Source organism: Streptomyces sp. NBC_00287 (genome assembly GCF_036173105.1).
In the GTDB taxonomy this organism is placed as follows: Bacteria; Actinomycetota; Actinomycetes; order Streptomycetales; family Streptomycetaceae; genus Streptomyces.
Genome location: NZ_CP108053.1, coordinates 8,959,302 through 9,016,352 on the forward strand (window position 1 = coordinate 8,959,302; position 57,051 = coordinate 9,016,352).

Genomic DNA, 57,051 nt, shown 5'->3' on the forward strand with positions numbered 1-57,051 from the left:
GGGAGTTGGCGGCCGAGGCGTACGACATGGCGTGGCCGGTGGAGCTGTCCAGCGGACGCGAGACCCCGCCTCGGCGCAGTACGTTCTTCGATCTTCCGGCCCTGGCCGAAGAGCCGGTCGGCGAGGAGGAGCCGCCCGGCGAGGGCGAGGAACCGGTCGAGGACGAGGACGGAACCGAGGAAGTCCCCGATGACGAACGGGACATGAGCGGAGTGCTCGACGCGCTGCTGTTCCTGCCCAACTGGTCCACCTTCCTGGGCGACTTCGACCCCGCCGGCGACCCCGTGCGGCAGGCCCTGGCCGTCACCGGCGACGTCGACCAGCTGGTCGCCGATGTGCTGGAGGGCCTGGACGAGAGCGAGCGCACGGAACGCGTCGCCGCCGCCACCCGGGCCGCGGCCGCGCTGCCCCGGCTCGAGCAGGCCCTGCGGACCCTGGCCGCCGTACCGGTGTCCCGGCTCCCCGAGCTGCTGCTGGAGGTCATCGACGTCCACTCGCACCGCCTGGACGCCTGGATCACCTCACTGGCGTCGAAACGGCTGACCGAGCTGCGGGCGTCCGGCACGGAGGGCGTGCGGTTCGGCTGCTACGGCTGGGTGGAGGACCTGCGTCCGCCGGTGCCGAGGGAACAGGTGGAGATCGAGCTGGACGATGTGGCCACGACCGTGGAGCTGTCCGCGAAGGACGGCTACATCCACGCGCCGTCGCTGCACCACGCGGCCACGGCGGCCGTCCTGCGGTCCGGTTTCCTCGGCAACCCCGACGAGCAGAGCTACGCGGTCAACCTCACCTCCCGCCGTGCCCGCGTCGCCCGCTGGCTGCTCGGCGGTGTACGGCAGGGCCAGAACCTGGGCTCCCTGCTGGGCTACCGGTTCGAACGCGCCCTGCACGACGCGGAGTTGGACCACCTCATCGAGCGCTTCCGCCGCCAGTTCCCGCTGCCCGTCGTCCCCGAGACGGCGCCCGAGGGGACCGACGCGGACCTGTGGGCGCGCAGCGCGGAGGCGGTCTCCGCGCGCAACGTCGTCGACGGCATGGCCCTCGCACGGGCCGGGGCCGGCGCCCCCGACCTGGCCGGCGTCATCGACGAGAGCGACCGGGCGGCGGTGGCCCCGCTGCTGGACGACCTCGCCGACGCGCTCGACGCGGTGGGGGACCTCGTACTGGCCGAGAGTGTCCACCAGTTGGTGGGCGGGAACCCGATCCGCGCGGGCCTGACCGCCGACACCCTCGGGCGCGGTGAGGACGTGCCGGACACCTTCCGCGTCCTGCGCACCCCGCACCGGGCCCGCGCCCTTACCCACCGCACAGCCGCGCTGCTCCCGGCCGAACCGACCGCCCCGACCGGCTGGCCCGCCGATGCACTCGCCGCGCTGCAACCCGCCCTGGAGGCCTGGGTCGCCCATCTCCTCGGCCCCGCAACGGGCTGGATCCTCGCCGGCCGACTCGGCGAGGGTCAGGCCGAGCCCCGCCCCTTCGAACTCACCGCCGACCGGCTGGGCCTGGGCGCCCTGAGTGCCGTACTGGACGCTGCCGGTGCCGAACCGGCCGCGTTGCGCAGGGCGGTTCAGGGCGCGATGGGCGTCCCGCCGGAGACCTCCGTCGTGTTCACCGGACCTGGATGGAGCGGGCTGCACGGCCGGGCGGCCCGGATCCGGTCCCTGCTGTCGACCGCACAGCCGCTGCTGCCGTCGCACCTGCCCGACGGCGCGGCCGGCCGCTCGGTCGACACGACGCAGCTGCGCGCCCGCCTCGCCGCCTTCGCCGCGAGCCCGGCGCTCGCCGGGCACCCCGCCAAGGACAGGATCAGCGCACTGGCCACCGGGGCGGTTGCACCGGAGACGACCGACGCCTGGCTCGCGCGGGCCCGCACGGAGCTGTCCCCGGTGCTGGGCGCGGACATCCCGCTGCTGCCCGGGCTCACCGCGACGGCCCCGCCACCGGCGGGCCGCGGCAATCTGCCCGGCGCCGACATCGAAGACTGGCTGCGGCGCAACGCGGCCGTACGCCCCACGGTGCGCACACTGCACGAGACGCTGCTGCTGGCCGGGAACCGGGCCGGACGGGTGGAACGGCTGCGCGCGGACCAGCATCCGACGGCCGAGGGCGACGCCTGGATCGGCGGCCCCTTCCCCGTCGGGCAGCGCCCGCCCGCCACGACCCACCTGGTCTGGCACGCTCCGCACGACATCGCGGCGGACGCGGAAGTCACCGGTCTCGTCCTGGACGAGTGGATCGAACTCCTCCCCGGCTCCGACCAGCCGCCGCCGGGACCCGACCCGGCGCCGGAGACCGAACTGACGGGCGTCGCCTTCCACTACGACCGCCCGGACGCCAAGGCCCCGCACAGCGTGCTCCTCGCGGTCCCCCCGGACCTGGACCGCGGGTGGACCTCCGACGGGCTGATGCAGGTGCTGCGGGAGACGCTGGAACTGGCCAAGCTGCGCGCCGTCGACCACCAGGACCTGAATGCGCTGAACTCGCTCCTGCCCGGCATCCGTATCGCCCAGCAGAGCGCGACCGGCCGGGCCCTGGCCCAGATCGAGTCGAAACGGGACGACACCGACCTGGAGGGCCCCTTCCAGCTGGAGCCCCGGCACCGGGCAACCGACGTCGACGCAGGGCTCGCCGCCCGGGTGCACGACCCGCTGTGGCTGCTCACCCGGCAGTGGCAGTTCGGGGAGTTCGCCGCCCAGGACGCCGGATCCCCGGCCGTGGTGCGGATGAGCGGCAGCAGCGCGCCGGTCGATGCCTGGCGCCCGGGCGGGGCCGCCGACTGGGTGCCGTACGACCTCGGCCAGGGCCCGCTGGACACCCAGATCGAGGACGAGCCCGTCCAGGTCGACGAGCGGCTGCGCGCCGAGGGCGGCGCGGCGCTGCTGCGCATGTCCGACGACGCCGGACTGCTCGCCGCCGCCCTGACGGCCCTGGCCCCGCACCGACTTCGGACCGGGGAGGAGCCGGACGTCGGCCTGATCGGCCTGCTCGACGGCGCTCTGCCCGACGCGGCATCGGTGGCGGCCGCGCTGGACGCGGGCACCTTCGACGCCGGACCTGACCCGCGCCTCGGCGAGGTGGCCGCCCGCTGGCGGAACTGGTGGGCCGCCCAACTGGCCGAGCACGGCCCGGACTGCTTCGACCCGCATCGCGGCGAGTACGCGGCCGAACTGTCCACCGGCGGCACGGTCCTGCGGGCCGAGGAGTACCAGGGCGACGGCCTGGACTGGTACTCCCTCGACGTCCACCCCGACCCCGACGCCGAGGCGGCACCGCCGGGACAGAGCCGGGCGTTCGCGGAGGAGGGCCTGCCCTCGACCGTGCGGTACGGCGGGCTGCCGGCCGACCGGTTCTGGGAGATGGAGGACGCGCGCGTCGACCTCAGCGCGGCGGATGTGTCCGCGCTGGACACCGGGCGGCTGCTGCTGATCTCGTTCGCCACGGTCTTCGGCAACGACTGGTTCCTGGTGCCGCTGGAGGTGCCGACCGCGTCACTGACCGTCCTGGACCGGCTCCTCGTACGGGACGTCTTCGGCCGCCACCACCTGGTCGAGCGGGCCGGCCGCGACGACCCGTCCTGGACGATGTTCACCCTGAGCAGCCCCGACCCGGACCACCCCGCCGCGTCCGGGCTGCTGATCCTGCCCTCCGAACGCGGCCAGCCGGGACAGCCCCTCGAACGGGTCCTCCTCGCCCGCGACGAACTGGCCAACCTCGCCTGGGCGGTTCAGCACCACTACACCGACGGCCGCGGCGAACCGGTCGACCGCCGCGACCGCTGGGCCCGCAACGCACCGCCCGAAACGGCTGTACCCGGACTCGATGCCGTGCCCGCGTACGCGGTCCAGTCCATCGTCCCTGACTACTGGTTCCCCCTGGTCCCCGAACCGGTGCGAGCCGGCCAGATCCGGTTCCGCCTGGCCACCCTCACCGGCCCCGGTCTCGACTCCCGCCCCGAGGGCCGGCTCATCACCCCCGGGCTGTGGCTGCACGAGGAGGAAGTACCGCGCGAGGGAGTCCTGGTCGCCCGCCGCCCCGTCCTGGCCCGCTGGTCCGACGGCACCTGGCACAGCTGGGTACGCAGGGAGAAGACCCCTGGCACGGGCGAGAGCGCGAGCGGCCTGGCGTTCGACACGGTACGGCCTACGGAGCCGTGGCCGTGACGAACGCCAGGCGCGGAAGGGGGCGTTATTGCGAGTCGTCGATCCGGCCGCCGCGCTGCGCGGACGCGCCCTGCATCGCCGACCAGGTGATGTGCCCGCCCTGGAAGCGGCTGACGCGCTGAGAGTCGGAGCCGGTCTCGTCGGAGGTCGGGTAGTGCAGGAAGCTGTTCTCCCAGCCCATCCCGGCCCACAGGTCGCGGATCTGGCCGTGCACCTCGTGGGGACCGGTCTGCGGGGTCCAGTAGATCGAGCCGCCCTCGAAGTGGTTGAACCGGCCCGTTCCGTCGGGGCAGCCCAACTCGTCCGTGACCGGATAGCCGAGGAAGCCGCCCGATCCGCCGCATTGGGCGTACTTGATCCGGATGTCCCCGTGCACCTCGTGGGCGCCGGTCGCGCCGGACCAGTAGATGGAGCCTTGCTCGAAGTCACGCGAGGTACCGCGACCGTCGGGATTCGGCCCCTCGTGGCTTCCGGCTCCCGCGTCGAACGGCATGCCGATCCACTGGATCTGATTCCACTTTTCGTCGATGGCAGTCATGGCACCCTCCAGATCGGTCTCAAGGAGTGGGTGGGGCCAGGGGCACTGGGCGCGATGTCGACCGCGCTCGGCGGGAATCCGGCCGCCCGGCAACCGATTTCAGTCTAAATGTGCCGCTCGGCGACGGCCACCGAAGGGCCACCGCCGACGAGATCGCCACCCCGGACGCGGTGTAGTCCTGGAAGAGATGGGGAGTAAGCGCTTGCCCAAATGCTCACCCCGGACCCTGGGAAGGATCACCGCCCGTGGCCTCGCCGTTGGAAAGACCGCTCGACCACCGTTACCGAGGCGAACACCCCGTCCGCACCCTCGCCTACCTCTTCCGCGCCGACCGCCGCCAACTCTTCGCCGCGGTCGGCGTGTTCACCGTCAAGCACAGCCCGATCTGGCTGCTGCCGCTGGTCACCGCGGAGATCATCGACACCGTCGTCGAGCACCACCCGATCAGCCGCCTCTGGCTCAGCACCGGCCTGATCATGTTCATCCTGCTGGTCAACTACCCCCTGCATCTGCTCTACGTCCGTCTGCTCTACGGCAGCGTCCGCCGCATGGGAACGGCCCTGCGCTCCGCGCTGTGCACCCGGATGCAGCAGCTGTCGATCGGCTACCACTCGCGGGTCAGCGCGGGCGTGCTCCAGGCCAAGGTCGTACGGGACGTGGAGACGGTCGAGCAGATGGTGCAGCAGACCGCAGAGATGGGGCTCGGCGCGTCCACCGTGCTCCTCGGCGGCCTCGTCATCATCGCCGTACGCACACCGGAGTTCCTGCCCGTCTTCCTCGTCGTCGTGCCCGCCGCCGCGCTCGTCGTCGCCCGCCTCAGGTCCCGTCTGCGCACCCACAACGAGCACTTCCGCCACGAGGTCGAGACGCTCTCCTCCCGGGTGACCGAGATGACCCGCCTCATCCCGGTCACCCGCGCCCACGGCCTGGAGGGCAAGGCCCTGCGCCGGATGGACGGCACCCTGCACCGGCTGCTCACCTCCGGGATGCGCCTGGACCTCGTCAACGGCCGCTTCGGCTCGCTGTCCTGGGTGGTCCTCAACGTGGTCGGCGTGCTGGTCCTCGCGGGCGCGGCCCTGGTGTCGTACTACGGCGTCTGGGGCGTCACGCCCGGCGACGTCGTGATGCTGAGCGCCTTCCTGACCACGCTCACCAACTCCACGACGACCCTCGCGGGTCTCGCCCCCGTCATCACCAAGGGTCTCGAGTCGGTCCGCTCCGTCGGCGAGGTGCTCCAGGCGCCCGAGCTGGAGGACAACGAGGGCAAGACCGTACTCACCGCCCTGCGCGGCGCCGTCACCTTCGAACAGGTCGGCCACGCCTACGACGAGGGCGGCCGGGCCGCGGTCCGCGACTTCGCTCTGTCGGTCGCGCCGGGCGAGACCGTCGCCCTGGTCGGCGCCTCCGGCGCGGGCAAGTCCACCGTGCTCAACCTCGTCATCGGCTTCATCCGCCCGACCACCGGCCGGATCCTTCTCGACGGCACCGACATGAACACCCTCGACCTGCGTACCTACCGGCGTTTCGTGTCGGTGGTCCCGCAGGAGTCGATCCTGTTCGACGGCACGGTCCGCGACAATGTCGCCTACGGCATGGACGACGTCGACGAGGAGACCGTGCGGACGGCCCTCGCCGACGCCAACGCGCTGGAGTTCGTCGACAGCCTTCCGCAGGGCCTGGACACCCTGGTGGGGGAGCGCGGGGCCCGGCTCTCCGGCGGTCAGCGGCAGCGGCTCGCCATCGCCCGCGCCCTGATCCGGGACCCCAGAGTGCTGGTCCTGGACGAGGCGACCTCCGCGCTGGACACCCGGTCCGAAGCCCTTGTGCAGCAGGCGCTGGCCCGGTTGATGCGGGGCCGCACCACGTTCGTGGTGGCGCACCGGCTGTCCACCGTGCGGGGCGCCGACCGGATCGTGGTGATGGCGGACGGCCGGATCGAGGAGATCGGCACGCACGAGGAGCTGCTGCACCGGGGCGGCGCCTATACGGCGCTGCACAGCGGGCAGGTCGCCTGACGGACCGTTTCCCTCAGGCCGCGCTGCTGCGCGGAATCCGGTGCGGGCAGCGCCGGTCGTGGTCGCTGCCGAGGCTCGTCCACCAGCGCTCGCAGCAGGCGCCGTCGAGCTCGGCCCGGACGATGTCCTCGGCGGCGTCGGTTTCCGGCCCGGAGGGCGCCGCCGCCCGCCGTGCCCACCCGGCCAGCGCCCGGCGCTGGTCGCAGATCACACTCTCGCGCACCACACCGATGACGGGGACGATGCTCGCGGCGGCGAACAGACACGCGGCCCACATCGGCCCGTACCGGTATTCGAGGACCGCGGTCCAGGCGAGTCCGGCGCTGGTGGCGCCGTAGAGGGCGGCGAGAAGGCGACTTGAGCAGTTCATGGGCGTACACCGTCCGTGCTGAAGGGGGATGCCCCTTGTCCAACGGCGCGCGGCGCCCGGGGACTCGGGTGATTTTTCACTCGGCCCCTTCGAACTGACGTCAGGAACCCGCCCCGGCGCCGGCCGCCTTGGTGTGGAAGGCCGCGCGATAGGCGTACGGGGTGGTGCCCACGACCTTGCGGAAGCGCTCCCGGAACGCGGTGGGCGAGCCGAAACCGGCCTGCCCGGCGATCCGTTCGACGGAGCGGTCGCTGTTCTCCAGCAGATACTGGGCCCGCCGGACCCGCGCCCGGAGCAGCCACTGCAGCGGAGTGGTGCCGGTCTGCTCGCGGAAGCGACGGCTGAAGGTGCGCTCGCTCATGCCCGAGCGGGACGCCATCGCCGCCAGGGTGATCTCCTCGGACAGATGGTCCTCGATCCAGTCCAGCAGCGGCTCCAGGGTCGAGCCCCGCGGCACCGGCGGATGCTCGTGCACGATGAACTGGGCCTGTCCGCCCTCCCGTTCGAGCGGCATCACGGACATCCGGGCGGCGTTCGCGGCGACCGCCGAGCCCAGGTCCCGGCGGATCATGTGCAGACACATGTCCAGGGCGGCCGCGGCCCCGGCCGAGGTGAGGATCTGGCCGTTGTCGACGTACAGCACGTCCGGCGCCACCTCGACCTCCGGATAGCTGCGGGCCAGCAGGTCGGCGGCGACCCAGTGGGTGGTGGCGCGCAGCCCGTCCAGCAGTCCGGCCTCGGCCAGCACGAACGCGCCCACGCACACCGACGCGATCCGGGTGCCGGCCTCGGCGGCCTGCCGCAGCGCCGTCACGACCGCCTCGGAGAGCTCTGGGGCTCCCTCGGCCCGGCCCGGCACGATGATCGTGTCCGCGTCCGCCAGCGCCTCCAGACCCCGGTCCACCCGCAGCGCGAAGCCGCAGTCGGCGCGCACCTCCCGGGTCTCGGCGCACAGGCGGACCCGGTAGGCGGGGCGGCCGTCCGGCAGCCGCGTCCAGTCGAACACCTGCATGGGCGCCGCCATGTCGAACGGCACCACTTCGTCGAGGACAAGGATCGCCACGGTGTGCATGACGGCCACGATAGGCGGATTCCCGCCGAGGGTACGAGCCCAGGTCAGCGGGCTGTCGTACGGGGGTGCGCAGGCACAGCTGTTGGCGAGAATCCGTTGGAAGCTGTCACTTCCGCCTCTGTGCGATCACTTGGGCGCCTCCTAGCGTGGCCGCGTACCCCAGCACACCCGTGGACCAGAGGCGGACGCCCCCCGATGACGAAGTTCCTGCTCACCCTGCACGTCCTGGCCGCGATCGTGGCCATCGGCCCGGTCACCGTCGCGGCCAGCATGTTCCCGCCGGCGGCGCGCACCGCCCAGGAGGGCAGACTGAACACCGTCCGGCTGCTGCACCGGATCTGCCGGGTCTACTCCGGTATCGGCCTCACCGTTCCCCTGCTCGGCTTCGCCACCGCCGCCGCGATGGGTGTCCTGGGTGACGCCTGGCTCATGGCATCCATCACCCTCACGGCAGTGGCCGCCGGCATCCTCGTCGCGTTCGTCCTGCCCCGTCAGGATGAAATCCTCGACCAGCTCACCGCCGACCAGGCCGTCGAGCGCTCCGGAACCGTCCAACTCGCCATGTTCACCGGCATCTTCAACCTCCTGTGGGCAACCGTCACCGTCCTCATGATCGTCCGCCCGGGTTCCACGACAGGCGCCTGACCAGGGGCCGGAGGGCGCCGACAGCGCCGTAGCAGCGAGTCGGCCGCCGTCAAGCCCGATCCCGGAATTAGCACCCCCGTGTGCCCGGGCGCCTACACTCGGCGGTCGTGCCCATGTGGATGGGCCACGACACGAAAGGCGCGTTGACGGGTGTTCCAGGATTCCCCCATTTACGACCGACTGATCTCGGAGCGCGGCGACGTTCCCCTGCAGGTGCGCCGGGAGGCCGAACGCGTCAGCAGGGAACTGGAGTTCGTCATGCAACCGCTGAACTCCTTCGGCGCCCCGCCCGTCGAACGGCAGCCCCATCCGGGCTCCGGCTGGCAGCGCTCCGCCCTGCCGCCCGGAGGGCAGCACTGACTCAGGAGACCGCCGAGTTCGCGCCGTTGATCCGCGCAGGCCGGGGCGCGACGGGCCGGGACAGCCACTCGGCGATCGTCCGCGCGATCGGCTGGCCCGTGTCCACCTCGATGAACCCGAACTGGCCCGACTGGTTGCACTCCAGGAACCACCACATCCCGTCGGCGTCCTCGACGAAGTCGAAGGCGCCGTAGGCCAGTTCGGCGCCCCGCAGGTAGGAGCGCACGCTCTCGGCGATGCGCGGCGGCACCTCGGTCGGCTCCCAGAGCGCGGTGGTCGAGGCGAACCGGACGTCCACCTCGTCCGGATGCGCGTCCGCCGCCACCGGCTTGCGGGCCGCCAGCAGCCGCTCGCCCACGGCGGTGAGCCGGATGTCGGCCCGCTTGGCGACGCGCCGCTGGAGCAGGGTGGGGCCGAAGGCCACGGCGGCGAAGTCGGCGTCGGGGGCGACCCTGCTGGTCGGCACGGCCCGGGGCGGGTCCTGCGGATGGGCGCCGGAGACCGGCTTGACGACCAGGTCCGGGTAGCGGTCGGCGAACTCCCGGGCGGCCTGCGGGAACGTCGTGATCAGCGTGGCCGGCACCGGCAGCCCGCAGCTCTGGGCGAGACGCAGCTGCCAGGGCTTGTGCCGGGCCCGGTGCGCGGCGTCGGGGTCGTTCATCCACCGGGCCCCGCTGGAGCGCAGCATGCCGTACAGGGCCTGCGCGGACTCCTCCGTCAGCCAGGGCGACGGGCGCGCCGCACGGGACGCCGGTGTCCCCGGTCGGCGCACCCATATCGAACGCAGGCTGTCGAGGCCCACCAGCCGCCCCCCGGACGACAGATGGCCGCGAAAGGCGCCATGCACATACTCGCCGGACAGCGCGGCCCCACCGGTCAGGTCGGCGGGATCGAGCCGGACCACCGGCACCGCGCAGGCGTTGAGGTGCACCACCACCATGTCGGCGGTGACGTCCTCTTCGGTGGTCAGAATCAACACGGTCATCGTGGCGGGTTCCGCGTTCAGTCGTCGAAGTGCGTCTTCGAACCTGCCGTGGACGTCGTCGTCCCCAGCTCTCTGAGCAGAGCGTGGTCGCTCGCGGCGATCCGCCCGTCCAGGAGCACGTTCAACTGCAGTCCGGAATCGTAGGCATAGACAGCTGTGACCTCCGCATCCGCTGCCGGACGTGCGTAGTTGAGCGCGAACGGTTGCATCGTCTCTCCCTCGCCGGTGCTGCTTCGATCAAGCGAGGCACCCCCCTGGGAACGTCGCTTGGTCCGCCGACTTCCTTCGGCTTCCACCCACTTATACGAATCGAACGGGTGGTTGGTTTCCTTACTCTGTGTCACCATCGCCGGGGCCGAGGCCCGACTGCCGCCCTCAGCAGGCCCGTTGGCCGACGCAGGGCTCAGGCGACATCCCCGCGTCGACCGACGCCCGAGGGCCCGGAAAGGGCTCCGGGACCACGCCGGTCGACGGACCCGCGCAGGGCGCGCAGGGCCAGCAGAAGTACGCCGATGTCATCCAGATACACCGGATCGGGCAGTAGATCGGCCGGCAGTACGAAGTACGCCAGGGCGCCCCAGAACACCCAGCGCGGCCCGGTCGGCAGGCCCGCGCGACGCAGCCGGCGCCGGGTCCGCACCAGCCGGACCAGCACCGCTACGGCCACGGCCAGCAGGGCGGCCGCGAGGACGGCGGCGACGAGGATCACCGCTGTGGTCGAGTCCACCGACCCCTCCTCACCTCTCTGGCGTGCGCCGGGGGGTGCCCGCGCACACGCGTCTCTTCACGGATTCCCTGCTCCGGCGCGCGTATGGCCCGGGCGCGGCAACCGGAGCAATCGCACATCCGTAAGAACGGGGAGGGGCGGGGTCTCATACCCTTGGCCCACTCGGGTGGCGCGCCGCCTTGGCAACGCCTAGTAATGGTCTCCGTACAGTCGTGTGTCGCTGCGGGGGCGCAGGAGCGGCCGCACACCCTTCCCTGGAGCCGAGGATGACCACCCGCTCTTCATCACCCAGTTCTGGCGACTCCGGCATACCCGCCGCCACCGGCGAGGAGCCCGAGCCCACCCACCTCGACCCGGTCGGCGGCCTGGTGCACGCCGCCGTGGCCGACCGGCCCGTCGAGGAAGTCGCCCAGCTCATCACCTTGTTGGAACGCTCGCCCGAGCACGCCCGGGCCACGCTCGAAGCCCTCCGGGCGGTCGGCGTGGACCGCTCCGTGGAGGACGTCACCCGGCTGGTCGACCTGCTGACCCGGCCGCCGCGTACCGCCGACAGCGCGGACGAGACGATTCGTGCCGCCGCCGAACAGCGCTCGCTGGACGATGTGTCGCTGTTGGTGGCCCTGCTGCACCGCGCCGACCTGGAGCCCCACTGCGGCCAGGAGGCGGTCCGTGCGGCCGCGACCGGGCGTCCGGTGGAGGAGCTCGTCGAGCTGATCCGACGGCTGTCCGAGGAGCGCGAGCGCCCGCCGGCGGCCGAGCCGCTGCCGGAGCCCGCCGAGGACGGCCCGGCCGCCCCGAGGCGCGTGCCGGCCAAACAGGCGACCCGTCAGCCCACCTGGCCCGGCCGGCTCACCGTCGTCGCCCTTGTGGTGTGCGCGGTGGCCTACTTCCCGCTGCACCGTGACGGAGCCTCCCTGCGCGCCTTCGCGCTCGCCCTCGGCATGTCGGTGGCGTGTCTGGCGGTGGCCCTGCTGCTGACGCTGCGGATCACCGCACCGGTCCTGGCGGGCGCGGTCGTGGTGCCGGCGGCACTGGCGGCGGCTCAACTCCTCGAAGGCAGCCTGCCCTGGGCGGGCCTGTCCCGGGCACTGGACCTCACCCTCGCCCCGGCCTGGGCGGCCGGCCCGGCCGCCGTGTGCGCGTCCCTGACGGCGCTGACGGCCCTGATGGTGCATTTGGCGGCGCCTGCGCAGGCCAGCACGGCGGTGGCGGCACGGGAACCGGCCGGGGTCGGTCCTGCGGCGGAGTGATCGCCGGTTGGGGTCGGTCCGGCGTGCCCCCGCGCGTCAGCTGAGTCGGTCCGCGGTGCCTACGGCGCGTCAGTCGGTGTCGGTCCGGCGCCCTGGCGGCCGTCAGTCGGTGTCGATCCGGAGGCTGACGGCCGTCAGTCGACGTCGGTCCGTCGCCCCGACAGCCGTTCAGCTGGTGTCGGTCCGGCGCTCCTACGGCCGTCAGCTGGTGTCGGTCCGGCGTTCCGACGGCCGCCAGCTGGTGTGGTCCGGTGCCCCGGCGGCTCATCAGTCGGCGTCGTTGCGCCGCCCCGACGGCTCCTCGTCCCGTGCGGCATCCGTGCCCGGGCGCAACGCCAGGGCGGTGTCCTTGAGCCGTCCGAAGGTCCGGGTCAGCTGCTGGAGCGGGGATTCGGGCTGCGAGCGCGGCTCGGGCAGGGCGCCGGCCGTGTCGCGGTAGGCGGCCAGCGCCTCATGGGCCTGCTCGGCGGCCTCCCGGTACAGGTCGCGGGACTTCGTCATCGCCTCCAGCGCGTCGGCGTACATGGCCACCAAGGCGCGCTCGCGGGCGAGTTCCTCTTCGAGGGTGAGCAGACGCCACTGCTCGCGCAGCGCGGTGACGGCGTCGTCGGCGCCCTCCGGCAGTGGTCGCGTCAGCGCCGCGAACCGGGTGACGGCGGCGATGAGCTCGGCCGGCTCGGAGCCGTCGAGGAAGACGCTGCGCACCGAGAACCCGGTCGCGTCGTAGTCCGCCGGGGCCGGGGAGCCCGGCAGCACCACGGCGCCGCCCCTCGGCACCTCCACACCGCGGTCCCGCAGCGCCCAGTTCACCACCCGCAGCTGCTGAGGGGCGGCGCGATGCTCCACCACCCGATGCCGCAGGCTCGGCGGCAGCATCCCCGCGAGCGGCGTCCGCCCGCGCTGATCGGTGGTCATCGCCTCGTGGACGACGACATGGATGGTCCAGCCGTCGCGGGCGGCGTCCTTGAGCAGGCGCCGTACCGCCTTGTCGTCCTCGGGCAGGGGATTGAGGTCGCGCAGCCGCCCGCCCGTGACCGGCTCATGGTCCCAGTCGGTGTCCGCGTCCTGCGGCCAGAACACCGTGGCGGGCGACGGCCACCGGGGATCCCAGGGACGTTCGGCCTCGGCCGCCAGCACCCACGCCTGTCCGTCGGAGACGGTCAGCCGGGCCCGTACGGTCACCGTGTCCTCGACCCGCCAGCGGGCCTCGAACACCCGCTCGCCCTCGCTCTGGGCCTCGGCCGGTTCGTGGAAGTCGTCGATGCCGCCGTCGTCCTTGTGCCGTTTCAGACACTGCCGGACCACCTCCTCGGCGGCGGATCCGGCGTGGTGGCCGCGGGCCAGCCACACCGTGGGCGGAGTCGTGGGGCGGACGGTCGGCGAGCTTTGCATGAGTCCTGGGGGCGACGGGGGCAAGGGCTCGTCCCAGTATCGATGCCGCAGGCAGCCACGTGTCACCGGGGGGCGCACACGGGGTGTGCGCGGGCCGCTCCGGATGAGGGCCGTTCACTCGTGGTCCGATCCGGCTCCGGTCATGAAAATGGCGGTGCGCAGGGCCCGCCCACCATCCGCATTGGGGCGGGCCCTGCGCACATCGGGTCAGCCGTGGTATCTGATGTACCCGTTGCCGTCCGGGTCCGAGCCGCTCTTGGTGTACGAGTGCGAGTCGGCGCCGGCGCCCGTGGGCTTGTACAGGTAGATCGAGTCCTTGTCGTTGTTCCAGATGAAGTTGCAGTTGTCGCGGTAGACGACGTTGTTCGCGTCGGAGTCGTTGCCGTGGCCGCCACGCAGCTTTATCTGGTCGCCGGGCTGCAGGTAGTGGTTGGCGGTGAACGTGAACTTGTTCCCGGCCTTGTCCTTGACGACGTAACCCTTGAGGTTGACCGTCTTGCTGGACGAGTAGTTCTTGATCTCCAGGAACTCGGCCTTGGTGTTCCCGGTCGTGCAGTTGTTGGAGTCGCTGCCCGGGGCGTCGTACTGGACGCCGCGGATCTTCAGCGCCGACGAGTACTCGGTGGCGTGGGCCGGAACGGCGGCGAGAGCGCCCAGGGCGCCCGCGGCCGTGGCCGTCGCGATGAGCAGGCGTATACGCATGACGAAGTCCCCCCTTGTGAAGGTTCGGTGAAGAGACCCGATCATATGCACGGGGGAGGGGGCTGTGTTCCGTGGGTCTGAACTTCGGTGCTCATCGAAGTTTGACAGTGGTCGAACTTTCGGTTTGAGTTGGAGGGAGCGGTGAATCACCGGACCGGATGGGGGAGTTGGGGATGGTCAAGGCAGTACGGTTCCACGAGCTCGGCGGGCCCGAGGTGCTGCGCCTGGAGGACGTGGACGTCGCGGAGCCCGGCCCGGGTGAGCTGCTCGTTCGCGTCGACGCGATCGGCCTGAACCGCGCCGAGGCGCTGTTCCGCGGCGGCCACTACATCGAGCCGGTCAGGCAATTCCCGGCGAGCCTCGGCGCGGAGGCGGCGGGAGCGGTCGAGGCGGTCGGCCCCGGCGTCACCGGATTCGAGGTCGGCGCGTTGGTGAGCGTGGTGCCCGCCTTCTCGATGAACGACTACAACGTCTACGCCGAGCGCGCGATCGTCCCCGCCTCCGCGGTCGTACGCCGCCCGGCCGGGCTCGGCGCGATCGAGGGCGCGGCGGTGTGGATGCCCTTCCTGACGGCGTACGGCGCACTCGTCGAGGTCGGCGGGATGCGCGCCGGGGACACGGTCGTCCTGACCGCAGCTTCCAGCGGCGTGGGCCTCGCGGCGATCCAAGTGGCCCGCCGCGTGGGCGCGGTGCCCGTCGCGACGACCCGCACACCGGCCAAGCGGGAGGCACTGCTGAAGGCGGGGGCTGCCGAGGTGATCGTCACCGGGGAGGAGGACGTCGCCGACCGGGTGCTCGCCGTCACCGGCGGCCGGGGCGCCGAGTTCGTCTTCGACGCCGTAGCCGGTCCCGGCGTTGTGGACCTGGCCCGGGTGGTCGCCCCCGGCGGAACCCTCTTCGTCTACGGCGCACTGAGCGGCGAGGCGACCCCGTACCCGGGGATCGAACTCGGCCTGCCCGCGCTGAACATGCGTACCTACACCGTCCTGGAGACCACCCGCGACCCGCACCGGCTGCGCCGGGCCGAGGCATTCGTCTCCTCCGGCCTGAGCAGCGGCGCCTTCGCACCGGCCGTGGACCGGGTCTTCCCCTTGGCCGAGGTCGTCGAGGCGCACCGCTATCTGGAGGCGGGCAACCAGGTCGGCAAGATCGTGCTCACCGTCGACCACTGACCGGCACCGGGGCCGCCACCGACCGACGGCGCCGGGCCAAGAGGCCGAGCCCGGCCGCGCCGAGCGCCCCGGCGGCCGCCAAAGCTCCGGCAGCGCGAGCGACAGGGCAGGGATCGTCCCAAAGGGTCAGCCCGCCAGCCCCGCCCCCACCCGCGCCACGGTCTCACGCAGCCAGATGTGCGCCGCGTCGTGTGTGTGCACCGGATGCCACCACATCGCCTCCTGGAGGGGCACCGCCTCGTACGGCGGATCCATGACGCGTACGGCGGCCACCCCGCTCAGCAGATCGGCCAGGCTCTGCTGCACCAGGGCGATCCGGTGGGTGCCGGCGACCAGGAAGGGCAGCACCTGGAAGCTGTCGACGGAGACCTCGACATGCGGGTCGATGCCCAGCATGCTCAACTGCCGCGCGGCGGGCGCGTCGTAGGTGCGCTGGTAGGTGACCCAGGGCAGACGGGCCAGGTCCGCCATGGTCAGCCGGTCGCCGACCTCGTCGTTGGAGTCGGCGACGAGGAAGGCCCAGCGGTCGGTGAACAGGTCGACGGCGGGGAATCCGCTGATGATGCCGTGCGGCATCAGCAAGCCGTCGGCCGCGCTGAGCATCGTCGCGGTGTCCTCGGTGGCATCGGGCGGGGTCCGCTGGAAGCGCAGCCGCACCCCCGGGGCCTCGGCGTGCACGGTACGGGCGAGTGGGGCGCCGAAGACGGCGATCGCGTAGTCGGAGGCGAGCAGGGTGAACCTCGTGCTCCTCGCTGCCCGGGACGAACTCCGCCCGGCTGCTGAAGACCCGCTCCAGCAGATCGCAGGCGGTGGCGGTGCGGTCGAGCAAGGCCCGCCCGAGAGCGGTGAGTTCGTACTGTCCGCCGACGCGGGAGAGCAGCTCGTCGTCGAAGTGGCGGCGCAGCCGGGCCAGGGCCGCGCTCATCGCGGGCTGGCTGAGCCCGATGCGCTGCCCGGCCCGGGTGACGTTGCGTTCCTCCAGCAGGGCGCGCAGGGACAGGACGAGATTGAGATCGAGGCCCGACAGATGCACAGCGCTTCCCCGGTGTATTTGTGCCGTGGATGATCCTCATCCGAAGAATCGATTTCCCAGATTACGGGATGCGGGGCCAGATTGGGTCCACCGCAATCTGGAGGACATGCCCGTGAAACCCGCCGCCCCTTCCGCGTCCTTCTCCGGACCCTTCGCCCTCGGCACTTTTTCCGCGCGTGACCAGGCCCCCTTCCCCGGCCTTGTGACCCCCGAGGGACGCGTGCTCGACCTTCGTACGCCACTCGGCGACCCCGTCCTGACGACCCGGCGGATATGCGAGCGCTGGGCGGAGTTGCTGCCCCGGCTGCACGAGCTGGCACATGACGAGGCCCGCGACTGGCAGCCCCTGGACGGCCTGCGCGTCCATGCCCCCGTCGAGCCCCGCCAGGTCTTCCAGTCCGGCGCCAATTACCGGCAGCACGTGATCGACCTGGAGGTCGCCCACCGCGCGCCCGACGATCCGCGCACGGTGGAGGAGGCCCGGGCCGAGATCGCCGCGATCATGGACCGGCGGGCCGCCGAGGACCTGCCGTACGTCTTCATCGGCCTGCCGAGCGCCCTCACGGGCCCCTATGACGATGTCGTCCTGCCCGAGTGGGCCGAACAGCCCGACTGGGAGCTGGAGTTGGCGGCGGTCATCGCCAAGCCCGCCTACCGGGTCTCCGCCGAGGAGGCTCTGGATCACGTCGCCGGGTACACCATCGCCAACGACCTCACCGACCGCGCCACCGTCTTCCGCCGGGACATGAAGGCCATCGGCACCGACTGGCTGCGCAGCAAGAACGCGCCCGGCTTCACCCCGCTCGGCCCGTGGATCGTCCCGGCCGGATCGATCGCGGACCCCGCGGACCTGCGCGTCACGCTGAAGCTGAACGGCGAGACCATGCAGGACGAGTCCACCAAGGACATGATCTTCGGCGTCGCGCGGATGGTGTCGTACGCCTCGCAGACGGCCCAACTGCTCCCCGGCGACCTGGTGTTGACGGGCAGCCCGGCAGGCAACGGCATGCACTGGGGGCGGCTGCTGCGCGACGGCGATGTCATGGACGGCGCCATCACCGGGCTCGGCGCCCAGCGCACACGCTGCGTGGGGGAGAGCGAGTGAACCGCCGCGACCCCGAGGGCGCCATCGCCGAGGCCGCCAAGGCGTGCTCCAACTGGGGGCGTTGGGGCGAGGACGACGTCCTCGGCACCCTGAACTTCCTCGACGAGGCCAAGCGGCGCGAGGGTGCCGCGCTGGTCCGGCGGGGCGTGAGCTTCTCGCTGGCGCAGCGGTTCGACATGAACGGGCCGCAGAAGGGCTGGCGGCGTCGCACCAACCCCGTGCACACCATGCTGGACACCGGCACCGACGCGGCCCTCGGCAACCAGGGCTTCCCGCACGGGTTCGGCGGCGCCGACGACGTGGTCGCCATGCCGCTGCAGTGCTCCACCCAGTGGGACGGCCTCGGGCACATCTTCGACCACGGCAAGGCCTGGAACGGGCGGGACGCGGCACGCACCGTCACCTCCGGCGGCGACCTCGTCACCGGCATCGAGCACATGGCGCCGTACGTCGCCGGGCGCGGTGTCCTCCTGGACGTGGGTCAAGTCAGCGGCGTCCAGGGTGAATTGCCCGACGGCTTCGCCATCACCGAGGAGCACCTCACCGCGGCCGCCGAGGCGCACGGAGTCACCGTGGGCCGCGGCGACATCGTCGTCGTACGCACCGGGCGGCTGGCCCGCGCCCGACGCGAGGGCTGGGGCGATTACGCGGGCGGCGACTCGCCGGGCCTGTCCTTCACCACGGCCGACTGGCTGCACCGCACCGAGATCGCGGCCGTCGCCACCGACACCTGGGGATTCGAGGTGCGGCCCAATGAGTTCGACGGCGCCTTCCAGCCGCTGCACCAGGTCGCCATCCCCAACATGGGCCTGCTCATCGGGGAGATGTGGGACCTCGACGCGCTCGCTGAGGACTGCGCCGACGACGGCGTGTACGAGTTCTGGCTCACCGCCGCGCCCCTGCCCGTCACCGGAGCCGTCGGCTCACCCGTCAACCCGATCGCCGTCAAGTGACCCGTCCAACGAAGGAGTTGGCCATGGGAAGAGAGAAAACCGTCCTGGTCGTCGGAGGCGGTACGTCCGGCAACGCCATGACCGTACTGCTGCGCCGGGCCGGCATCGCCGTGGACCTCGTCGAGGCCAAGCCGGACTGGAACGTACGCGGCTCCGGCATCACCCTCCAGGGCAACGCCCTGCGCGTCCTGCGTGAGATCGGCGTCTGGGACGAGGTCCGCGCCCACGGCTTCTGCTTCGACTCCCTGGGCCTGACCGCACCCGACGGCACCGTGCTGCACATCAGCGAGGACATCCGCACCGGGGGCGACGACCTGCCGGCCACCCTCGGCATGCAGCGCCCGGTCCTCCAGCGCATCCTTACCGATGCCGTCCGGGCCGGCGGCGCCCAGGTCCGCCTCGGCACCACCGCCGAGATCCTCACCCAGGACGACACGGGCGTCACCGTCCGCCTCAGCGACGGCACCGAGGGCCGCTACGACCTCGTCGTCGCCGCCGACGGCCTGAACTCCACGACCCGCGCCGCCATCGGCATCGACGACAAGCCGGCCCCGACGGGCATGGCGATCTGGCGGGTCCCGGCACCCCGTCCTGACGGAGTGGAGCGCGCCGACCTCGCCCATGGCGGGCCCTGCTACATCGCGGGCTACACCCCCACCAGCAAGGACACCGTCTACGCCTTCCTCGTCGAGGCCAACCGCGACCGCGCCACGATCCCGCCCGAGTCGTACGCGGGGGAGATGCGCCGACTCGCCGAGGGCTACGGCGGAGCCTGGGACGAGATCCGCGAGTCGATCACCGACCCCGCGCAGGTCAACTACACCTGGTTCGACCGGCTGCTCGTCGAAGGCTCCTGGCACCGGGGCCGGGTCGTCCTCGTCGGCGACGCCGCCCACTGCTGTCCGCCCACGATGGCCCAGGGCGCGGCGATGTCCCTGGAGGACGCCTGGGTGCTGGCCCAGCTGCTCACTGGCGGCGCGGACTGGGACGAGGACCTCCTCAGGAGCTACTACGAGCGGCGCATCGACCGGGTCCGTACGGTCGTCGAGGCATCCGTGCAGATCGGGCAGTGGCAGCTCGACGGCGTACGCGGGGACGTGCCCGGGCTGATGGGCGCCACCATGGCCGTACTCAAGGAACTGCCGTGAGGGCCCCCACCGTCGATGTGCACGCGCACCTCCTGCTGCCGCAGGTCGACGCCCTCGTCGCAGACCTCCCCGGACGTGCCGAGGCCAAGGCGCTGGACGCCCGCCGCAACGGTCCCGCCTCCCTGGCCGTCAGCGGTCCCATGGTCGCCGCGCGCATCCCGCGTCTGACCGATGTCGGCGCCCGCCTGGCCGCGATGGACGTGCAGGGTGTCGACATCCAGCTCGTCAGCCCCTCCCCGTCGCACTACCACCCCTGGGCCGACGAGGACACGGCGGAGAAGCTGTACCGGCTCGCGAACGAGGCGACGGCCGCGTACTGCGCCCGGGCGCCGCAGCGGCTGTACGGGCTCGGACTCGCGCCCCTGCAGCATCCGGAGCAGGCCGTGCATGCCCTCGAACACGCCCTGGACCAGGGGCTGTTGGGTGTCGAAATCTCCAGTCACGCACCTGGACGGGAGCTGTCGGACCCGGCATACGAGCCGCTGTGGGCGCGTGCCGAGGAGACGGGGGCGATCCTGTTCCTGCACCCCTTCGGCTGCACCCTCGACGAGCGGTTGGACCGCTGGTACCTGTCCAACACGGTGGGGCAGCCGGTGGAGAACGCCGTCGCGCTCTCCCACCTGATCTTCTCCGGAGTGTTGGACCGGCACCCGGAGCTGAAGCTGATCGCCGCGCACGGGGGCGGCTACCTCCCCACCCACCTCGGCCGCTCGGACCACGCCTGGCGCGTCCGCCCCGATGCCCGCGGCTGCGCACGGGAGCCGAGCGGCTATCTGCGGCAGCTGTACTTCGACTCCCTCGTCCACGACCCGTACGTACTACGGGAGTTGGTGCGGGTGGCGGGCCCCGACCGGGTGCTGCTCGGCTCCGACTTCCCCTTCGACATGGGCACCGAGGACCCGCTGGGCGCCCTGCGCGCCGCACGGCTGTCCGCGGCCGACTTCGACGCCGTACGAGGCGGCAACGCGGCCGCCCTCCTTCGGAAGGACTGACCACCATGCGCCGGCTCACCCATCTGCGGCACGTCGACCTCGCCGTGCCCGACTACGACAAGCAGCTCGACTTCTACGCCGGCGTCTGGGGCCTGACCAAGGTCGCCGAGGACTCCGGAATCTCCTTCCTGGCCGCCGAGGGCTCGCCCGAGCAGTACGTCGTACGGCTGCGCAAGTCCGGCGAGAAGCGGCTCGACCTGGTCTCCTACGGCGCCGCGTCCGCCGCCGACGTGGACACCCTGGCCGAGCAACTGGCCGCCTCCGGGGTGCAGTTGATCTCGCAGCCCGGGAAGGCCGACACCCCCGGCGGCGGCTACGGCTTCCGCTTCTTCGACGTCGACGGACGCACCATCGAGGTCCTGGCCGATGTCGAGGTACGGCAGCACCGCAAGATCGAGGAGAAGGAGTCGATCCCGGTCAAGCTGTCGCACGTGGTCCTCAACTCCCCGGATCTGAACCGCACTCGGGAGTGGTACGAGCGCCACCTCGGCTTCCGTCTCTCCGACACGCTCAGCTCGCCGCACATGGGCGAGGTCATGCACTTCATGCGGATCAGCAACCAGCACCACTCCATGGCCATCGCCCAGGGTCCGCACACCGCCCTGCACCATGTCTCGTTCGAGATGCGCGGCCTGGACGAGTACATGCGCGGCTCCGGCCGCGTGATGCGCTCCGGAGCGCGGAAGATCTGGGGCCCGGGCCGGCATATGGCGGGCGACAACACCTTCACCTACTTCCTCGACCCGCACGGCAACACGGTGGAGTACACGACCGAGCTGGAGGTGCTGGACGAGGACACCTGGCACCCGCAGGTCTACGACTTCTCCCGGCCCGAGGTCACCGACCAGTGGGGCACGGCGAACCCGATGAACGAGTTGGTCGCCAAGGAGTCGTTCAACGACGTCGACCGCGGCTGTTTCGTCGCCCCGCCGGTGTGAGGCTCCGATGCGCATAGCCACCTACCTGCACGAAGGCCGCCGCTGCCACGGCATCGTCGAGGGCGGTTCGGTCCGCGCCCTGCCCGAGGGCACCTCACCCCTGGAGGCGGCCTACGGAGTACGGCCCGTGGGCCCGGCCGTGCCCCTGACGGACGTACACCTGCTGGCGCCGCTGGAGCCGCCGGCGATCCGGGACTTCGTCACCTTCGAGGAACATGTCGAGGGCGTACGGCGGTCCGTGGACGGCGCCGGAGGAGTGCCCGAAGCCTGGTACGACGCGCCGACCTTCTACTTCACCAACCCGTACGCGGTCATCGGCCCGTACGACGACGTGCCCGTCCCGCCGGGGTCGCGGCTGCTGGACTTCGAACTGGAGGTCGCCGCTGTCATCGGCCGGGAGGGGCGCGACCTCACACCGGAGCAGGCCCGCGACCACATCGTCGGCTACACGATCCTCAACGACTGGTCCGCGCGCGATCTCCAGTCCCGCGAGATGCAGGTCCGGCTCGGCCCCGGCAAGGGCAAGGACACGGCGGCCACGCTGGGGCCGTACCTCGTCACCGCCGACGAACTGGAGCCGTACCGGGACACCGACGGCTTCCTGAGGCTCGGGCTCACCGCCTCGGTGAACGGTGAGGTCATCGGCAAGGACCTGCTGTCCAATATGAGTTGGACCTTCGAGGAGATGGCGGCCTACGCCTCGCGCGGCACCGTCGTCCGCCCCGGCGACATCCTCGGCTCGGGCACCTGCGGCAACGGCGGCTGTCTGGCGGAGCTGTGGGGAGTGCGGGGCGAGCAGTCTCCGCCGCCGCTGCGGCCCGGGGACACGGTCACGCTCACTGTCGAGGGCATCGGGACCGTCTCCAACACGGTGGTCGAGGGCGTCGATCCGGTGCCGGTGCCCGCCGCGCGGCGCCGCCGTCGGGAGCGGCCGTGACTGGCCTGTCCGGCAAGGTCGTGGTGGTCACCGGCGCCGCGCGCGGTCAGGGCGGCGCCGAGGCAGCCGCCCTGGCCCGGGAGGGTGCCCATGTCATTGCCACGGGCGCGGAACCCGTCGGCGACTGCCGCCGCCTCGATGTCACCAGCGCGGATGAATGGGACCGACTGGCCGTGGAACTGGCGGAGTTGTACGGGCAGGTGCACGGGCTGGTCAACAACGCCGGCATCACCTGGCGCGCTCGCCTCGCCGACGTACGCCCCGACGACTTCGCCCGCGTCCACGCGGTCAATGTCACCGGCCCGCTGCTCGGCATCCAGCACCTTGCCCCGCTGATGCCGCCGGGCGCGTCGATCGTGAACGTAGGCTCGTCCGCCGCGCTCACCGGCCACTACCCGGTGGCGTACACGGCCGGCAAATGGGCGCTGCGCGGCCTGTCGAAAGCGGCGGCCACGGAGCTGGGCCCGCGCGGCATCCGCGTGAACACGATCCACCCCGGCTACATCGAAACCGACATGACCGCCTCCGCCGCACCCGCCTTCCGTGAGGCGAACCTCCGCGAGACCCCGCTCGGCCGCACGGGCACGCCTGACGAGGTGGCCCCGCTGGTGGTGTTCCTGCTCTCCGACGCGGCCTCCTTCATCACCGGCGCGGAGATTCCGGTCGACGGCGGCCTGACCGCGCACGGCAGCGCAAAGTCGATCTCCGACGCGTTTGCCAGTGAACCTGTGCGGCGTCAGTAGCGCTGCGCCTTGGCGACCTTCGCCGTCAGTTGCGGCTCGGGAGGCTTGCGGCTGATGGCGAGGGGCTGGGCCCTCTCGCCGGGCTCCAGGTCCTCCGCGCCGACGTAACGGGTCTCCACGACCTTGCCGTCGGAATCGCTGAAGTCGACCTGGACGGCGTAGGAGGCCGTCTCGTCGGTGCTGTTGGTGATGTTGACGACGACCGCGAGCAGCCCGCCCGTCTGGGCTCTGGGCTTGCCGGTGAGCGAGACGTCGGCCGTGGCGTTGCCCCGGCCCTCGACGTCCTCCAGCTGCTCCTTGGCGGCGGCATTGGCGCGCTCCACCTCGGCGGAGACGGAGGCCTCGAACTCGGAGGCGCGCGCCGAGGCGGACGACGCCGCGGCGGAGAGCGACGCCTGGACGGATTCGGCGAGCGAGGCCACGGCGGAGGGCGCGGTGCCCGTGAAGCTCGCGGTGTTCGGCGACCTGGGCGTATCGGTGACCGCGGAACCGCCGTCGTCGTCGTCCGAGCCGCACGACACGAGCGCGGCCGCGCCCAGCACGGTCACGAGCAGCCCGGCCAGCGCCCTGGCCACGGGCTGCCTTGTCGTTCGAAGGGGGCCTGTGCCCATTGCCGGTGATCCTTCCCGTCGGACTCTTGCGCCTCCTGCCACATCGTGCACGATGCGTAGTCGGGCAGCCACTCGGGGTGGCGGACGCCCGAAGGGCCCAGAGCGCATCTGCGCTCCGGGCCCTTCCTGGTGCTACGGCTCAGGCGCCGCTCTCGCGGAGCATGTCCTCGCGCTCGACGATCTTCACGCGCTCACGGCCCTGCGGCTCGCCCAGCGCCTTCTCGGCGGCGTCCAGCTGGTACCAGCCCTCCCAGGTGGTGAAGCGGATCTCGCGCTCGGCGAGGAACGCCTCCACGGCCTGAGGGGCGGGCGCGTCCGGCGTCTGCAGACGGCCGTTCGCGAAGTCGTCCAGCAGGTTGGCCACCGTCTCGTTGGCGTCGCCCTTGGTGTGGCCGATGAGGCCCACCGGGCCGCGTCGGATCCAGCCGGTGACGTACGTCGACGTGAGGTGCTCGCCGGTCTCCTGCATGACCCGGCCGCCCTCGTCCGGGACCGTGCCCGAGCCGATGTCCCAGGGCAGCTTGGGGAGCTTGTCGGAGAGGTAACCCACGGCGCGGTAGACCGCGGAGACGTCCCAGTCCTTGAACTCGCCGGTGCCCTTCACATTGCCGGTGCCGTCCAGCTCCGTGCGCTCGGTGCGCAGGCCCACGACCTTGCCGTCCTCACCGAGGATCTCCACCGGCGACTCGAAGAAGTGCAGGAACAGCTTGTGCGGGCGGTCGCCGACATCGCGGATCGCCCAGTTCTCCAGCGTCTTGGCGACCATGTCGACCTGCTTGTTGGAGCGGCGCTGCTCGATGGAGCCCTCGTCGTAGTCGATGTCCTCGGGGTTGACGATGACCTCGATGTTGGGGGAGTGGTCCAGCTCGCGCAGCTCCATCGGGGAGAACTTCGCCTGTGCCGGGCCACGGCGGCCGAAGACGTGGATCTCCACGGCCTTGTTGGCCTTGAGGCCCTCGTAGACGTTCGGCGGGATCTCGGTCGGCAGCAGCTCGTCCGCGGTCTTGGCGAGGATCCGGGAGATGTCCAGCGCCACATTGCCCACGCCCAGGACGGCGACCTTCTCCGCCTCGAGCGGCCAGGTGCGCGGCACGTCCGGGTGGCCGTCGTACCAGGACGCGAAGTCCGCGGCGCCGTAGGAGCCGTCGAGCTCGACGCCCGGTATCTTCAGCTCGCGGTCGGCCATGGCGCCGGTGGAGAAGACCACCGCGTCGTAGAAGGCGCGCAGGTCGTCCAGGTGCACATCGGCGCCGTAGTTCACATTGCCGAAGAGGCGAACCTGCGGCTTGTCGAGCACCTGGTGCAGGGCCGTGATGATGCCCTTGATGCGGGGGTGGTCGGGGGCGACGCCGTAACGGATCAGGCCGAACGGGGCAGGCATGCGCTCGAAGATGTCGATGGAGACACCGGGCTCGGCGGCCACATCGGACTTGAGCAGCGCGTCGGCGGCGTAGATCCCGGCGGGGCCGGCTCCGACAACGGCTACCCGCAGGGGGCGGGGCATGATCAGGTTCCCTTCGAGCGATGACAAGCAACTCGAGGGGAAGCCTAAGCTAAGGCAACCCTAAGTCGGTACGCGGGTCCGATCTATGAGCTCATAAGTCTGGCTTATGGGATCTCAAAGGCGCACGGGGGCCCGGGTTGCGGGCCCCCGTGCGGGTGTGCTCAGTCGAGGTGGTAGCTGTCCCCGTAGACCTTCCAGTCCAGCGGTGTGACGAGGTCGAGGTTGCCCGCGCGCAGGAAGACCCGCTGGGCCGTGTCGACCCTGCTGGTGTCGCTGTGCGCCTCCTCCTGCTTCATCGCCCACACCCGGGCGTCGAGGAAGGCGTGCAGGTACCGCACCTCGTCACCGCCCTGGGCCGGCGGCCGTGCGCTCTGCAGCGCCCGCCTGCGGATGCTGCCGAAACTGGCGCTGTCGGAGCCGTTGCCGTGCATGACGAGGGCGTCGTAGTACGCGAACTGCCCGAGCACCCGCAGCCCGTCCGCCTTGCCCTGTCGTACGGCCGGGTTGAAGTAGACCCGGTCGCGTTCGTCGTTCTGCGCCTGCTGGAAGGCGCGGTCCTGTGCGGCCCGGCGCCAGTCCCGGGGGTAGTGCGGGTCGAGCCCCTCGTGCGAGTCGGTGCCGTCGACCTCCCGCAGGGCGGGCAGGTACCCGGCGAGCACATTGCCGGGCTTGCGGTCGGCGTAGAGCTCCACGAGGTCGAGCATGTCGCCGGTGCCGGAGCAGAAGCCGATGATCCCGGCGGTGTAGCCGCGACCGTCGCCGATGTCCTCGATGTACTTGTACTGCGCCTTCCAGTCGAGCGAGGAGTTCTCCGCGCTCGAGACGAGCTTCATGGCGATCTCCTTCTTCGCCGGGTCGTCGAGTCCGGGCGCGCGGACGGCGCCCGCGTGCGGAGCGTTCAGCAGGGGTATCGCGGTGGCCGAGACGCCGATCATGGCGAGCAGGGTACGGCGAGTGGGGTGCCTCACGGGTGCTCCAAGTGACGGTGGGGGGTGGGTGGTTGGAGGTTCGTGGCACTGATAGGAAGGTTTACTATCAGATACGGCCGCGCTTGCCCACCCATCGCGTCACGGAAGACTCACGGCAGCGGCTGCTCCGCCCAGATGACCTTGCCCGCCGGTGTGTAGCGGGTGCCCCAGCGCTCGGAGAGCTGCGCGACGAGGAACAGACCGCGCCCGCCCTCGTCCGTCATGGCCGCGTACCGCAGATGCGGTGAGGTGTTGCTGCTGTCGTAGACCTCGCAGATCAGCGTCCGGTCGTGCAGCACCCGCACCCGGATGGGGTCGCCGCCGTAGCGGATGGCGTTGGTGACCAGCTCGCTCAGGATCAGCTCCGTGGTGAACGTCAGGTCGTCCAGCTCCCAGCGGGCGAGCTGGCGGCTGAGCGAGGCACGCACCTTGCTGACGGCCGCCGGGTCGGACGGCACCTGCCACTCGGCGATCCGGTCGGCGGGCAGCGCCCTGGTCCGGGCGACGAGCAGGGCGATGTCGTCGCCGGGACGGTCCGGGAGCCGAGCGTCCAGCACGGTCTGGCAGGTCTCCTCCGGCGAGTCTCCCGCCCGCGCGAGGGCCGCGCGCAGCAGTTCGAGTCCCTCGTCGATGTCCCGGTCCCGGTCCTCGACGAGCCCGTCGGTGTACAGCACCAGCCGGCTGCCCTCCGCCAGGTCCAACTCGGCCGTCTCGAAGGGCAGTCCGCCGAGCCCGAGCGGAGGACCCGCGGGCACGTCCGGGAACTCGACCGTGCCGTCCGGCCGGATCAGCGCGGGCGGCGGATGGCCGGCCCGGGCGAGGGTGCAGCGCCGGGAGACCGGGTCGTAGACCGCGTACAGACAGGTCGCGCCGGTCACCGGCGCGGTGCTGCCCTCCGCCGCCTCGTCCTGGTCGATCCGGGCCACCAACTCGTCCAGCAGGGCGAGGAGTTCCTCCGGCGGCAGATCCAGCGCGGAGAAATTGTGCACCGCGGTGCGCAGCCGCCCCATCGTGGCCGCCGCGTGCAGCCCGTGCCCGACGACATCTCCTACGACTAGGGCGACCCGCGCGCTCGACAGCGGCAGTACGTCGAACCAGTCGCCGCCCACCCCGGCCTGCGCGGGCAGATACCGGTAGGCGATCTCCAGGGTGTTCTGCTCGGGCAAGGTGCGCGGCAGCAGACTGCGCTGGAGGGTCACCGCCATGCTGTGCTCACGGGTGTAGCGGCGGGCGTTGTCGATGGAGACCGCCGCCCGCGCGACCAGCTCCTCGGCGAGCTCCAGCTCCTCGTCGTCGAAGGGCTCCGGCTTCTGCGACCGCCAGAAACTCACCACACCCAGCACCAGTGCTCCGGCGCGCAACGGCACCGCGATCAGCGAGTGGATGCCGTACTCCACGACCTGCGCGGAGCGCTCCAGGTCCTGCGCCTGCCAGCCCGGCGCCTCGGTGAGCCGCGGCTCCAGCACCGCCTGTTCGTCGTGCAGCGCCCGCGCCTGGGGCGACGACGCGACGAACGCGATCTGCTCGCCCACCGGGTAGAGCGGCGCGTCCTTGCGGATGCCGCTCACGGCCGTGCGCCGCAGCGGCGTCACCGTCTCGGCCTGACCGCCACTGAGGACGGCGCCGAACAGGTCCACGGTGACGAAGTCCGCGAAGCGCGGCACGGCCAGCTCGGCCAGCTCCTCGGCGGTGCGGGTGACGTCCAGGCTGGTGCCGATGCCCACGCCCGCGTCGTACAGCATGCTCAGCCGCTCTCGTGCCGCCTCGGCCCGTCCGGACAGGGCCCGCAGCTCGGTGGAGTCGCGCAGAGTGGCCACGCTGCCGGGCGGGCCGCCGCGCAGGTTCGTCGGCCGCTGGTTCACCGCCAGCAAGCGGTCCTTGACCCGGTGCACCTCGTCCGTGGCGACCCGGCCGGAGTCCAGCAGGTCGGCGGTGTCGGGGGCGAGGCCGAGGTCGGCCACCTGCCGACCCTCGGCGTCGGCCGGCAGTTCGAGGAGGCGGTGCGCCTCGTCGTTGGCGAGCAGCAGCCGGCCCTCGTCGCCGACGATGATCACGCCCTCGCGCACGGCGTGCAGCACCGCGTCGTGGTGCTCGTACATGCGGGTCATCTCATGCGGGCCCAGGCCATGGGTCTGGCGCAGCAGGCGTCTGCTGACCAGGGCCGTGCCGCCGGTCGCCAGGGCGAGCGCCACCGCGGCCGCGCTCAGCAGCAGCGGCAGCTGCTGGTCGGCGGTGCCGCCGACGGTCGCCGTCGTGATCCCGGCGGACACCAGCCCGACGACATCGCCGTCGTCATCCTTGATCGGTACGACGGCCTGCACCAGCGGGCCGATCGTGCCGATGATCTCCTCGGTCACGACCTTGCCCTGCAGTGCGGGTTCGATGGTGCCCACGAACTGCTTGCCGATGCGGTCAGGCTTGGGGTGGCTGTAGCGGATGCCGTCGGTGTTCATGACGACGATGAAGTCCACCTTGGTCGCCTTGCGGGCGGCCTCGGCGCGGGGCTGGAACACCGACGAGGGGTCGGGGTCGTCGAGGGCCTCACGGGTGCCGGGCGCGTTGGCGAAGGACTCGGCGACCGCGACCGAGCGGTTGCGGGCCTCGCGGGTGCTGTCGTGCCGTACCTGGAGCACCAGCGCCACCACCGCGGCCACGATCAGCAGCACCACGATGACTGCCTGGAAGAGGAACACCTGGCCGGCCACGCTGATCCTGCTCAGCGGCGACCGCGGCCGTCGGCCGTGCTTCCTGGGGTGCTCGGCGTCCGGCACCCTCTTCGCACGCACTCCGCGGGCGCGGTCGGGCGCGCGGTGGGGGCGCGGACCGCTGCGGCGACGGAGCGACCGGGCCCCGGATCGACCCGAGAGTCGGACCATGAGGCATGTCTACACTGCCCGACCTCAGGAGGCGAGAGGCGTCACACACTGTGACAGCCGGTCTGCGCTCACGTCATGTGTCACGCCAGGGTTCGGAGCGCCGGGTGGCGAGCAGCACGGCGATGTCGTCCGGCCGGTCGGCGGTGTGCCGGGCGGTCGCGGTGAGCCGGTCGGCGATCTTGGCCAGGGACTGTCCGCCGGGCCGCCCGAACGGCGCACCATTCTTGGCGAGCGCCACCCGCAGCGCGCCGATGCCGTCGTCGATGTCACCGCCCGGCCGCTCCACCAGCCCGTCGGTGTACAGGGCGAGGACCGCGCCGGGGTCGATGACCAGTTCCGTCACCGGATAGTGCGCCTGCGGGTCCACGCCGAGTACGACTCCGCCGGGCAGGTGGACGACGTGCGTACGACCGTCCGGGCGGCGCAGCAGGGGCGGTAGATGCCCGGCCCGCGCTGCCTGGGCCACCCCGGTGACGGGGTCGAGGCGGATGTAGCAGCAGCTCGCGAACTGCCCGGCGTCGATGTCGATGAGCAGCCGGTTGGTGCCGCTCAGCACCTCGTCCGGCGACCGGTCCCCGAGCGCGAACGCCCGTACGGCGGTGCGCAGCTGCCCCATTGTCGCCGCCGCCTGCACCCCGTGCCCCTGCACGTCCCCGATGACCAGCGCCAGACCGTCCCCGGCGGCCACGACGTCGTACCAGTCCCCGCCGACCTCCATGCCCTGCGTGGCGGGCAGATACCCCCCGGCGGTCTCCATCAGCGGATGCGAGGACAGCCGCCGGGGGAGCAGGGCCTGCTGGAGGCCCCGGGCGAGCGCCGCCTCGCTCTCGTAGCGCTGCGCCTTCTCCATCGCGTGCGCGATCAGCCCGGCCAGCGCGGTGAGCGCGGCCCGCTCTTCGGTGCTGAAGCTGCGGGGCCGGTCGAAGCCGAGGATGCAGGAGCCGACCGGCCGCCCCGAGGCGATCAGCGGCAGGAAGGCGCGGGCGCCCTCCGTGGCGTCGAGCGCGATGCCGGGATAGGCGTCCATGAGCGCCTGCATCGAGTCGAAGAACAGCGGGCGGCCGTTGGTCAGCGTCTCCACGCCGGGCAGCCGCGCATCGAGCCCCACGCCCTCGAAGGGGGCGAGGAACCCCGTCGGGAAGCCGCTCTCCCAGGCCAGATACAGATGCCGCTCCTGCAACAGGTAGATCGCCAGCCTGCGCCCGCCGAACGCGGGCAGCATCTCCCGCATGACCACCGCCGACACCTGCCGGGCGGTGACCGCCTCGGTGAGCGCCATGGCGAGGACCACCGGCCGGTACAGCGGCGCCATCGACGCGTCCGCGGCCGCCCCTGTGTGCTCGTCCGTGTCCTCGGGCGGCGGACCGGACGGCGCATCGGCCACCCGGTGCGCGGGGCGGAGCGTGCAGGTCAGCAGATCGGGGCCCGGGTGGAGGGTGATGGCCAGCCAGCCGCCGTCGTACGGCTCGCCGCCCTCGATGCCGGGGCGTGCGACGTGGAAGTGCAGCGGCTCCGGCGACAGCAGCGCCCCGCGCAGGTGGTCCTCGCAGGCGGGCTGGTTCAGCCACGGCACGGCGTCCAACAGCTGCCGGCCGAGCAACTGCGGGCGGGGCCGCTCCAGCAGCTCTGCGGCGCGCGGATTGGCGTAGACGACCGTCCCGAGCCGGTCCAGCGCGAACACGCCCTCCGGCAGCAGATCGGCCGCCGCATCGGCCGTGGCGCCGGGTCCGGGATCGAGGACGACGCCATGGACGGCCCGCACACCGGGGGCGTCCTTCGGTTCGTCGTACGACCCCCAGAGCTCGACGAGCCGCAGCGCCCCGTCCGCGTCGCGCAGGTACAGCGGCAGCGGCGGGGGCCTGCCTGCGGCCGTGTCCCGCAGGGCCGCCAGCAGCGGCTGCGCGTCATCGGGGGCCACGGCCTCGGCGAAGGCCTGCCCGCTCCCCACGCACGCCTCGGCGGCCGGCCCCAGCACCCCGCGCAGCCGTTCGTCCAGGGTCACGGCGCCCGCGACGGGATCCCAGGCGAAGGTTCCGGCCCGTCCGGAGGCGTGCAGGGCGGGCGGCCGAACGCACAGGGGCTCACCGTCCCACCAGAGCGCGCTGTCCTCCTCCCTCCGCAGCTGCCGGGCCAGCTCCTCGGCGAGCTGCGCCAGCCGCTCCCGCTCGGGCAGCAGCTCGGTGGCGTCCGCCGCGGAAGGGCGCAGCACGGTCAGCACGCCGTAGGCCGTCGAGTCGGCCGCGACCGGCTCGTACAACGAGCCGAACTGGAACGGCAGACTGGCCGCGAACTGGGGGTAGCGGCGCATCGTCTCGGTCGCGTTGGCCAGGACCACCTCGACGCCCAGCCGGTGCGCGTCGGCGACCGGGAACGGGGACTCCACGTGCAGCCGCCACCAGGGCTCGAACAGGGGGCCCGGCAGCCCGACGAGCACCGACAGGCGCAGCAGTCCGGGCGTGCGGGAGCGCAGGTAGACCCCGGCCGCGTGACCATCGGCCGTCCTGATCGCCTCCAGTGAGGCGTCGATCAGCAACGCCGTCGGCCGTCCGGGCCTCCGCTGCGCGTCCTCGGCGCTCCTTGTCATCGGCCCCTACCTCGTCCGTGCGCCGTCGCACGGGGCGACACAGCAAGAATGCGCCACGAAGCACGCCCACCGCACCCGGGCGGCACGAAGGCTAACGGGGAACCGCTTCGAGCACCTGGAAATGCGTGGGTGCGAGCGGGTCGCTCACGTGGAGCAGTTCCAGACCGGCGGAGGCCAGCAGGGCGGCGTACTCCGTCCGGGTGCGTTCCCGGCCGCCAACCATGACCAGCATGTTCAGATCGCTCAGTACGGCGCTCAGTCGCGCCGCGGGCCCGTCCTCGTCCGGCAGGACCGGCTCGACCAGCAGCAGCCTGGCGTGCTCCGGCATGGCCTCGCGGCAGCGGCCGAGCAGGGTGCGGGCGCGGTCGTCGTCCCAGTCGTGGATCACGCTCTTGAGGACGTAGGCGTCGCCGCCGGACGGTACGGCCGTGAAGAAGTCACCGGTGGCGATCGAGCAGCGGTCGGCGACACCGGCCGCGGCGAGCACGTCCGGGGCCTGCCGTACGCCGGTCGGGGTGTCGAAGAGGATGCCCCGGCTGTCGGGGCAGACGGTCAGCAGAGCGCCGAGCAGGGTGCCGTTGCCGCCTCCGACGTCCACGACGGTACGGAAGCCGGAGAAGTCGTACCCGGCGGCCACGGTCTCGGCCGCGCCCCGGGCCAGCTCCGCCATCCCCGAGTTGAACAGGGCGGACAGCTCGGGCCGGCCGCCGATGTACGCGAACGCCGGCATGCCGAAGGCCGATTCGAACGCCGGCTGTCCCGTCCGCACGCTGTGCAGCAGCTCCCCCCACGGCCGCCACACCAACGGGGAGGTGAACAGATCGGCGATCGCACGGGCCGGGACGTCCGCGTCGGAGCGCAGTACGGCGCCGAAGGAGGTGAGCGCGAACAGGTCGCCTCCTTCGGGCCGTTCGAGGAGCCCCAGGCTCTCCAGCGCCCGCAGCAGGCGGCGCAGCGCGTCTCGGTCCGTGCCGGTGGCCCGCGCCAACTCGGCGCAGTTCTTGGGGCCTTCGACCAGGGCATCGGCGAGGTTCAGGCGGGCGGCGACGCCGACGGTCTGGGAGGCCATGTGGCCCTGGACGAGCTGCAGGGCGTGGACCTGGTCCTCGACTCGGGCCTGCGGGGCGGCGGGTGTCTCCCTGTCGGTCACTGCTGTGCATCCCTTCCGGATCCAACCGCTGTCACCGGGGTACGGGGGCGGCACGGCTGAGGGCGTGGCTGTGCCCGACGACGATGACAGCGGCCGCTCGTGCGCGAGTGGAGGGGGCGCGTCCAGTCAGGATCCGGCCAACTGTCCACGATCGTTGACGCCTTGGTCCCGGGGTGCATCAGGGTGCCACTGGAGTGCGCCACTCCGCTCAGGGGCCCCCTGGTAGTCTCCCTGCGTACTTCAGTCAAGTGCACACTGCGACGGGGGAATTGGGGGGAGTGGACGTCCTTTCACCGGTGTCCGGCGACGGACCTGGAGATCCAGGCCCGTGCTTCGACGTCCGTGAAGCGACCGCCCTGTGGTCGACGCGGCGCCGCGTCGTGCGCGCCGCGAAGAGACTGGGGCTGCGTCCGGACATCGGACTGCAGGCCGTGGTCGCCCGGGTCGCGGAGCTGCGGGGACAGCCGATCGACATCGTCGCCGAACCCCTGCCCCATACGACGACCGGACTGTGCTGCTTCGGCGAACACCGCGACACCATCGTGATCAACGCCGCCGCCGAGCCCCTGCACCGCGTCCTGATCACCCTGCATGAACTCTGGCACCTGATCGAGGAGTTCGTCGGGCCGAGACGGTCGGTCCGCATCTGGCGCCGCTGCGTCCTCTCACCCCTGGAGCGCTGCGGACTGCGCCGACCGCGCCCGCAACAGGCTGCCTTCGGCGACCACTCGGTGTTCGAGTTGGACAATCTGCCGGACGTCCTGAACGCCCTCTCGCCCGAGCTGGTACGGGCCGTGCTCGACGAGCGCCGGCAGGTGAAGATGCGCGGCCCGCACAACCACGGGCGCGACCCGGCCGAGGTGTTCGCCCGCCAGATGCTCCAGATGCTCGCCCTGGACGAGGACACCGACGGGACGGGGTCCATCACCTCGTCGTTCGCCCATCGCCGCACGGGTATCTGAGGCCGATGCTCGAAACCGTCCTCACCACCGTCAACTTGATGATCTTCACGGTGTGTCTCACCGTCGGTCTGGCCAAGACGGCCGCGGCCCGCAGCGACCGTGACACGACCCTGCGCATCACCGCGTCCGTGCTGCTGTGCGCCGCGCTGGTGTATCTGCTGTCCGCACCCGCCGCCTACCGGATCGTCGGCTCCGCGGTCGACTCGCCCAGCCTGCCCTCCCTGCTGGTCAACATCGCCATCCTGGTGTGCGTCGGCCACGCCCACGCCCTCACCCTGCTCTGGCACCCGCGCAGCCGCACCCCGGACGCGCTGCGCCGCTCGGTGCTGCTCTGGGCGCCGATGTACGCGGCGGCGATCATCGCCATGGCGGTCCTGTTCCGGGCCGCCGACCTCGCAGGACCCGCCCGCCCGCTGTCCTTCGCCACCTCCTACGCCCATGTACCCGCCGCCTGCGCCATGGAACTGGTGTATCTCGCGGCCCTGGTGGCGGGCATCCTGGCCACCGTCCGCCAGTGCCGAGGCCCCGACGGAGTCATCGCCCTGCCCGGCCGCCCGGACCTCGAAGGCAGCCTCCGCCTGTTCGCCCTCGCCGTCGCGCTGAACCTCGGCTACGTCGCCTGCACCGGCGCCGCCGTCCTCACCGCCTCCCGGGACAACCACACCTGGGACTTCCTCGCCGCCGTCGGCTCCACCGCCAGCAGCACCAGCGCCCTGGTCGCCAGCTACGGCCTGGCCAAACCGGCGCTCGCGGCGAGGGCGGCCGAACGCGCCGACCACGCCAGGTTGCTGACACTGTGGCGGACCGTCTCCCCCTGCTCCGGCCAGGCCCCCGGCTCCACCCCGGTGACCTGGTGGAACCGGTACGCCCTGGCGGACCTGCTGGCGGAGATCCTGGACGGCACCTATGCCCTGCGGCCCTGGATGACGCCGGACGTCGCCGACACCGTAAAGGACCTGGCCGACGGGCAGCCCGACGTCGCGTACCTGGACGTGAAGTCGTTGCAGGACGCGGCCTTGATCCGGCACGCACGGCAACGCCGGGACAGAGCACTGCGGTTGGGCCTGCCCGTGCCGAACGAACCCGCCTGTCCCGCTGAGACGACCCCGCCCACGCTGGAACGGGCCCGCCAAGTCCGTATCGCCGCGCACCTGTTCCACCCACTGGTCGAGGAGGCACTCTCCCGCGTCCCGCAGGATCGCGCCTGCTGACTCACCCTCAACTCTTGGCTGTGCACCGGGGTTTGCGTTGCGTAATCCAGGGTCGTTCACAATGATTGACACTTTGGTCATGGTCCACGAGGATCGAATCCGACCGAAGATCGCCCCCCTGGCATCGGCCGTATCCGCAGGCCGGCTCGCCGCGGTGACGAAGGAGCATGATGACCGTGCCGGCACGACGGGCCGCCTCCGATTCGGCCGGGGGCGAGTACACCGAAGAGGACGTGGCCGAGACCTGCGCCCACATCACCGAGCTGCTGAGCGAATACGCGAACCTGACGCGCCAGTACGCGCCCGACGGCCGGTGGGAGCCGTCAAGTCCCGACGGGGCGACCACCCGCACCGAGGCCGCCGAACTGCTCGCCACGATGTCCCGCCTGCTCGCCAGGACCCGCCACGACCTGCGCAAGGTCGATGCCCGGGCACGACAGCGTGCGCACGAACTGGAGCATGTTCCCCTGTGGGAGCAGTGACCTCCGGGCTGCCCGGAGCGTCCTTCGCCTCTTGTGCCATGCGGACAGGTCCTACTGCTGCCGCCGCGCGGCGATGACGGCAGTGAGGATCTCGTCCATCGCGTCGGCGTCGCCGCTCAGGTCCTCGCCGCTGCGTGCGGCGATCTTCGTCAGGCCGTGCTCGTAGGCGTCGGCCACCGTCTTCAGGATGTGCAGATGCTTCACGATCGGGCGGAGCTGGGAGAGGAGGGCTTCGCTCTCGGTGTAGCAGCAGAAGCCCGGGAGCGCTCCGAAGAAACGTTCCATGCCGGCAACGCTCTCCGGGCTTGTCTGACGCCCCTCGGTGAAGACGTAGTGCACGGTCTGCCGGCTGAGCCCCGCCCCACGGGCGATCTCCCCGTAGGTGTACGGCCGGGGAGTGCGGCCGCTGAGCCGACGGGTCATGGGGCGCTTGAGCCGCGTGGCCCGCAGAAAAACGAGCCGGGCCAGATAACGCGCCTGCGCCGCCTCCTTGGAGTCACCGGTGTCCGGCTCGGCACCCGCGAACAGCTCGGCGATACGATCCGCCGCGATGCCCGTGTCATAGCTGAGCCTCTCGGGCGACAGCAGCCGCGCCAGGTGTTCCCGAGCCGCCGGCGGCAACGCCCGCTCCAGATCACGGAGTTCCGCCAGTAGTGCCGCCAGGGCGTCCTTCGCGGGGGAGGCGTTCTCGGCCGTCTCGTCGGCGGATGGGTTCACCTGGGCTCTCCGTGGCTGGCCGGCGTGACATCGGGGCGCCTTGAGGCTACCCCGGCGGCTGCCCCGTGCAATGACGATGCGGTGCTACGACCAGAATTCGTCATACGCCCGCCAGTCGACAGGCAGAACCCAGCCCTCGCTGATCCTTTCGTCCCTCATGTGGAAGACGATGGCGTAGTCGAGGTCGAGCTCCTTGCCTTCACGCGACGCCGTGGCATGGAGGAGGGCGACCGTGTGGGCATCGTTGGCGAGGACATCGTGCAGCTGCGTGCGGTAGGTGCCGCCCGTCAGCTGGAACTCCCGGGTGATGTAGGCCAACGTGTCCTCGCGTCCCCGTTGGTCTCCGGACAGGAGGTTGCTGCCCCCGATGTGCCAGACCACGTCTGGGTGGAAGAGCTCCGCCAGCGCCTCCATGTCACCGGCTGAGAAGGCGGCAAGGAGACGGTGAAACACGGCGATGTGCGGATGCTCGGTCATCAGCGGCGGCCGCTCTCCCCGATGTCCACGTTCACCGCTTCGTAGATCTTCGGCTCGACCCTCGGCATACCGCCTGCTTCGAAGATCGTTGCCGCCTTCTCCATGAACGCCGCGAGAGCCTCCTTCGACTCCCAGACATCGACCACGAGCCAGCTGCCGTCCGCCGGGGCCCCCACGTGGGAGATGAAGCCCTCCGCCGGCCACCACGGGGCCGCGTGGATATTCGCGTGATTGGCCTGGTACTGCTCCTTGGTGACACCCGGCAACTCGATGATGGCGATGATGGCCACGGTGCTGCTCCCGTGAGGTCGGGGGAGGGGGACACCTCCAGTCGAGCAGTCCGCACCACCCTCCGCACGACGGCGGGAGCCGACCGGGGTACTCGATGCGGGTGACCTTGTACGGCGGGGGGCCGTACAGGATGTACGTAAGGTCGTCCTGGGCCGGGTCAACCTCGTTCGGTACGGATGGGGCGGACGTTCCTTGCCTGCGGTCCCCTTTCGCTTTGGACGACGCGGAATCGGACCCGTTGTCCTTCGTCGAGTGAGCGGAAGCCCTCTAGGTCGATCGCGCTGTGGTGGACGAAGACGTCCCGGCCGTTGTCCAGGGTGATGAAGCCGTATCCCTTCGCTGTGTTGAACCACTTCACCGTGCCTTCCTGCTGGTAGGCCGGATTTCGGAGGACGAGCTCGGGGGAATCGGGGTCGTAGTGGTTGAAGAGCGAGACGTTACCCGTGTCCCTGCGACGGCGGATCCTGCCGGCGATGTCGGCCAGGCTCAGGAACTCCGGGCCGCCCGGGAGACCCGAGATAAGCACCGAAACGAGTTCCTTCGTGAAGGCGTGGGGAGCCTTTCCCGCCTGCCGTTGTGAGGTCAACAGCGTCCAGCTTCCCCGCGGTGTGATGCGCGGTGCGAAGAGCGACCAGATCCTGTCCATGTGTTCGGCGTCGGCGTCGAGGACAAGGACTTTGAACCGGGCCGGACTTTCGTCCAGCAGCGAACGAAGGTGCCGGATGGAGAGAGCGGACGTGAGCGGGCGGTCGCGACTGGTGTCGGAGAAGGTGAGGAAGGCGTCCTCGGCTGTCTCGATCAGGTGGCCCGCGTAATAGAGGAAGAGCGTGTGCTCGGCCTGCCCGGCCACGTCTGACAGTGCCCGGTCGAAGGTCTCGCGGAATGGGCGGTTCCATACGACCGAGACGTTACCGGCAGCGAAGATGCCGTCCTCTCGTCTGCGTCCCAACGCGTACGCCAGCTCGTGCGCCGCCTCGGCGGCACCGGGCAGCTCCGGGAACTCCTGGTAGCTGTCGACTCCGATGAGCACGGCACGGGAGTGGGTGGGGTCGAGGAGGGCGGGGTTCGGTGACTGTGCAGGCACGGGCGTGGAGATCGGCGTGGGGGCTGTGATCCGCGTGGCGAGGAGCCGGTTGCTCTGCTCGGTGTATGCATTCACCACCCCGACCAAGGTCCCGTGCAGGTCGACAACGGCCGCACCGACTGTGGGCCATGGCGCGGAGACGGTGGGCTCGAGCACGTAGTGGTCGCTCGCGCCGGTCTGGACCCGGCAGCGGAGCAGCGCCAAGGTGGAATCACCGTCATTGTCGAGACCGACGACCATGACCCGTTCCCCGCGGGGTGGCACGGGGGCTTGCGCCAGAGGCGGCACCTTCGCCTGCCACTGGAACCCTGAGGGCGTCACAAGGGACAGATGGGCCTGGCCGTCCCGAGCGGCCGACGGGAATTGTCGCGCAAGCAGGGCGCTTTCCCTGTCCCAGAGGCGCAACTGCACACGCAGCTCCATGTCGGGCTGCTCCCGATGTGCGCGCAGGTACGGAACCTCCGGTATCACCACAACGCCTTGATCGGAAAGGAGGATTCCCGAACTCAGCACGTTCCTCCCGTTCCAGACCCGAACCAATCGTCGCGCGGCATCCTTGATCAGTTGTCCGATGACTGCCGAGGATTCTGCGGTGGCCTCCAGGAACGCGAAGTTGTTGTCGAGGTATCGGGCCACTTCGTCCAGCCCTCTGGCCCGTGCGGACTCGGCGAGAGCCGGCAGTGAATCCGGGTCGGCGTGACGGGCCAGTACCGACCAGAGGGCCTCGGGCGGGTCGATGCGCGGAGTCTGCTGTCGGTCAGCCCATTCCACGGACTCACGGATCAGATAGCTCTCGGGCCGGTCGGGCATCTGGATCATAATCGGCGGTGCCCCGGAAGCCGAGTCGCAGGCATAGGCCAAGGCGGCCGAAAGCCCGTCGTACGACTGGTCCCCATGGTTCTCGTCGTTGAGGTAGACGCCCGTGGCCTCTTCCAACAACTGTCGTGACAGCACAGGTCCATGCCCCAGACGCTGGATGTCCAGCGCCGCCCGGAGCAGGCTCTTGGCGAACGATGGCGCCTCGTGAAGGCGCCTCATCATGGCATCGACCTCTGCGACCCCGGGAGAGAACGGCACGACATCGATGCGACCGAGCAGGAAGCGGAAGCTGTTTGCTTCCTCGGACTCCTCGGTCAGCAGTAAGGCCATGTCCGCGGGGGTGAGTTCGCCGACGACCACAACAGGTCCGTCCGCCGGTTCGGCGAGCCCACGGAGAAGGAGGGGATGGGTATCGGAAGCGAGTGCGAAGGGCAGGAATTCGCGCAGCACCACGACGGAACGAGGACGACGCAACTGGGCTGCCTCTCGGACCAGTTCGTCGGGATCCGTTGGCGACCAGACCGTCCAGTCGCCCGGCAACCCAGCAATCGCCCGCGTGATGGCCGTCGTCTTCCCGGTACCGGCTTCGCCCAACACCAGTACACATGCACTGCGCCCCTGCTGGGCCCGTGAGATCACTTCGCGTAGATGTTCATCCGCCTCGCCCTCCACATAGGCGGACATGGGCTCGTCTTCCGTGACGAGTTCCGCAATCCGCTGTGGCCCCGTTGCGACCCCCGTCCCAACCCGAGCCGCAAAGGGCGAAGCCTGCGCAGCGAGCCCCCGGCTGCCGTCCCCACCCCCCGCACTGCGCCCCGCAAGAAAGTCCCCGCCGCTACTGGCCCCCCGCTCGCTGACCCCTGCCCCCATCTCCCGCCGCACCACCTCCTGCACGGAAGTGATCGCGTCCCGCCGCTGCCCCCCGAGCAGTGCCTCCCGTACCCCGGGCCGGAAGTCGAACGGCACCCTGTCCGGGTCCGCCGCGCTCTCCCCCTCCCATGGCGTGAAGAGGCCGCCCAGCGCAACCTCCGCCAGATGCCCGTGCTCCGACTCGGGAAGCATGATCTGGCGGACGAGGTTCATCACCGGCAGACTCAGCGGTACGGCGGACAGGTACCCGGCGAGCCGTTGGGCGACCGGCGACGCGCCCGCTCTGAACCGCCGTAGGATCTCGTCGACTTCGTCGGCCACCGGCTCCCGCGCAGCGACCGGCAGCACCTGCGCCGCACGCGGAATCGTCAGGCACGGCACCCGCGTCCACTGCCCGTTTCCCGCCACCAGCTTCGCCAGGACTGCGACGGACGCGGCTCCGGCCTCCACCACGGGGATCGTGATGCCTCCCGGCGCCGAACGGCGTCGGCGGCTCCGCGTGGCGGGGCCCAGCCGCCAGGAGGTGTTGGGCGAGGCGGGTCCGACCGAGCGGACCAGTACCGGCTGCGGGCGTACCGCGCCCCGGTCCCACAACCGGCGTGGCAGCACATTCAGCAGTGCCACCGGACCGTGGGCGGACCACTGCCGCAGCATGTGCGCGACGGAGGGCGCGGCCCAGCCGCCCGCCACCGTGTCGGTCACCACCAGGACCAGCCGATGGCCCGACGGGTCGGACACCTCCTGCACGCTACGCGGCTCGCCGTCCGGGGTACGGGCGACGGACAGCTCCGCGCCCGCGTCCGTCCCCCGCAGGTACCACGTCCGCACATCGCGGAAGATGCCCGTCTGTACGAACACGCGCCGCAGTTCACCCACCAGGTCATGCCACAGCACCATCGAATGGTGGGCGTCCACGACGAGCGCGAGGTCCAGCCAGCGGCCCCGGCGCGGGCGCAACACGGGGGTCGGCAGGCGCTGTTCCACCGTCCGGCGGACCGTGAGCTCCTCGTCGAGCTCCAGTTCGACATCGCGGGACCGCATCCGCCTCGTGCTCCGGCCCAGAGGCCGCAACGCCCGCATCAGAGCCAGCGGATCCCGTAGTGATGCGGCGCGGCGCACGCGGACGAGGTCGACGCCGTCCCGGGCCTGACCAGGTGTGTCCGTGACATCGCAAGCGTTGTAGAACTCCTCGGCCGGCCCGGACTCCACCTCGCCAGGGCCCGCCGCAGGGGGCTCGGGCGGCGGCGGCTCCTCGGCCTCGACGCCCATGTCCGGCAGATCGCGTACGGCGGGCTCCTCGGAGCCGCCACCGATCCGCGCGGCCAGCCAGAGGATGTCCGCCACCTCCTCGGGCCCCGCATTCACGCCGGACGCCTCCAGAGCGCGGAACAGCTCCTCGATCACGAAAAGGGGCCCGTCAGCCGTTGCAACACGGTGTCCAGGAACTTCGTACGCTCACCCGCTCCGGACCACGCGCCGCTGAGCCGGAGTTGCACCGCGTTCAGCAACTGGTCGGTGGCCAGGTCGCCCTCGGTCCGGCGGGCGAGGAAGTCCTCGATGAGGTCCCGGTAGCGGTCGTCACCGGTCGTCTCGTCGAGCTTGAGCCGCTTGCGGACGATCTGTGTCAGCTTCTCCTCGCTCGGCGGCTCGACATGCAGCCGGATGCAGCGGCGTAGGAAGGGCGGCGGGAAGTCGCGCTCGCCGTTGCTGGTCAGCACGACGATGGGGAAGGCCCGGCACTGGACACGGCCGCGTTCGATGCCGACGCGCAGTTCCGGATCGTCCTGCGTGCCCACGCTGACCCGCGGCTGTCGCGCGGCGATCCGCGCCAGTTCCGGGATCTCGAAGGAGCCTTCCTCGAAGACCGTGAGCAGGTCGCCGGGCAGGTCGATGTCGCTCTTGTCGATCTCGTCGACCAGCAGCACCCGGGGGCGCTCCTGCGGCAGCAGCGCGGTGCCGAGCGGCCCGAGGCGCAGATACGGCGCGATCGCGCTGCCCGACGAACGAGGCCGGCTCCGCTCCCGGCGGCCAGGCGCGCCACGGCTTGTTTCGAGGTGCCGCAGGTTGGCGTCGTGCAGCCGGCCGATCGCGTCGTACTGGTAGAGCCCGTCCCGCAGTGAACTCCGGCTCGTCACCGGCCAGTGCAGCACCGGCCCGAGCTCCAGGTCGGCGGCGATGCTGTGGGCCAGCGTCGACTTGCCCACCCCCGGTTTGCCGGTGACCAGCAGCGGGCGGCGCAGATACAGGGCCGTGTTGACGGCGTCCACCTCCGCCTCGTCCGGCACATATCCGCTGCCGCGCTCGTACGTCTCGGCCCAGGCGGGCCCGGCGTCGGCGGGCGGGGTGTATTCGGGATCGGGTGCGCCCTTGAACTCCCGCCACGGCGGCCGGTGTTCATCGAGCCGGGCACGCAACTCCTCGACCGTGCCCGTACCCCGGTAGATCCACCAGTCCTTGACGGCGGTGTCCATTCAACTCCCCTTCTCCGGCGACTGATTCACGAGGACAGCGACCGCCTTCCCGGAATCCGCCCGGGGTCGTCCCAGAGCAGGGCGAGCGGGCGATGTCTGGCACGGGCGCGTCTGAGCACGGCGGGCAGGGCCTCCACGTCGAGCACGGCGGGCGGCGTAGCCCCCAGCGCCGTACGAAGGGATTCGTCCGTGCCGGGGGAGGGGCGGCGCCAGACGGCGATCGGTATTCCGCCGTCGAGTACGGCCTCCAGCGCGTCCATGACCAGCGGCTCCGTCACGTCGGCCAGGACGCAGACGGGTGGCTCTTCCAGTTGCAGGACGTCGGCCAGGCCGTCCGACACATCGGCGTCCCCGACGTCGTGCACGGCCTCCGGATGTCGGCCGCCATGGGTCTCGTACCACTGCCATTTGGTCCGCCACGGAGCTTCGGCGAGGCCCTGACGTTCCTCAGGGCAGCGCAGGACGACCTGGTACCGGCCGCCGAGCGCGCAGGTCTTGTTGCCGCGTCCTGTGGACACCTGCCATGTCTCGAACGGCTCCTCCAGCAGGTCGTACGGGACATGGAATTCGATCCGCCCGAGGTTGCGCGCGGAGGCGTTGGCCAAGAGGTGGGCGCCCAGGGTCGTGCGAACGGCGTCCAGGTCCATGGGCCGGTCGTAGTCGCCCACGTTCTCGAAGTCGCCCTGGTACGACCATAGTTGAAGCCAGAAGAGGTCGTCCCCTTCGGGTGTGAGCCGGACGTGCAGTGCAGGGGGCTCGGTGGCCCGCGCGGGAGGGACGGGGACGGGATCGGCGCCGAGTCGTTCGCGGGTGCGCTCCACCCAGGCGTTCGCGGCGGCGGCCCAGTCGGCGAAGGGGGAGCGGGAGGCCAGGTGCCGCATGAACGGCAGCGCGAGCGGGACTGCTCGGCTCGTTCCCTGGCGGCTGTCGAGGTCGCGGACGATCTCCGTCAGGTGCGGGGAGGGCAGTGAGTGCTCGGCGGGGGCGGCACAGCCCGCCACCTCGAAGGCCCAGCGGTAGGCCTCGTACGTGTACGGGGGCACCTTGCGGTCGGTCAGCAAGTTCCCGAGTTCCGTCCAGGCGGGCTGGTCGAGGACGGGCGCGCCGGTCGGTGCGGAGGTGGTGCCGTCGTCCGTCCAGTGGTCTCCGTAGAGAGACGATCCGTCCCAGGCCCTGGCGACCTCGAACTGCGGCTCCTGCCAGGCCGTCTCGTGCGCCTTCATGACAGCGAAGTCCGCCTGGACGTCCCGGGCGATGTCGACCAGGCCCAGGGTCGCCTGCTCCAGCGTCCGGCCCTCCAAGCGCTTGAGCAGGGTGTCCGTGAACTGGCCCGCCTCCAGCTCCGCCCGGTTCCGCGCCGTCTCGCCGGGGCGTGCCGCGTAGAGCGTGAACTGCCGACGGTCGGGGACGGGCTGACCAGCCGGGTAGTCGACCCTGACGAACCCCAGACGGCCGTACCGCCTCTCGTCGATCCGGCAGGAGTCGCCGATGGTGACGAGACGCCGGAAACGCCCGCGGCTCACCTTGTCCGACCGCCACCAGCGCAGCGCCGAGGTGAGGTTGAGGTGGGTGGTGTGACCGGCCGTGGCGTCGGCGTAGGGGAGGAGCAGCTGGTGGGTGGGGTCGAGGAAGCCGTGCCCCGCCCAGTAGAGCCACAACAAGTCGCCGTCGCAGCAGGGGAGTTCCTTGAAGAGCGCTTCGTCGACGTTCTCGCGCGTGGCCGGCTTCGCTTCCACGCCGGCCTCGTTGCGGGTCAGGGGCGACAGCAGCAGACATAAGTTGCTCTTGGGGACACCGGCGGTGCCGGTGAGCCAGTCGGCGAAACGTACGGCGTCGCGGGCCGGCCCGGACAGGTTCATGCGGGGCCGGTCGATCTCGTAGGACTCGATGCCCACGACGAGTGCGAAGGTCCGTTCGGGCGCGATCAGCAACTCGGGGACGGCGGACAGGCCCGTCACCGCAGCGCCTCCGCGATCCGGTCGAACACCGGGTCGAGCCTCCAGTAGGCGCTGTGGGAGACGGGGAAGGGCTGGCGGCTGCGCACCTCGTGGTCGGTGACCCGGCCATCGCCCGCGAAGACCGGTTCGGCGAGGTAGGCGAGCAGGTCCTTGCGGTCGTAGATGTTGAGCCAGTCGGGGAAACCGGAGGGCAGGGCCGCGCCGGGACGGAGGCCGGCGAGCGCGCCGAGTTCGTGGAGGAAGGGGGCCTGCGAGCCGACGGTGACCAAGAGCCGTACGGGCAAGGGCGGTTGACGTACGGCGGCCAGGGCGAGGGTGTCCACCAGGGCGATGCCGCCGAGGCTGTGCCCGATGACGACCGGCGGCTCGGGGCTGTGGCCGATGACCTTCTCCAGGTGGGCGCGCAGCGGCTCGCCGCGTGACTGGTAGCGCAGGATGTCGCCGACTTCCGAGGCCTTGTCGTGGGTGAAGTCCCCGCGCCAGCGGTCGCGTGCGGTCTGTGTGGTCATCCGCTGTGCCAGCTTGAACAGCACCCCCAGCGTCCCCGTCACGACACCGCGGCCCGTGCCGCCGAGCCGGTCGCTGAGCACGTCCACGATCCGGTCCCGCTCGTCACCGGTGCACAGCGTGGTGTCCCGGGCTTCGGAGAGCAGGACGGCGACCACGGCACGGCTGGTGAGCAGGACGAGCTCGGCCGCGATCGCGTCGTCCTCGGCGGCGAGACACGCATCGTGGAACTCCTCGGAGTCCGCTACGGCGTCCAGGGCATACCGATAGCCTTCGACGAGCCCGGTCTCCCGGAGCAGTACGGCCAGTTCGTCGCCCGGATCGAGGACGCGAGGCAGTCCACGCAGATAGTCCCCCACCACCTCCCCGGGGGACTGCACCCCCGGCAGTCCGAACCCGCCGTCATCGGCCCCGGTACCGATCTCGGCGAGCACCCGCAGCTCGCAGAACGGATCGGTCAGGAGCAGCAGCCACTCGGCGGTCTCGGGGTCGTCGTCGAGGTCCGTCGCCACGAGTGGTCGCATCCCCGGCACGGAGGCGCCACCGGCACTGAGCGTCGCGCCGAACTCGTCACCCCAGTAGCACGGTTCGACCTCCGCTCCCGGGAACCGCTTCAACAACCCCGCGCCCACCAGCCGGAACAGCTCATCGAACCGCTCACGACGGACACCGGTCCCATGAACAAAGACGAACCTCATGCGTCCCCCGACCCCAACGTGCTTGTGCGGTAGGAGAATAGTCCGTCGGCATGCCACGGGGAGGTTCTGGGGCAATGTTCCTTCGGGTGTGATGGATCGCCGGTTAAGGGCTCACATGGCGCCCGTATGCTCGTCAATTGCGATAGACAGCCGTAGCGATCTCGACGAACGAGCGGATCAGCGGGTTCGTGTCACCGTGGTTCCACGCCACCACCACCCGACTCGGTGCCATGTCGCGCAGCGGCACCACGGCCAGGTCACCAGGGACTTCATGCCCCAGTGGACTCATTCCGACCGTCCCGTTCCACAACACGGCCTGCACGCACTCCTGGACGGCCCGCACCTCCGGACCCTCCCGGGGCTCACCACCGTTCCAGTACGACTGCCAGGCCGCGTCCGTGCCGTCCGGGAACCGGAACCACGGCCGCCGCGCCAGGTCGGCCAGCTCCAGGCTGTCGCGGCGGGCCAAAGGATCGTCGCCGCGCAGCACCGCGCCCACCGGATCCGCCCGCAGCTCGCACACCACCAGCCCGGTCTCGTCGAACGGTCCCCGAGTCAGCGCGATGTCGACCAGACCCGCACGCAACCCACAGGTCGGATCGGTCAGATCGGTCTCGCGGACGCGGACCTCGACCCCCGGGTGCCGCCGACGGTACGCGGCGGCCAGTCGCGCGGCACCCCGGTCGCCGCCGTCGCCCAGGATGCCGACGGTGAGGGTCGAGGCTGCGGTCACGCGCGCCCGTATCCGTTCGGCCTGGCCTAGCAGGGCACGCGCCTCCTCCAGGAGCGTCGTCCCGGCGGCGGTGAGCGTGACGCCCGTGGGGGAGCGGTGCAGCAGTGCGGCGCCGAGGTCCGTCTCCAGTTTCTTGATCGCCCGGCTCAGCGGGGGCTGGCTCATGTGCAGCCGGGCGGCGGCCCGCCCGAAGTGGAGTTCCTCGGCGACGGTCACGAAGTAGCGCAGCGTGCGTAGCTCCATGACCGGCGACGATACCCGCCCGGTATCGGCCTGACGGAGCCGGTCTTGGACGAGCGCAGGGACTCGGCGATGGAATCGCGGCATGACGGACGAACAATTCCCCGACCCCGCCGTACAGGTCTCCGCCGCCCAGGAGATCGCCCCCGACCTGCTCGTGATCCCGAACCAGCGGGTCCAACTGGTGCCCAGCATCGGCATCATCGGCGGCACACGGTCCGTGCTCGTCGTCGAGACGGGCATTGGCACCGCCAACGCCGAGCAGGTCCTCGCCCTCGCCTCCGAGGTGGCGCGCGGCCGTCGCCTGTACCTCACCACGACCCACTTCCACCCCGAACACGCCTTCGGTGCGCACGTCTTCGCCGACCGAGCCACGTATCTCGTCAACCGCGCCCAGGCGGACGACCTGAAGACGAAGGGACCCGGCTACCTGAAGATGTTCCGTGACTTCGGCGGGCAGATCGCGCAGCGCCTGGACGGCGTGCGCGTGCCCACTCCCGATGTGGTCTACGACGACGCCTACGACCTCGACCTCGGCGGCCGGACCGTACGCCTGCGCCCCACCGGCCGCGGTCACACCAAGGGCGACCAGGTGGTCGAAGTCCCGGACGCGGGCGTCCTGTTCACCGGCGACCTGGCCGAGACCGGGCAGTTCGCCATCTTCCCGTGGTTCCCGCCGTACGACACGGATGTCTCCGGCGTGCGCTGGCTGACTGTGATGGACCGGCTGGCCGACGGCGGGCCGCGGATCGTGGTTCCAGGGCATGGCGACCTCGGCGGCCCCGAGGTGCTCGGCAACGTCCGCGACTACCTGCGCGAGCTACGCGACGAGACCTGGCGGCGGCGGGACAGCGCGATGGGCGAGGAGGAGATCGTCGCCGAGGTCCGGGCGGTGCTCGTCGAGCGGCATCCGGAGTGGGCCGGCCGGGAGTGGATCGAGCGGGGGGTTGGGTGCTTTTGTGCCGAACACGGCGGACGGCCGTTCAGACAGTGACCTCCAGGGGCGAGCCGACAGGCAGCCAGTGGAACCGTTCGCGGACATCGGCGGGGGCCTTCGCCAGCTCCGTCTCGACCGCCCGCCGCCCCTCCCGGAAGTGTGACCATCCCTCGTAGTGCACGGGCAGGACGGTGTGCGGACGCAGCAGCGCGCACAGCTCCACCGCCCGCGGAGTCGTCAGCGTGTAGCGGACCGGGCCGGTCACGGGGAAGCGCACCCCGCCCAGGTGCAGCAGCGCTGTGCCGACGTCGAGTCGGCGGGCCACCTCGCGCACGCCGTCGTGCAGAACCGTGTCCCCGGAGATCCACAGTGTGCCGTGCTCCTGACTTTCCCAGCGCAGGGCGAAACCCGTCACGTCGCCGACGAGTGGACGGGACAGCGGTGGGCCGTGGCGGGCGGGGGTGGCGGTGATCTCGATCGTGGCGCGGCCCGGGGACTCCAGCCGCCAGGTCCTCCACGGGGTGAGGCCGTGGGCGTTGCCGCCGAGGCGGCGCGCCCCGGACGGTGTCGTGAGGACGACTCCGGCGGTGGGCAGCAAGGCGCGTCCGGTTGTGTCCAGGTTGTCGGCGTGATGGTCGTGCGTGAGCAACACGGCGTCCAGGGGCGGGAGCTCGGTCGGCTGCACGGCCGGGCCCGCTGTCTTGCGGGACGAGGTGCCCCAGCCGAAGGAGTAGCGGCGGCCTGGCGGGTCGAACGTCGGGTCCGTCAGCAGACGCCAGCCGGCCGCCTCGATCAGCGTGGTGGGGCCGCCGATGTGAGTGATGCGGGCCATGCGCGGATTCCTTCCCGATGCCCGGGGAGGGCCGTTGTGCCGCCCCGGGCTCGCGGTCTACCGGGCGTGCGAGAGAGCCCAGTCGAGGGCGTGGTCGGCGACCTCCTCCCAGCCGGGTGCCGCGGGCAGCAGGTGCGGCATCCCCGGGAACTCCTCGACCTCGGTGACCGTGTTCGACTTGTAGTGCCGGGCGTTGGACCGCTGCACCTTGGGCGGCATCAGATGGTCCTTCTCCCCGGAGATGAACAGCAAGGGGGCACGGGCGTCGTTGTGGTAGTCGACGTACGTGCTCTGGTGACCGGGGCGCAGGGTGGCAAGGGCACTGTCCCAGAAGATGGCACCGGAGGCGGGGATCGCGTAACGCTCGTACAGCGCCCTGGACTCCTCCGGGGGGAAGGTGTTGGTGAAGGCGTAGTGCCACTGGTCGAGGGTCAGGCCGACCGCGCGGTGCCGGTTGGCAGGGCTCTTCAGCACCGGGAAGGCGGACTTGAGCTGCGTCAGCGGGACCACCGCGACGCCTTCGGTGGGTGCGGAGTTGATGGCTACGCCGGCCACGCCGTGGCCGCGGTCGAGCAGGAGCTGTACGAACACGCCCCCGGCGGAGTGGCCGATGAGGACGGGCGGTTTGTCCAGGCCGCGGACCAGGGTCTCCAGGCTCTCGAGGATTTGTGGGACGGTGACCTTCTCGATCGGCGTGGTGTCGGCGTTGAGGGACTCGACCTCTGCCTCGAAGCCCGGGTAGGCGGGCGCGAGGACGCGGAAGCCTCGTTTCTCGTAGTGGGCGATCCAGTGCTCCCAGCTCCTGGGGGTGACCCAGAAGCCGTGGATCAGGACGATGGTGTCCGGGGTGCTCATGGCCCCTCCTTGCGGGGATCAGCGAGTGGCGCGGTACGCGGCCTCGATGTGCCGGACGACGGTGTCCGGGCGGGACATCATCACGACGTGCGAGGCACCCTTGGCCTCGACGACCTTGCTCCCCGCGCGCTCGGCCATGAAGCGCTGTACGGCCGCCGGGATGACCCGGTCGGCGGTCGCGACGACGTACCAGGACGGCACGGTCCGCCACGCCGGTACGCCGCTGGGTCCGCCCAAGCCGCCGACGCTCCCGGGGCGTTGGGCCGTCGCCATGATCGTGGTCTGCGCGTGCGGCAGGTCCTGGGCGAAGACGTCGTGGAACTTGGCGGGGTCGATGTAGCCGTCCAAACCGGGCTGCTCCGCGCCGGGGATCGGGTAGGGCCGGCCGACGAGGGCGCCCTCCAACTGGCTGCCGGGGAACTTCCCGGCAAGGTCGAGCGCGCTCTCGCCCTCGTCGGGCGCGAAGGCGGCGACGTAGACCAGCGCCTTGACGTTCGCGTGGTCGCGTCCGGCGTTGGTGATGACCTCGCCGCCGTAGGAGTGGCCGACGAGGATGACCGGGCCGGGGATGGTGTCGACGACACTGCGGACGTAGGCCGCGTCACCGGCCAGGTCCCTGAGGGGGTTGGCCGGGGCGATGACCGGGAAGCCGGCCTTGAGCAGCCGGGCGGTGACGGCGCTCCAGCCGGAAGCGTCGGCGAACACTCCGTGGACGAGGACGACGGTCGGTCTGGTGCCCGTGCGGGTGTCCGCCGAGGCCGGTGCGGCGGTGCCGAGGGTGAGGGCGCCACCCGCCGCGAGCAGCCCGCCGAGGACGCGACGGCGGGGATGACGTTCGGAAACCATGCGGGGTTCCTTCCGGGGTCAGGAGTTCAGGAAGTCGAGCAGGTCGGCGCTCAGCTGCTCCTTGTGCGTGTCCGTGATGCCGTGCGGGGCGCCCGCGTAGACCTTCAGCGTCGCGTTCTTGATCCGGGCCGCCGACGCCTTGCCGCCCACCTCGAACGGCACGACCTGGTCGTCGTCGCCGTGGATGACGAGCGTGGGCACATCGACGGCGTCCAGGTCCGGGCGGAAATCGGTGGCGGAGAAGGCCGCGACGCACTGGTAGGCGTTGCGGTGCCCCGCTTGCAGGCCCTGGCGCCAGAACGCGTCCCGGATGCCCTGGGAGACCTCCGCGCCGGGCCTGTTGTTGCCGAAGAACGGCCCATCGGCCAGGTCGCGGTAGAGCTGCGACCGGTCGGCCAGGGAACCGGCGCGGATGGTGTCGAACACCTCGACCGGCACCCCGTCCGGATTGTCGTCGGTCCTGAGCATGAACGGCGGTACGGCGGAGACCAGGACGAGCTGGGCGACGCGGGCGGTGCCGTGCCGGCCGAGGTAGCGGGCAACCTCGCCGCCGCCGGTGGAGAAGCCGACGAGGGTGACGTCCCGCAGGTCGAGGGTGTCGATAAGGGTGGCGAGGTCGTCGGCGTAGGTGTTCATCTCGTTGCCGGTCCACGTCTGGTCGGAACGGCCGTGGCCGCGCCGGTCATGGGCGATGGCACGGTATCCGTGGGTGGCAAGGAACAGTTGCTGTGCTTCCCAGCTGTCGGCGTTCAGCGGCCAGCCGTGGCTGAGGACGACCGGCCGGCCCGTGCCCCAGTCCTTGTAATGGATCCGGGTTTCGTCTGCTGCGTTGACGAATGGCATGGGATCACTCCCGATCGTGGGGAATTCCGGTACTTCGATCCACTTCGGGAGGGAGCATGGCACGCCGGGACAGCCTCGGCTTTGCTGTGCGTGCCAGAACCTGTTCCCAGAGCGCCATGGCGCCCCGGGCGTGGTCGAAACGCATGTCGGCTACACACACGGTTGCTGCGCATGCCCGCGGCAACCGACACTGCCGCTCGGGGAAGCAGCGGCGAAGAGGGCCGCTGCCGCAGTCCGGGGGGATGCCGTGCTGGTTCTCGACACCGACGCCCTGCCTGCCGCCGACCGGATGGAGGCCCTGCACGCGGCGGTCGCCCAGGAGGGAGGAATCTCCTCGGTCGAGGAGAGCGCAGGCGCGGTCGGCATGTGGAAGCGGCTTGAGGTCTGGAACTTCGGACCCCTCATGATGTTCGACACCCAGGGCACAGGGGCGCGCTTCGTACGTTCCCTGCGCAAGACGCGCCGCGAGCTGACGAACCAGGTCTCGATCATGATGCAGCTCGAAGGCCACGGCACCGGCGCCTTCGGCTGCGACGGATTTCAGCGGCGCCTGACCGCGGGTGCTCTGGGGCTGTGTCCCCACATGGTGGCGTCACATGAGTACGGGTGGTCGGGCAGCGGCCGCTCCGTCGCCTTCAGCGTCGACATCGCCCAACTCGCCCTGCCGGTCGACACCGTGCGCGCCGCGGTCCCGCTGCTGCGGCACAGTCCCGTCGAGTCGCTGCTGGCTCAGCACATTCAAGGCCTGCACCGGAACGCGGACCGGCTCAGCATCGGGCCGGAGGCGGAGGTCCTGGCCGAAGCCACCGTGCACCTGACCCGCGCACTGATCCTGTCCGTCGCGGGCGGTGAGAACTCCCGCCGGGAAGTGGCCCACGAATCCCTGCTCGCCCGGGTCCTGACCTATCTCCAGGCCCACCTGACCGAACCGGACCTCACCTCGCAACGCGTCGCCTGGGTGCACGGCATCTCGGTGCGCACCCTCTACCGGCTGTGTGAGGAGGGCGGGATCAGCCTCGAAGACTGGGTCATCCGCCGCCGGCTTGAAGGTGCCCGCGCCGATCTCGCCGCGACCGATCAGGCTCCTCGTACGATCGAAGCCATCGCCCGCTCCTGGGGTTTCGCCAACCCTGCCCACTTCTCTCGCCGCTTCCGCCGTGCGTACGGCATCACACCGAGCCAGTGGCGGCGGCAGTCCCACCACGGCACACCCTGGTCGTGAAGTCGGAACTTCACCGGCGCGCACACCCACGCCGACACCATCCGGGCGGACACGTTCATCCCGTTGGACTTCGCCGCCATGCCGTCGAACGGGAGGTGCGGATGGTGCCGGAGCCCAGTGGGCGTCAGGCGATGCGGTGCACCAGTTGGTTCGTCAGCTCGTAACGCGCTCCCACGATGGCGAGTTCACCGGCCGTCACCTTGGCCGCGAGGTCCGGTTCCGCCGAGAGGCGGTCGCGGACCAGTCGTATGTTGGCGTCGATCGTCGCGTCCACGCGCGCGTCCCCCTCCTTTGTGTGGTCGATGGCGGGGGCGATCTGGTCGGCGAGGTACTGGATGTGGGCGGGCAGCTCCTCGCCGCTCTCCTCGGCCTCGACCGCGGCACGCACCGCACCGCAGGACTGATGCCCCAGCACCAGCACCAGGGGGATGCCGAGTTCGAGCACCCCGTACGCGACGCTGCCGAGCACCGCCTCGTCCAGGACCTCACCGCCGCTGCGGACGGTCATCAGGTCCCCGAGACCCTGGTCGAAGACGAGCTCCGGGGGGACCCGGGAGTCGATGCAACCGAGGACGAGGGCGAAGGGATGCTGACCGGAGACCAGTTCCTGACGGACCGCGTGGGTCTCGTTCGGGTGCTGCTGTCGGAAGGTGCGCCAACGCGCATTGCCGGCCGCCAGTTCGCGCAGCGCTTCGCCGGGGGTGGTCGGCCGGGGCCGCGAGGCGGGCGCGGCTGTCGCGGGGGAGGCCCCGACGGTGAGGCCGACGCCGAGGGCGGCGGCTCCGGTGAGCGCGCCGCGCAGAAGGGAGCGGCGGGCAGGCTTGGACTCGGCGGGTCGCAGGGCGCCCGCGGGAGAATCAGAGTTCACGGACAGAACGTATGTCCATGTGTGCGAACGCTTGCCCGTCCAACGGAATCGTGGGCGGGATGTGGACTGCCCATGGCCAAGTGTTGAGCGTTTCTTGGTGCGAGCCGTCAGGTGGCCGGCGGTCAGCTCAAGCGAGCGGCGATCGTGCGCGCGCAATCCAGGGACTCGGTGTGGGTCGTGTCCATCTCCAGGTCGTAGACGACGCCCTCGTGCACCACGTCCGCCTGCAACTCGGCCATCCCCGGGGTGCGATCGCCCCGCGCGATCTCCCGGCCCGCCGCGACCACGCGCTCGCACCGGACGCCGACCCACAACACCTCGACTCCGGCCAGCGCCTTCTGCCACCGCCGCTGGGACTCCCCTCCACCGAGGAAGACGTCGTCTACGACGATCCGGGCACCCGCACGGGCCATCGCCACGATGCCCTCCACCCAGGCGGCCTGCAGCGCCATGAAGTCGGCCCCGACACTCACGCCGCCGTCCGCGGCGAAGGTGATCCCCGCGTCCGACGCCTGCATCTTCGCGGGCAGCGCGTCCACGAACGAGTCGACCCCGAACGCCAGCCACGGATCAGGCAGTACGGCCTGCAGACACCGTACGATCCCGGACTTCCCCGAGCTGGAACCACCGTTGAGAATGATCACCTGAGTCGTCACCGCGCCACAGTAGGGCGGTCGGCGAAGGGCACGAAACGAATTTCGGCGGGGTGGGGACAGGTCTGTGAGCATCGACATCGATGGAGAGAACCCGCCGCACGATCTGAGCGCCTGGCCGGACGAGCGCCTCGAGGTGATCCGTGTGGTCGCCCAGGGACATGCCTACGACGCCGAACTGCCGGAGGAAGTCCGCCGGCAGTGGGCGTGGCTGTCCGTGCTGGCGAACCGGCGGATGAGCGGGGACGGTTCGGGGGGCCGTGAGGCCCATCAGGAGTTCATGCTCCGTATGTGGGTCATCGACACACTCGGACCCGACCCCGAGTGGAGTCCCATCACACTAGCCGCGGACACGCTGAGCGCGCTTTCACTCACTCCGTCCGAGGCCCGGTCCCTCGCCCGTAACTGGCGTGATCTGCCCATCGACGAGATCAGGAAGCTACGGCGCCACAAGAACCTGACCGCCCACCTGGAACGGCTCATCAGCCACCTCCAGCCCGGCCCGACACGAGACCGACTCCTTCTCTGGACCGAGGTCCGCCGCCTCCTGCCCTGACCGGCCGGAGCAGGGCATCCACAGGCAGCCGACCCTGACAATCTCCGGATCGGCCACGCGGCCCAAGTGGTCTCGCTACCATCGGAGTTGCTTCCATCCATCCGCCTTGAGCGAACCCATGGGGGGAGCCACCGCTTGTGCGGTCACAGCGACTGCACGAGCGGGGGCGAACCGGATGGGAGGTGAAAGATCATGGCCGACGACAAGTCGACCAGGACGACGGCACTCTGTGCGGACATGGCCAAGCGGGTCATCGCCGCGCTGAGCGCCCGTGCGATGTGGGCAGCGCTGCTGTACCTGCTGCACCGCGACGTGTGACGGCCGGGGCCCCGGCACCCGCTTCCCCCCTCTCGGGTGCCGGGGCCCCTCCTTCGCACGGGGCGTGGCGAGGGCGATATCGGATAGCGTGCGAGGCCCGCACACCGGCACGCTGCCCCCATGGAACACGCAGAGGTACTACTGATCGGCGGGCGGGCCGGTGTCGGCAAGACAACGGTCGGGTGGGAGGTCTCCGCGCAACTGCGCGCCGCGGCTATCGCTCACGCCGTCATCGAGGGCGACTTCATGGGCCAGATCCACCCGGCCCCGGACGACGACCCGCACCGCGAGCGGATCACCGAGAGCAACCTGACCGCCGTATGGGCCAACTTCGCCCGACGCGGCTGTCGACGCCTCATCTATACCAACACCGTGAGCGTGCTGCCCGAGGCGACGGGCATGTTCGAACGTGCGCTCGGGGCTGGGGTGCGCATCACCCGTGTCCTGCTCACCGCCTCCGACACCACGGCCCGAGCGCGCTTGGTGGGCCGTGAGCTCGGCTCGGAACTGGATCACGAACTGGCGGGGAGCCTGCGCAAGGCACGGATGCTGGACGCGCGGGCGCCGGCGGAGACCGTGCGGGTGGCGACGGACGGGCGGCTCGTGGTGGACATCGCTCGGGAGGTGGTGGCGGCCACGGGGTGGGCCGGTCAGCCCTCAGCCCGTGACGCGCGGCCGGGGAATGATCACGGGCCCACCGCGGTTGAGCAGCCATGAAGCAAGATGACGCATCAACCATGCCCGCATCCCGCATTCCCCCACCCAGACTGATCGCCACGGACCTGGACGGCACCCTGCTGCGCAGTGACGGCACCTTGTCGCCACGCACGCGGGCCGCCCTGGCGGTGGTGGAACAGGCCGGAATCCGCGTCGTGCTGGTCACGGGCCGCCCGTCACGATCGGTCCCTGCGCTGCTGGAGACCATCGGCCCGCACTACGTCATCGCCGCCAACGGCGCCGCCGTTCACGCCCCCGACGGATCGCTGGCCCACGTGTCACCGATCCCGCCCCTCGCGGCCACCCAGCTCGTGGCCCGCGTACGCGCCGCGGTCCCCGGTGTCGCCTTCTCCGTCGAGTACGACCGGGACTTCGGCCACGAACCGGCCTACCCGACCTGGTCGTTCGGCGACGGTGCCGTCGAACTCGTTGCCACGGCCGAGGCGTTGGTGTCCCGTACCCCGGCCAGGCCGCTGCTGAAGATCCTCGCCCACCACCCGACACTCCCGCTCGACGACTTCTACGAGCAGGCACTGCGCGCCGCGGGCCCGGGCGCCGAGACCACCCACTCCACCGGACTGTCCCTCGTGGAGTTCAGCGCACCCGGCGTCACCAAGGCGACCACCCTGATCGACTGGAGCGCCCGACTCGGCATCCGCGGCCACGAGATCGCCGCGTTCGGCGACATGCCCAACGACCTGCCCATGCTCACCGCGGTGGGCCACTCCTACGCCATGGCCAATGCCCACCCGGACGTCCTGAACGCCGCACGTCACCGCACTTCATCCAATGACGAGGACGGCGTCGCCGAGGTGCTCGAGGGGTTCGCGGACGCGCTTGTTCCGTGAAGTTCTCAGAGATGAGGGCGACGCTCATTGACCTAGGTCGATTCCACGCTCACCCGCAGCGGCGCCCGGAAGGAGAGCAGGCCGAGCATCGGATCGTCCGACGCCGTCATCAGCCGTACCCCCGGCAGACGGCGGGCCGCCGCTTCGAGGGCCACCGCCGCCTCCGTACGGGCGAGGGAGGCGCCCGGGCAGCGGTGGCGGCCGACGCCGAAGGCCAGGTGCCGGCGGATGTTCGGCCGGTGCGGGCACATGCGCTCCGGGGAATCGAAGACCTCCGGGTCCGATCCGCTGCCCAGGAGCATCAGGAGCAGGTGTGCACCTTCCGGCAGGTCCACGCCGCCCAGTGCGACCGGGCGCGCGGTGATACGGCGCCACGTGGTCACCGGTGGCTCACGCCGGAGCACCTCCTCCACCCAGGCCCCCGCGAGGCCGTCCTCGGACGCGACGCGGGACCACATTCCGGGCTCGGCCAGTGCATGGCGCAGCACGGTGGCGATGAGCTGGCCGGTGGTGGACTGGCCGGCGATGAAGACGAAGAAGCAGGCGGCGACGGCGGTCTCCACGTCGAGCCGTTCGCCGTCGGGTGTGCGGTGGTCGGTCAGGGCAGCCACGAAGGAGCCGGGCCGGGCCTTCCCGCCCGCCACCGTCTCGGTCAGCCACCGGTGGAACTCGCCCACCAGCTCCGCCAGTTCGAGCTGACGCTCCGGCCCGGGCCGACCCCAGAACAGCTCCAGAGAGGCATCGCTCCAACGGATCAGCGTCGCCGTCGGGACACCCTCGATGCCGAGCAGGTCCATGAGTACCCGGCACGGCAGAACCTGGGCGAAGGACGTGAACAGATCGCGGCTGCCCGAGGCGTGCACCTCGTCCAGCAGCTCGTCGGCGAGCCGCTCGATCACCGGTACGGCGGCGGCCACGCGCTGGGCGTTGAAGAACCGGGTGACCACCCGCCGCAGTCCGGGGTGGCTGTCGGTGCCGTTGTTGGCCAGGGCGGGCGGGAGGTTGAAGCCCGCCCGCGCGAGCACCCGGAGCACGCCGAACGGCAGCGGGGTGACCGCGTGCTGGGCGTTGTCCGGCAGGTAGTCGTCCGGGCTGAGCAGCACCTG

The 57,051-nt window shown here is 71.2% G+C and carries 51 protein-coding genes and 1 pseudogene (2 of these 52 running past the window's edge); 22 read left to right on the top strand and 30 right to left on the bottom strand.

Translation table 11 applies throughout. The features are described 5' to 3' along the window. Positions 1-4,160, top strand: the 3' portion of a protein-coding gene (locus OHT76_RS40660) for a hypothetical protein (protein ID WP_328875900.1). Its footprint begins 1,810 nt before the window's first position; the window shows 4,160 of its 5,970 coding nt (coding positions 1,811-5,970); its start codon lies off the left edge, out of view; its stop codon occupies positions 4,158-4,160. A 25-nt stretch (positions 4,161-4,185) separates the two neighbouring features. Here the strand turns inward: OHT76_RS40660 and OHT76_RS40665 are convergent, their stop codons facing one another. After that, positions 4,186-4,698: an LGFP repeat-containing protein gene (locus OHT76_RS40665; RefSeq protein ID WP_328875901.1), complete on the bottom strand. Its 513-nt coding sequence runs from the start codon at positions 4,696-4,698 to the stop codon at positions 4,186-4,188. A gap of 245 nt (positions 4,699-4,943) precedes the next feature. Here OHT76_RS40665 and OHT76_RS40670 point away from each other — a divergent pair, with 245 nt between their 5' ends. Further along, positions 4,944-6,713, top strand: a complete 1,770-nt coding sequence (locus OHT76_RS40670; RefSeq protein ID WP_328875902.1) for an ABC transporter ATP-binding protein — start codon at positions 4,944-4,946, stop codon at positions 6,711-6,713. Positions 6,714-6,726: 13 nt separating this feature from the next. Here OHT76_RS40670 and OHT76_RS40675 read toward each other — a convergent pair whose 3' ends face one another. After that, the gene (locus tag OHT76_RS40675; RefSeq protein WP_328875903.1) at positions 6,727-7,083 is read right to left on the bottom strand and encodes a hypothetical protein; all 357 of its coding nucleotides are present in this window, start codon (positions 7,081-7,083) and stop codon (positions 6,727-6,729) included. Positions 7,084-7,183: 100 nt separating this feature from the next. Beyond that, positions 7,184-8,155, bottom strand: coding sequence for a GlxA family transcriptional regulator (locus OHT76_RS40680; RefSeq protein ID WP_328875904.1), 972 nt, complete (start codon positions 8,153-8,155; stop codon positions 7,184-7,186). A gap of 195 nt (positions 8,156-8,350) precedes the next feature. Between OHT76_RS40680 and OHT76_RS40685 the strand changes: the two genes are divergently transcribed. Both OHT76_RS40685 and OHT76_RS40690 read left to right on the top strand, forming a co-directional pair. Further along, complete coding sequence (locus OHT76_RS40685; RefSeq protein ID WP_328875905.1) at positions 8,351-8,800, top strand: DUF2269 family protein; 450 nt, start codon at positions 8,351-8,353, stop codon at positions 8,798-8,800. A 150-nt stretch (positions 8,801-8,950) separates the two neighbouring features. Then, positions 8,951-9,160, top strand: a complete 210-nt coding sequence (locus tag OHT76_RS40690) for a hypothetical protein (RefSeq protein WP_328875906.1) — start codon at positions 8,951-8,953, stop codon at positions 9,158-9,160. A 1-nt stretch (position 9,161) separates the two neighbouring features. Here OHT76_RS40690 and tgmB read toward each other — a convergent pair whose 3' ends face one another. The 3 genes from tgmB to OHT76_RS40705 form a co-directional block, all read right to left on the bottom strand. Beyond that, positions 9,162-10,145, bottom strand: a complete 984-nt coding sequence (gene tgmB / locus OHT76_RS40695; protein WP_328875907.1) for an ATP-grasp ribosomal peptide maturase — start codon at positions 10,143-10,145, stop codon at positions 9,162-9,164. Between the two features lie 17 nt (positions 10,146-10,162). Beyond that, positions 10,163-10,354: a putative ATP-grasp-modified RiPP gene (gene tgmA / locus OHT76_RS40700; RefSeq protein ID WP_315883979.1), complete on the bottom strand. Its 192-nt coding sequence runs from the start codon at positions 10,352-10,354 to the stop codon at positions 10,163-10,165. Positions 10,355-10,548: 194 nt separating this feature from the next. Continuing rightward, entirely contained in the window at positions 10,549-10,872 is a 324-nt protein-coding gene (locus OHT76_RS40705) for a YkvA family protein (RefSeq protein WP_328875908.1), read from the bottom strand. A gap of 266 nt (positions 10,873-11,138) precedes the next feature. Between OHT76_RS40705 and OHT76_RS40710 the strand changes: the two genes are divergently transcribed. After that, on the top strand, positions 11,139-12,122 hold the full coding sequence (locus tag OHT76_RS40710; RefSeq protein ID WP_328875909.1) for a hypothetical protein: 984 nt from the start codon (positions 11,139-11,141) through the stop codon (positions 12,120-12,122). A 267-nt stretch (positions 12,123-12,389) separates the two neighbouring features. On the opposite strand, the gene OHT76_RS40715 is transcribed toward OHT76_RS40710, so the two are convergent. Together OHT76_RS40715 and OHT76_RS40720 are read right to left on the bottom strand one after the other, a co-directional pair. After that, the gene (locus OHT76_RS40715) at positions 12,390-13,514 is read right to left on the bottom strand and encodes a hypothetical protein (protein WP_328875910.1); all 1,125 of its coding nucleotides are present in this window, start codon (positions 13,512-13,514) and stop codon (positions 12,390-12,392) included. Between the two features lie 207 nt (positions 13,515-13,721). Then, positions 13,722-14,216 (bottom strand): lamin tail domain-containing protein, encoded by a 495-nt coding sequence (locus tag OHT76_RS40720; RefSeq protein ID WP_328875911.1) that lies wholly within the window; start codon positions 14,214-14,216, stop codon positions 13,722-13,724. Between the two features lie 173 nt (positions 14,217-14,389). On the opposite strand from OHT76_RS40720, the gene OHT76_RS40725 reads away from it, so the two are divergent. After that, a complete protein-coding gene (locus OHT76_RS40725) occupies positions 14,390-15,388 on the top strand; it encodes a zinc-dependent alcohol dehydrogenase family protein (RefSeq protein ID WP_328875912.1) in 999 nt (332 codons plus the stop codon). A 126-nt stretch (positions 15,389-15,514) separates the two neighbouring features. On the opposite strand, the pseudogene OHT76_RS40730 reads toward OHT76_RS40725, so the two are convergent. Further along, positions 15,515-16,421, bottom strand: a pseudogene (locus tag OHT76_RS40730) (LysR family transcriptional regulator). A gap of 106 nt (positions 16,422-16,527) precedes the next feature. Between OHT76_RS40730 and OHT76_RS40735 the strand changes: the two are divergent. Genes OHT76_RS40735 through OHT76_RS40765 form a run of 7 tightly spaced genes read left to right on the top strand, consistent with a single transcriptional unit; the run spans position 16,528 to position 23,237 of the window. Beyond that, positions 16,528-17,526: a fumarylacetoacetate hydrolase family protein gene (locus OHT76_RS40735; RefSeq protein ID WP_328875913.1), complete on the top strand. Its 999-nt coding sequence runs from the start codon at positions 16,528-16,530 to the stop codon at positions 17,524-17,526. Further along, positions 17,523-18,479 carry a cyclase family protein gene (locus OHT76_RS40740; protein ID WP_328875914.1) on the top strand — a complete coding sequence of 319 codons (957 nt, stop codon included), beginning with the start codon at positions 17,523-17,525 and terminating at the stop codon, positions 18,477-18,479. Before OHT76_RS40735 ends, OHT76_RS40740 begins: the two co-directional genes overlap by 4 nt. 23 nt (positions 18,480-18,502) lie before the next feature. Beyond that, the gene (locus OHT76_RS40745; protein ID WP_328875915.1) at positions 18,503-19,627 is read left to right on the top strand and encodes an FAD-dependent oxidoreductase; all 1,125 of its coding nucleotides are present in this window, start codon (positions 18,503-18,505) and stop codon (positions 19,625-19,627) included. Further along, positions 19,624-20,619: an amidohydrolase family protein gene (locus OHT76_RS40750; protein WP_328875916.1), complete on the top strand. Its 996-nt coding sequence runs from the start codon at positions 19,624-19,626 to the stop codon at positions 20,617-20,619. The genes OHT76_RS40745 and OHT76_RS40750 overlap by 4 nt, the downstream gene beginning before the upstream one ends. 5 nt (positions 20,620-20,624) lie before the next feature. Continuing rightward, positions 20,625-21,557 carry a VOC family protein gene (locus OHT76_RS40755; protein WP_328875917.1) on the top strand — a complete coding sequence of 311 codons (933 nt, stop codon included), beginning with the start codon at positions 20,625-20,627 and terminating at the stop codon, positions 21,555-21,557. A 7-nt stretch (positions 21,558-21,564) separates the two neighbouring features. Next, positions 21,565-22,494, top strand: a complete 930-nt coding sequence (locus tag OHT76_RS40760) for a fumarylacetoacetate hydrolase family protein (RefSeq protein WP_328875918.1) — start codon at positions 21,565-21,567, stop codon at positions 22,492-22,494. Beyond that, the gene (locus tag OHT76_RS40765) at positions 22,491-23,237 is read left to right on the top strand and encodes an SDR family NAD(P)-dependent oxidoreductase (protein WP_328875919.1); all 747 of its coding nucleotides are present in this window, start codon (positions 22,491-22,493) and stop codon (positions 23,235-23,237) included. The genes OHT76_RS40760 and OHT76_RS40765 overlap by 4 nt, the downstream gene beginning before the upstream one ends. Here the strand turns inward: OHT76_RS40765 and OHT76_RS40770 are convergent. The 6 genes from OHT76_RS40770 to OHT76_RS40795 form a co-directional block, all read right to left on the bottom strand. Next, the gene (locus OHT76_RS40770; RefSeq protein WP_328875920.1) at positions 23,231-23,848 is read right to left on the bottom strand and encodes an FxLYD domain-containing protein; all 618 of its coding nucleotides are present in this window, start codon (positions 23,846-23,848) and stop codon (positions 23,231-23,233) included. The genes OHT76_RS40765 and OHT76_RS40770 overlap by 7 nt on opposite strands. A 139-nt stretch (positions 23,849-23,987) precedes the next feature. After that, a complete protein-coding gene (locus tag OHT76_RS40775; protein WP_328875921.1) occupies positions 23,988-25,352 on the bottom strand; it encodes an FAD-dependent oxidoreductase in 1,365 nt (454 codons plus the stop codon). A 161-nt stretch (positions 25,353-25,513) separates the two neighbouring features. Continuing rightward, positions 25,514-26,287, bottom strand: a complete 774-nt coding sequence (locus OHT76_RS40780) for a chitosanase (RefSeq protein ID WP_328876741.1) — start codon at positions 26,285-26,287, stop codon at positions 25,514-25,516. A 143-nt stretch (positions 26,288-26,430) separates the two neighbouring features. Beyond that, entirely contained in the window at positions 26,431-29,196 is a 2,766-nt protein-coding gene (locus OHT76_RS40785; protein WP_328875922.1) for a SpoIIE family protein phosphatase, read from the bottom strand. 73 nt (positions 29,197-29,269) lie between these two features. Then, positions 29,270-31,780, bottom strand: a complete 2,511-nt coding sequence (locus OHT76_RS40790) for a SpoIIE family protein phosphatase (protein WP_328875923.1) — start codon at positions 31,778-31,780, stop codon at positions 29,270-29,272. Between the two features lie 91 nt (positions 31,781-31,871). Next, positions 31,872-32,930, bottom strand: a complete 1,059-nt coding sequence (locus OHT76_RS40795; RefSeq protein ID WP_328875924.1) for a methyltransferase — start codon at positions 32,928-32,930, stop codon at positions 31,872-31,874. A gap of 278 nt (positions 32,931-33,208) precedes the next feature. On the opposite strand from OHT76_RS40795, the gene OHT76_RS40800 reads away from it, so the two are divergent. From OHT76_RS40800 to OHT76_RS40810, 3 genes are all read left to right on the top strand, one after another. Continuing rightward, positions 33,209-33,892 carry a hypothetical protein gene (locus tag OHT76_RS40800; RefSeq protein WP_328875925.1) on the top strand — a complete coding sequence of 228 codons (684 nt, stop codon included), beginning with the start codon at positions 33,209-33,211 and terminating at the stop codon, positions 33,890-33,892. A gap of 5 nt (positions 33,893-33,897) precedes the next feature. Then, positions 33,898-35,103 (top strand): DUF6545 domain-containing protein, encoded by a 1,206-nt coding sequence (locus OHT76_RS40805; RefSeq protein WP_328875926.1) that lies wholly within the window; start codon positions 33,898-33,900, stop codon positions 35,101-35,103. A 176-nt stretch (positions 35,104-35,279) separates the two neighbouring features. Continuing rightward, complete coding sequence (locus tag OHT76_RS40810) at positions 35,280-35,585, top strand: hypothetical protein (RefSeq protein ID WP_328875927.1); 306 nt, start codon at positions 35,280-35,282, stop codon at positions 35,583-35,585. A gap of 51 nt (positions 35,586-35,636) precedes the next feature. On the opposite strand, the gene OHT76_RS40815 is transcribed toward OHT76_RS40810, so the two are convergent. From OHT76_RS40815 to OHT76_RS40850, 8 genes are all read right to left on the bottom strand, one after another. After that, complete coding sequence (locus OHT76_RS40815; RefSeq protein WP_328875928.1) at positions 35,637-36,302, bottom strand: hypothetical protein; 666 nt, start codon at positions 36,300-36,302, stop codon at positions 35,637-35,639. A gap of 84 nt (positions 36,303-36,386) precedes the next feature. After that, positions 36,387-36,779, bottom strand: coding sequence for a nuclear transport factor 2 family protein (locus tag OHT76_RS40820; RefSeq protein WP_328875929.1), 393 nt, complete (start codon positions 36,777-36,779; stop codon positions 36,387-36,389). Beyond that, positions 36,779-37,069: a hypothetical protein gene (locus tag OHT76_RS40825; protein WP_328875930.1), complete on the bottom strand. Its 291-nt coding sequence runs from the start codon at positions 37,067-37,069 to the stop codon at positions 36,779-36,781. Before OHT76_RS40825 ends, OHT76_RS40820 begins: the two co-directional genes overlap by 1 nt. A gap of 158 nt (positions 37,070-37,227) precedes the next feature. Next, entirely contained in the window at positions 37,228-41,247 is a 4,020-nt protein-coding gene (locus OHT76_RS40830; protein ID WP_328875931.1) for an SAV_2336 N-terminal domain-related protein, read from the bottom strand. Continuing rightward, positions 41,244-42,314 carry an AAA family ATPase gene (locus OHT76_RS40835; RefSeq protein ID WP_328875932.1) on the bottom strand — a complete coding sequence of 357 codons (1,071 nt, stop codon included), beginning with the start codon at positions 42,312-42,314 and terminating at the stop codon, positions 41,244-41,246. The genes OHT76_RS40830 and OHT76_RS40835 overlap by 4 nt, the downstream gene beginning before the upstream one ends. A 26-nt stretch (positions 42,315-42,340) precedes the next feature. After that, entirely contained in the window at positions 42,341-44,272 is a 1,932-nt protein-coding gene (locus OHT76_RS40840) for a VMAP-C domain-containing protein (RefSeq protein ID WP_328875933.1), read from the bottom strand. Then, a complete protein-coding gene (locus OHT76_RS40845) occupies positions 44,269-45,477 on the bottom strand; it encodes a hypothetical protein (protein WP_328875934.1) in 1,209 nt (402 codons plus the stop codon). The genes OHT76_RS40840 and OHT76_RS40845 overlap by 4 nt, the downstream gene beginning before the upstream one ends. A gap of 133 nt (positions 45,478-45,610) precedes the next feature. Beyond that, on the bottom strand, positions 45,611-46,453 hold the full coding sequence (locus OHT76_RS40850) for a LysR family transcriptional regulator (RefSeq protein WP_328875935.1): 843 nt from the start codon (positions 46,451-46,453) through the stop codon (positions 45,611-45,613). Positions 46,454-46,535: 82 nt separating this feature from the next. Between OHT76_RS40850 and OHT76_RS40855 the strand changes: the two genes are divergently transcribed. Continuing rightward, positions 46,536-47,444: an MBL fold metallo-hydrolase gene (locus tag OHT76_RS40855; RefSeq protein WP_328875936.1), complete on the top strand. Its 909-nt coding sequence runs from the start codon at positions 46,536-46,538 to the stop codon at positions 47,442-47,444. Here OHT76_RS40855 and OHT76_RS40860 read toward each other — a convergent pair. From OHT76_RS40860 to OHT76_RS40875, 4 genes are read right to left on the bottom strand one after another with little or no spacing between them, the layout of a single operon-like run. Then, the gene (locus OHT76_RS40860) at positions 47,434-48,219 is read right to left on the bottom strand and encodes an MBL fold metallo-hydrolase (RefSeq protein ID WP_328875937.1); all 786 of its coding nucleotides are present in this window, start codon (positions 48,217-48,219) and stop codon (positions 47,434-47,436) included. The genes OHT76_RS40855 and OHT76_RS40860 overlap by 11 nt on opposite strands. A 57-nt stretch (positions 48,220-48,276) precedes the next feature. Continuing rightward, entirely contained in the window at positions 48,277-49,074 is a 798-nt protein-coding gene (locus tag OHT76_RS40865) for an alpha/beta hydrolase (protein WP_328875938.1), read from the bottom strand. 18 nt (positions 49,075-49,092) lie between these two features. After that, a complete protein-coding gene (locus OHT76_RS40870) occupies positions 49,093-49,920 on the bottom strand; it encodes an alpha/beta fold hydrolase (protein ID WP_328875939.1) in 828 nt (275 codons plus the stop codon). A gap of 18 nt (positions 49,921-49,938) precedes the next feature. Next, entirely contained in the window at positions 49,939-50,763 is an 825-nt protein-coding gene (locus OHT76_RS40875; RefSeq protein WP_328875940.1) for an alpha/beta fold hydrolase, read from the bottom strand. A 247-nt stretch (positions 50,764-51,010) separates the two neighbouring features. Between OHT76_RS40875 and OHT76_RS40880 the strand changes: the two genes are divergently transcribed. After that, positions 51,011-51,985 (top strand): AraC family transcriptional regulator, encoded by a 975-nt coding sequence (locus OHT76_RS40880; RefSeq protein ID WP_328875941.1) that lies wholly within the window; start codon positions 51,011-51,013, stop codon positions 51,983-51,985. A 124-nt stretch (positions 51,986-52,109) separates the two neighbouring features. On the opposite strand, the gene OHT76_RS40885 is transcribed toward OHT76_RS40880, so the two are convergent. Together OHT76_RS40885 and cpt are read right to left on the bottom strand one after the other, a co-directional pair. After that, positions 52,110-52,853, bottom strand: a complete 744-nt coding sequence (locus OHT76_RS40885; RefSeq protein WP_328875942.1) for a carbonic anhydrase — start codon at positions 52,851-52,853, stop codon at positions 52,110-52,112. 122 nt (positions 52,854-52,975) lie between these two features. Further along, complete coding sequence (gene cpt / locus OHT76_RS40890; protein ID WP_328875943.1) at positions 52,976-53,509, bottom strand: chloramphenicol phosphotransferase CPT; 534 nt, start codon at positions 53,507-53,509, stop codon at positions 52,976-52,978. A 64-nt stretch (positions 53,510-53,573) separates the two neighbouring features. On the opposite strand from cpt, the gene OHT76_RS40895 reads away from it, so the two are divergent. The 4 genes from OHT76_RS40895 to OHT76_RS40910 all read left to right on the top strand — a co-directional run bounded on the left by OHT76_RS40895 (position 53,574) and on the right by OHT76_RS40910 (position 55,945). Beyond that, the gene (locus OHT76_RS40895; protein WP_328875944.1) at positions 53,574-54,062 is read left to right on the top strand and encodes a hypothetical protein; all 489 of its coding nucleotides are present in this window, start codon (positions 53,574-53,576) and stop codon (positions 54,060-54,062) included. A 192-nt stretch (positions 54,063-54,254) separates the two neighbouring features. Further along, complete coding sequence (locus OHT76_RS40900) at positions 54,255-54,380, top strand: hypothetical protein (protein WP_260859870.1); 126 nt, start codon at positions 54,255-54,257, stop codon at positions 54,378-54,380. Positions 54,381-54,500: 120 nt separating this feature from the next. Beyond that, a complete protein-coding gene (locus tag OHT76_RS40905) occupies positions 54,501-55,097 on the top strand; it encodes an AAA family ATPase (protein ID WP_328875945.1) in 597 nt (198 codons plus the stop codon). A gap of 20 nt (positions 55,098-55,117) precedes the next feature. After that, the gene (locus tag OHT76_RS40910) at positions 55,118-55,945 is read left to right on the top strand and encodes an HAD family hydrolase (RefSeq protein WP_328875946.1); all 828 of its coding nucleotides are present in this window, start codon (positions 55,118-55,120) and stop codon (positions 55,943-55,945) included. Positions 55,946-55,977: 32 nt separating this feature from the next. On the opposite strand, the gene OHT76_RS40915 is transcribed toward OHT76_RS40910, so the two are convergent. Further along, on the bottom strand, positions 55,978-57,051 hold the 3' portion of the coding sequence (locus tag OHT76_RS40915) for a cytochrome P450 (RefSeq protein WP_328875947.1). Its footprint extends 174 nt past the window's final position; only the last 1,074 of its 1,248 coding nucleotides appear in the window; its start codon lies beyond the right edge, outside the window; its stop codon occupies positions 55,978-55,980.

Coding starts and splice junctions, on each gene's coding strand:
- OHT76_RS40665 (WP_328875901.1), bottom strand. CDS start 4,698: ATGACTGCCATCGACGAAAAGTGGAATCAGATCCAGTGGATCGGCATG.
- OHT76_RS40675 (WP_328875903.1), bottom strand. CDS start 7,083: ATGAACTGCTCAAGTCGCCTTCTCGCCGCCCTCTACGGCGCCACCAGC.
- OHT76_RS40680 (WP_328875904.1), bottom strand. CDS start 8,155: ATGCACACCGTGGCGATCCTTGTCCTCGACGAAGTGGTGCCGTTCGAC.
- OHT76_RS40685 (WP_328875905.1), top strand. CDS start 8,351: ATGACGAAGTTCCTGCTCACCCTGCACGTCCTGGCCGCGATCGTGGCC.
- tgmB (WP_328875907.1), bottom strand. CDS start 10,145: ATGACCGTGTTGATTCTGACCACCGAAGAGGACGTCACCGCCGACATG.
- tgmA (WP_315883979.1), bottom strand. CDS start 10,354: ATGCAACCGTTCGCGCTCAACTACGCACGTCCGGCAGCGGATGCGGAG.
- OHT76_RS40710 (WP_328875909.1), top strand. CDS start 11,139: ATGACCACCCGCTCTTCATCACCCAGTTCTGGCGACTCCGGCATACCC.
- OHT76_RS40715 (WP_328875910.1), bottom strand. CDS start 13,514: ATGCAAAGCTCGCCGACCGTCCGCCCCACGACTCCGCCCACGGTGTGG.
- OHT76_RS40720 (WP_328875911.1), bottom strand. CDS start 14,216: ATGCGTATACGCCTGCTCATCGCGACGGCCACGGCCGCGGGCGCCCTG.
- OHT76_RS40725 (WP_328875912.1), top strand. CDS start 14,390: ATGGTCAAGGCAGTACGGTTCCACGAGCTCGGCGGGCCCGAGGTGCTG.
- OHT76_RS40735 (WP_328875913.1), top strand. CDS start 16,528: ATGCCCGTGAAACCCGCCGCCCCTTCCGCGTCCTTCTCCGGACCCTTC.
- OHT76_RS40745 (WP_328875915.1), top strand. CDS start 18,503: ATGGGAAGAGAGAAAACCGTCCTGGTCGTCGGAGGCGGTACGTCCGGC.
- OHT76_RS40755 (WP_328875917.1), top strand. CDS start 20,625: ATGCGCCGGCTCACCCATCTGCGGCACGTCGACCTCGCCGTGCCCGAC.
- OHT76_RS40760 (WP_328875918.1), top strand. CDS start 21,565: ATGCGCATAGCCACCTACCTGCACGAAGGCCGCCGCTGCCACGGCATC.
- OHT76_RS40770 (WP_328875920.1), bottom strand. CDS start 23,848: ATGGGCACAGGCCCCCTTCGAACGACAAGGCAGCCCGTGGCCAGGGCG.
- OHT76_RS40775 (WP_328875921.1), bottom strand. CDS start 25,352: ATGCCCCGCCCCCTGCGGGTAGCCGTTGTCGGAGCCGGCCCCGCCGGG.
- OHT76_RS40780 (WP_328876741.1), bottom strand. CDS start 26,287: ATGATCGGCGTCTCGGCCACCGCGATACCCCTGCTGAACGCTCCGCAC.
- OHT76_RS40785 (WP_328875922.1), bottom strand. CDS start 29,196: ATGGTCCGACTCTCGGGTCGATCCGGGGCCCGGTCGCTCCGTCGCCGC.
- OHT76_RS40790 (WP_328875923.1), bottom strand. CDS start 31,780: ATGACAAGGAGCGCCGAGGACGCGCAGCGGAGGCCCGGACGGCCGACG.
- OHT76_RS40805 (WP_328875926.1), top strand. CDS start 33,898: ATGCTCGAAACCGTCCTCACCACCGTCAACTTGATGATCTTCACGGTG.
- OHT76_RS40820 (WP_328875929.1), bottom strand. CDS start 36,779: ATGACCGAGCATCCGCACATCGCCGTGTTTCACCGTCTCCTTGCCGCC.
- OHT76_RS40835 (WP_328875932.1), bottom strand. CDS start 42,314: ATGGACACCGCCGTCAAGGACTGGTGGATCTACCGGGGTACGGGCACG.
- OHT76_RS40845 (WP_328875934.1), bottom strand. CDS start 45,477: ATGAGGTTCGTCTTTGTTCATGGGACCGGTGTCCGTCGTGAGCGGTTC.
- OHT76_RS40850 (WP_328875935.1), bottom strand. CDS start 46,453: ATGGAGCTACGCACGCTGCGCTACTTCGTGACCGTCGCCGAGGAACTC.
- OHT76_RS40855 (WP_328875936.1), top strand. CDS start 46,536: ATGACGGACGAACAATTCCCCGACCCCGCCGTACAGGTCTCCGCCGCC.
- OHT76_RS40860 (WP_328875937.1), bottom strand. CDS start 48,219: ATGGCCCGCATCACTCACATCGGCGGCCCCACCACGCTGATCGAGGCG.
- OHT76_RS40865 (WP_328875938.1), bottom strand. CDS start 49,074: ATGAGCACCCCGGACACCATCGTCCTGATCCACGGCTTCTGGGTCACC.
- OHT76_RS40870 (WP_328875939.1), bottom strand. CDS start 49,920: ATGGTTTCCGAACGTCATCCCCGCCGTCGCGTCCTCGGCGGGCTGCTC.
- OHT76_RS40875 (WP_328875940.1), bottom strand. CDS start 50,763: ATGCCATTCGTCAACGCAGCAGACGAAACCCGGATCCATTACAAGGAC.
- OHT76_RS40900 (WP_260859870.1), top strand. CDS start 54,255: ATGGCCGACGACAAGTCGACCAGGACGACGGCACTCTGTGCGGACATG.
- OHT76_RS40905 (WP_328875945.1), top strand. CDS start 54,501: ATGGAACACGCAGAGGTACTACTGATCGGCGGGCGGGCCGGTGTCGGC.
- OHT76_RS40910 (WP_328875946.1), top strand. CDS start 55,118: ATGCCCGCATCCCGCATTCCCCCACCCAGACTGATCGCCACGGACCTG.